At 44.5% G+C, this 57671-nt stretch carries 48 protein-coding genes, 1 tRNA gene and 1 pseudogene (1 of these 50 cut by a window edge); 25 read left to right on the top strand and 25 right to left on the bottom strand.

From position 1 onward, the window contains the following. From A8L45_RS03565 to A8L45_RS03550, 4 genes are all read left to right on the top strand, one after another. Positions 1–946, top strand: the 3' portion of a protein-coding gene (locus tag A8L45_RS03565) for a Y-family DNA polymerase (RefSeq protein WP_068899276.1). 308 nt of this gene lie to the left of the window's left edge; 946 of the gene's 1254 nt are visible here — the last part of the coding sequence; its start codon lies beyond the left edge, outside the window; it ends in the stop codon at positions 944–946. A gap of 197 nt (positions 947–1143) precedes the next feature. After that, complete coding sequence (locus A8L45_RS03560) at positions 1144–2130, top strand: helix-turn-helix transcriptional regulator (protein WP_068899274.1); 987 nt, start codon at positions 1144–1146, stop codon at positions 2128–2130. A gap of 148 nt (positions 2131–2278) precedes the next feature. Continuing rightward, complete coding sequence (locus A8L45_RS03555) at positions 2279–4051, top strand: ABC transporter ATP-binding protein (protein ID WP_068899272.1); 1773 nt, start codon at positions 2279–2281, stop codon at positions 4049–4051. Beyond that, a complete protein-coding gene (locus A8L45_RS03550; protein WP_068899270.1) occupies positions 4044–5786 on the top strand; it encodes an ABC transporter ATP-binding protein in 1743 nt (580 codons plus the stop codon). Before A8L45_RS03555 ends, A8L45_RS03550 begins: the two co-directional genes overlap by 8 nt. 136 nt (positions 5787–5922) lie before the next feature. On the opposite strand, the gene A8L45_RS03545 is transcribed toward A8L45_RS03550, so the two are convergent. After that, a complete protein-coding gene (locus A8L45_RS03545; protein WP_139122294.1) occupies positions 5923–6678 on the bottom strand; it encodes a putative quinol monooxygenase in 756 nt (251 codons plus the stop codon). A 771-nt stretch (positions 6679–7449) separates the two neighbouring features. Between A8L45_RS03545 and A8L45_RS03540 the strand changes: the two genes are divergently transcribed. From A8L45_RS03540 to galK, 11 genes and pseudogenes are all read left to right on the top strand, one after another. Continuing rightward, complete coding sequence (locus tag A8L45_RS03540) at positions 7450–7878, top strand: PAS domain-containing protein (protein ID WP_068899267.1); 429 nt, start codon at positions 7450–7452, stop codon at positions 7876–7878. Positions 7879–7880: 2 nt separating this feature from the next. Then, complete coding sequence (locus A8L45_RS03535) at positions 7881–9440, top strand: flavodoxin domain-containing protein (protein ID WP_068899265.1); 1560 nt, start codon at positions 7881–7883, stop codon at positions 9438–9440. A gap of 614 nt (positions 9441–10054) precedes the next feature. Further along, positions 10055–10999, top strand: a complete 945-nt coding sequence (locus A8L45_RS03525; RefSeq protein WP_068899260.1) for an ABC transporter substrate-binding protein — start codon at positions 10055–10057, stop codon at positions 10997–10999. Positions 11000–11008: 9 nt separating this feature from the next. Next, the gene (locus tag A8L45_RS03520; RefSeq protein WP_217492114.1) at positions 11009–12553 is read left to right on the top strand and encodes a sugar ABC transporter ATP-binding protein; all 1545 of its coding nucleotides are present in this window, start codon (positions 11009–11011) and stop codon (positions 12551–12553) included. Beyond that, positions 12550–13605: an ABC transporter permease gene (locus tag A8L45_RS03515; RefSeq protein WP_083228184.1), complete on the top strand. Its 1056-nt coding sequence runs from the start codon at positions 12550–12552 to the stop codon at positions 13603–13605. The genes A8L45_RS03520 and A8L45_RS03515 overlap by 4 nt, the downstream gene beginning before the upstream one ends. Beyond that, positions 13595–14572 carry a galactofuranose ABC transporter, permease protein YjfF gene (yjfF, locus tag A8L45_RS03510; protein WP_068899253.1) on the top strand — a complete coding sequence of 326 codons (978 nt, stop codon included), beginning with the start codon at positions 13595–13597 and terminating at the stop codon, positions 14570–14572. The genes A8L45_RS03515 and yjfF overlap by 11 nt, the downstream gene beginning before the upstream one ends. Positions 14573–14622: 50 nt before the next feature. Further along, complete coding sequence (locus tag A8L45_RS03505; protein WP_068899251.1) at positions 14623–15834, top strand: AraC family transcriptional regulator; 1212 nt, start codon at positions 14623–14625, stop codon at positions 15832–15834. Positions 15835–15871: 37 nt separating this feature from the next. Further along, positions 15872–18160, top strand: coding sequence for a family 43 glycosylhydrolase (locus A8L45_RS03500; RefSeq protein WP_068899249.1), 2289 nt, complete (start codon positions 15872–15874; stop codon positions 18158–18160). Positions 18161–18335: 175 nt separating this feature from the next. Next, a complete protein-coding gene (gene galE, locus A8L45_RS03495; RefSeq protein ID WP_068899247.1) occupies positions 18336–19373 on the top strand; it encodes a UDP-glucose 4-epimerase GalE in 1038 nt (345 codons plus the stop codon). A gap of 11 nt (positions 19374–19384) precedes the next feature. Continuing rightward, a pseudogene (locus A8L45_RS03490) lies at positions 19385–20429 on the top strand (UDP-glucose--hexose-1-phosphate uridylyltransferase). A gap of 34 nt (positions 20430–20463) precedes the next feature. Beyond that, a complete protein-coding gene (gene galK / locus A8L45_RS03485) occupies positions 20464–21615 on the top strand; it encodes a galactokinase (protein WP_068899358.1) in 1152 nt (383 codons plus the stop codon). A gap of 260 nt (positions 21616–21875) precedes the next feature. Here the strand turns inward: galK and A8L45_RS03480 are convergent, their stop codons facing one another. The 7 genes from A8L45_RS03480 to purU all read right to left on the bottom strand — a co-directional run bounded on the left by A8L45_RS03480 (position 21876) and on the right by purU (position 29838). Beyond that, positions 21876–22868: an Ldh family oxidoreductase gene (locus tag A8L45_RS03480; RefSeq protein WP_068899245.1), complete on the bottom strand. Its 993-nt coding sequence runs from the start codon at positions 22866–22868 to the stop codon at positions 21876–21878. Between the two features lie 99 nt (positions 22869–22967). Beyond that, complete coding sequence (locus tag A8L45_RS03475) at positions 22968–23546, bottom strand: aminomethyltransferase family protein (RefSeq protein ID WP_068899242.1); 579 nt, start codon at positions 23544–23546, stop codon at positions 22968–22970. 1 nt (position 23547) lies between these two features. Next, a complete protein-coding gene (locus tag A8L45_RS03470; RefSeq protein WP_068899240.1) occupies positions 23548–26469 on the bottom strand; it encodes a glycine cleavage T C-terminal barrel domain-containing protein in 2922 nt (973 codons plus the stop codon). Beyond that, entirely contained in the window at positions 26466–26783 is a 318-nt protein-coding gene (locus tag A8L45_RS03465) for a sarcosine oxidase subunit delta (RefSeq protein WP_068899237.1), read from the bottom strand. Before A8L45_RS03465 ends, A8L45_RS03470 begins: the two co-directional genes overlap by 4 nt. 10 nt (positions 26784–26793) lie before the next feature. Next, a complete protein-coding gene (locus A8L45_RS03460) occupies positions 26794–28041 on the bottom strand; it encodes an FAD-dependent oxidoreductase (RefSeq protein WP_068899235.1) in 1248 nt (415 codons plus the stop codon). Positions 28042–28073: 32 nt separating this feature from the next. Then, on the bottom strand, positions 28074–28955 hold the full coding sequence (locus tag A8L45_RS03455) for a bifunctional 5,10-methylenetetrahydrofolate dehydrogenase/5,10-methenyltetrahydrofolate cyclohydrolase (protein WP_068899233.1): 882 nt from the start codon (positions 28953–28955) through the stop codon (positions 28074–28076). Positions 28956–28977: 22 nt separating this feature from the next. Then, complete coding sequence (purU, locus tag A8L45_RS03450) at positions 28978–29838, bottom strand: formyltetrahydrofolate deformylase (protein ID WP_068899232.1); 861 nt, start codon at positions 29836–29838, stop codon at positions 28978–28980. A gap of 139 nt (positions 29839–29977) precedes the next feature. Between purU and A8L45_RS03445 the strand changes: the two genes are divergently transcribed. Further along, positions 29978–30733: an IclR family transcriptional regulator gene (locus A8L45_RS03445; protein ID WP_068899231.1), complete on the top strand. Its 756-nt coding sequence runs from the start codon at positions 29978–29980 to the stop codon at positions 30731–30733. A gap of 348 nt (positions 30734–31081) precedes the next feature. Here A8L45_RS03445 and A8L45_RS03440 read toward each other — a convergent pair. From A8L45_RS03440 to A8L45_RS03365, 16 genes are all read right to left on the bottom strand, one after another. Further along, positions 31082–31156 (bottom strand) — tRNA-Gly (locus A8L45_RS03440). 592 nt (positions 31157–31748) lie between these two features. Beyond that, on the bottom strand, positions 31749–32360 hold the full coding sequence (locus A8L45_RS03435; protein ID WP_068899230.1) for an HrpE/YscL family type III secretion apparatus protein: 612 nt from the start codon (positions 32358–32360) through the stop codon (positions 31749–31751). A 70-nt stretch (positions 32361–32430) separates the two neighbouring features. Next, positions 32431–33174 (bottom strand): hypothetical protein, encoded by a 744-nt coding sequence (locus A8L45_RS03430; RefSeq protein ID WP_068899229.1) that lies wholly within the window; start codon positions 33172–33174, stop codon positions 32431–32433. Between the two features lie 44 nt (positions 33175–33218). Further along, positions 33219–33839 (bottom strand): type III secretion system inner membrane ring lipoprotein SctJ, encoded by a 621-nt coding sequence (gene sctJ, locus A8L45_RS03425; RefSeq protein ID WP_068899228.1) that lies wholly within the window; start codon positions 33837–33839, stop codon positions 33219–33221. Positions 33840–33852: 13 nt separating this feature from the next. After that, positions 33853–34236 (bottom strand): hypothetical protein, encoded by a 384-nt coding sequence (locus A8L45_RS03420; protein ID WP_068899225.1) that lies wholly within the window; start codon positions 34234–34236, stop codon positions 33853–33855. A 114-nt stretch (positions 34237–34350) separates the two neighbouring features. Continuing rightward, positions 34351–34713 carry a hypothetical protein gene (locus tag A8L45_RS03415; protein WP_068899223.1) on the bottom strand — a complete coding sequence of 121 codons (363 nt, stop codon included), beginning with the start codon at positions 34711–34713 and terminating at the stop codon, positions 34351–34353. Between the two features lie 47 nt (positions 34714–34760). Beyond that, positions 34761–35072, bottom strand: a complete 312-nt coding sequence (locus A8L45_RS03410; RefSeq protein WP_068899221.1) for a hypothetical protein — start codon at positions 35070–35072, stop codon at positions 34761–34763. Between the two features lie 643 nt (positions 35073–35715). Further along, the gene (locus tag A8L45_RS03405; protein ID WP_068899219.1) at positions 35716–37050 is read right to left on the bottom strand and encodes an EscU/YscU/HrcU family type III secretion system export apparatus switch protein; all 1335 of its coding nucleotides are present in this window, start codon (positions 37048–37050) and stop codon (positions 35716–35718) included. After that, positions 37047–37853, bottom strand: a complete 807-nt coding sequence (gene sctT / locus A8L45_RS03400; protein WP_068899217.1) for a type III secretion system export apparatus subunit SctT — start codon at positions 37851–37853, stop codon at positions 37047–37049. The genes A8L45_RS03405 and sctT overlap by 4 nt, the downstream gene beginning before the upstream one ends. A gap of 8 nt (positions 37854–37861) precedes the next feature. Further along, the gene (gene sctS, locus A8L45_RS03395) at positions 37862–38119 is read right to left on the bottom strand and encodes a type III secretion system export apparatus subunit SctS (RefSeq protein WP_068899215.1); all 258 of its coding nucleotides are present in this window, start codon (positions 38117–38119) and stop codon (positions 37862–37864) included. 25 nt (positions 38120–38144) lie between these two features. Next, the gene (gene sctR, locus A8L45_RS03390) at positions 38145–38807 is read right to left on the bottom strand and encodes a type III secretion system export apparatus subunit SctR (protein WP_068899214.1); all 663 of its coding nucleotides are present in this window, start codon (positions 38805–38807) and stop codon (positions 38145–38147) included. Further along, positions 38807–40156, bottom strand: a complete 1350-nt coding sequence (locus tag A8L45_RS03385) for a FliM/FliN family flagellar motor switch protein (RefSeq protein WP_068899212.1) — start codon at positions 40154–40156, stop codon at positions 38807–38809. Before A8L45_RS03385 ends, sctR begins: the two co-directional genes overlap by 1 nt. Before the next feature lie 40 nt (positions 40157–40196). Then, on the bottom strand, positions 40197–40973 hold the full coding sequence (locus tag A8L45_RS03380; RefSeq protein ID WP_068899210.1) for a hypothetical protein: 777 nt from the start codon (positions 40971–40973) through the stop codon (positions 40197–40199). Continuing rightward, a complete protein-coding gene (locus A8L45_RS03375; RefSeq protein WP_068899208.1) occupies positions 40966–41469 on the bottom strand; it encodes a hypothetical protein in 504 nt (167 codons plus the stop codon). Before A8L45_RS03375 ends, A8L45_RS03380 begins: the two co-directional genes overlap by 8 nt. Beyond that, positions 41459–42835 (bottom strand): FliI/YscN family ATPase, encoded by a 1377-nt coding sequence (locus tag A8L45_RS03370; RefSeq protein WP_068899207.1) that lies wholly within the window; start codon positions 42833–42835, stop codon positions 41459–41461. Before A8L45_RS03370 ends, A8L45_RS03375 begins: the two co-directional genes overlap by 11 nt. Beyond that, complete coding sequence (locus tag A8L45_RS03365; RefSeq protein WP_068899206.1) at positions 42835–43962, bottom strand: hypothetical protein; 1128 nt, start codon at positions 43960–43962, stop codon at positions 42835–42837. Before A8L45_RS03365 ends, A8L45_RS03370 begins: the two co-directional genes overlap by 1 nt. Positions 43963–44448: 486 nt before the next feature. Here A8L45_RS03365 and A8L45_RS03360 point away from each other — a divergent pair, with 486 nt between their 5' ends. From A8L45_RS03360 to A8L45_RS03315, 9 genes are all read left to right on the top strand, one after another. Next, complete coding sequence (locus A8L45_RS03360) at positions 44449–44994, top strand: RNA polymerase sigma factor (protein ID WP_068899204.1); 546 nt, start codon at positions 44449–44451, stop codon at positions 44992–44994. Positions 44995–45571: 577 nt separating this feature from the next. Then, positions 45572–46756, top strand: a complete 1185-nt coding sequence (locus A8L45_RS03355; RefSeq protein WP_068899203.1) for a DUF1521 domain-containing protein — start codon at positions 45572–45574, stop codon at positions 46754–46756. A 60-nt stretch (positions 46757–46816) separates the two neighbouring features. Next, on the top strand, positions 46817–47041 hold the full coding sequence (locus A8L45_RS03350; protein ID WP_068899202.1) for a hypothetical protein: 225 nt from the start codon (positions 46817–46819) through the stop codon (positions 47039–47041). A 4-nt stretch (positions 47042–47045) separates the two neighbouring features. Continuing rightward, positions 47046–47414: a hypothetical protein gene (locus tag A8L45_RS03345; protein WP_068899201.1), complete on the top strand. Its 369-nt coding sequence runs from the start codon at positions 47046–47048 to the stop codon at positions 47412–47414. A gap of 158 nt (positions 47415–47572) precedes the next feature. Next, the gene (locus A8L45_RS03340; protein ID WP_068899200.1) at positions 47573–47953 is read left to right on the top strand and encodes a hypothetical protein; all 381 of its coding nucleotides are present in this window, start codon (positions 47573–47575) and stop codon (positions 47951–47953) included. A gap of 693 nt (positions 47954–48646) precedes the next feature. Further along, positions 48647–50845, top strand: coding sequence for a secretin N-terminal domain-containing protein (locus A8L45_RS03335; RefSeq protein WP_068899199.1), 2199 nt, complete (start codon positions 48647–48649; stop codon positions 50843–50845). A gap of 386 nt (positions 50846–51231) precedes the next feature. Beyond that, positions 51232–52422 carry an HrpJ domain-containing protein gene (locus tag A8L45_RS03325; RefSeq protein WP_068899197.1) on the top strand — a complete coding sequence of 397 codons (1191 nt, stop codon included), beginning with the start codon at positions 51232–51234 and terminating at the stop codon, positions 52420–52422. Between the two features lies 1 nt (position 52423). Next, entirely contained in the window at positions 52424–54568 is a 2145-nt protein-coding gene (gene sctV, locus A8L45_RS03320; protein ID WP_068899196.1) for a type III secretion system export apparatus subunit SctV, read from the top strand. A gap of 85 nt (positions 54569–54653) precedes the next feature. Further along, on the top strand, positions 54654–55538 hold the full coding sequence (locus tag A8L45_RS03315) for a sigma 54-interacting transcriptional regulator (protein WP_068899194.1): 885 nt from the start codon (positions 54654–54656) through the stop codon (positions 55536–55538). 164 nt (positions 55539–55702) lie between these two features. Here the strand turns inward: A8L45_RS03315 and A8L45_RS03310 are convergent, their stop codons facing one another. Beyond that, positions 55703–56680 (bottom strand): TDT family transporter, encoded by a 978-nt coding sequence (locus A8L45_RS03310; RefSeq protein WP_068899192.1) that lies wholly within the window; start codon positions 56678–56680, stop codon positions 55703–55705. Positions 56681–57671: the final 991 nt, after the last annotated feature.

Raw genomic sequence — 57671 nt, 5'->3', positions numbered from 1 at the left:
GTTTCTTTCTTTTCACCGCTGCAGTGCCATTCCACATTTACAAGAACACGCAAAGGCCCTGCGTCGGGCGGTTTGGAAAGAGTGTCGGCTGGCAGTAGGGGTAGGGATGGGGCCGACTCTGACGCTGGCCAAAGTGGCTAATCATGCGGCAAAAAAAATGGCGGGGTTTGACGGTGTCTGTGTGCTTGATTCGGAGTCACAACGTCTCTCTATCCTGGAGCAGATGGCGGTAGAGGATGTCTGGGGTGTTGGCCGCCGAATCTCTGTGCGGCTCAAGAGGCAAGGTATTGAAACTGCCCTGTCTTTGTCGCGGCAGAAACCCGCGCTGATGCGTCGTGAGTTTAATGTGGAAATGGAGCGCACAGTTCGTGAACTCAACGGTGAGGTCTGCAAAGGTTGGGACGTATCCCGTGCTGATAAACAGCAGATTTTCTCTACTCGCTCAATGGGACAGCGAATCGTAGATGAAGTCTCGTTACATCAGGCTTTGTGTAAGCATGCAGGCATAGCTGCAGCCAAGTTACGGGCACAAAAGTCAGTGTGCTCGGTGTTGATGGTATTCGCGGGTAATTCCCCTTATGACGACAACCCTAAAAGCTTTAAACAGTTGCACCGTTTTGCTTTTGCTGTCGACGATACGGCAGTGATCACCCGCGCTGTGTCTGACCTGATTCCTTTGCTCTTCGAGTCGGGGGTGAAATATTACAAAGTCGGGGTTGGACTCTTAGATTTGGCAAGTGCAGAACATATCCAGCCTGACTTGTTTGATGAACAGCCCGGAAACCCAGCACTAATGAAAGCATTTGATGGGCTGAATCATCGCTATGGCAAAGGTACGGTTTTTTTGGCGGCACAGGGAATTACACCAAAGTGGGGAATGCGAAGAGAGTTTCTATCGCCTCAATACACTACCCGTTGGAAGGATTTGCCATCGGTGAAGTGTTGAGTGAGATCGTATATCTAAAGTAGAAGCCTTTGTGGGGTGTGAAAATGCCAAGTGAAATCGGTATTTGCCTGAAATAAATAATTAAAAACACCCCGTGTTTAATATTCAGTTGAAAAGAGACCAAGATCCACAAGAGGTTTTTAAAGTGGATTTTTATCTTGTTTCTAAAAGACGCGGAGTGATAATCTCAGATTTTAATGATAATCACTCTCAATAACATGGATGATTTCTACCGCTTTCAGTTCGACCACGATGAGATGTTCAATGCCGTCGACGATACGGGCTTCTATGGCTTGGATGCGTCATTTGGTATGTTCAGACTCAACCAGTATGGCCTTGATCATGGCATCAATGCAGTCACAATAGATGGCAATTTTAATCGCCGCGTCGAGATGTACAGCAGTGACGGATTTTCTCCGAGAGAGTTAAAGATCTTTGTGAGTTTGGGCGATTGCTGCGAATGTTACATGCAGTCTATTGGTCAGCGTATTTTGCTCTCGCCTAACAAGGTGATTATCTACTTTGCTGAGGATGTATCTGGCTACACCAGGGCGCAGGCTGCTAGTTTTAAAGGGGTTTCTGTTAATGTGTCTCTGGAGTCTGTTCAATCCCTCATTGAGAACTATCAGTGCAAAGCATTAGAGCGCCTCTTGTCACCTGCCTTTCTCAATATACCCCGGTCTTTTTTTCATGTCGTGGAGAGCACAGAAGAGATGACTGCAATTGCTCACCAAATGATGTTCTGCTCGTCTGAGAGGTTATCAGATACCCTGAAATACCGTGATTTGGGTTGGCAGCTAATATCACTAGCATTGGAAGCACTGATACCTAAACCCCGGTGCTCAGGGAGGATGAGTAGGGCGGACATTAGCAAGATTCACCGTGCCAGGGAGATTTTATTTGACCGAATGGAATCGCCACCGTCGTTGATTGAACTTGCTCGTGAAGTTGGTTTGAACGATTTTAAGCTAAAACAAGGTTTTAAAGAGGTATTTAATCAAACCGCTTTTGGTTGTTTACATCGACAGCGGATGGAGAAAGCCCGCACAATCCTGCTTGAGCAACGAGGTCAGATTATTACTGCTGCCAGTGAAGTGGGCTACCAAAATCATGGTCACTTCTCGGTGGCATTCAGAAAATATTTTGGCATTACACCAAGCGCATATCTGAAATTGACCCAATGACACCTCCTGTAACCTTGCTCATGATGGCAAGTGTAAATAGCTGTGGGGGTGCGCCAATCCGTGCCGCATAAATTTTATCCCTCCTTGAGTAGTTCTTATTTTCCAGTCAGTCAAAATCGAACCAATCTGGAAAATAAGAGGGAACTGAATGAACAAGGAATCAGTGGCAAGCTTGCGATGGCTGTTTGACGTCTCAGCTGAGCATAAAATAAAGCTTGTCTTATCAATCATCATGTCTGCTGCGAGTGCCTTATGTGCGCTTGCACCTTTCTACTTTGCGTATCTTGTTCTCGAGCAACTTTTAAGTCCCCGGTTTGATGCCTCACAAGTGTGGCAGTGGGCGGCGCTGGCACTATGTTTTATGGTAGCCCGATACGCCTTACTGTTTATTGCGATTATGCTGTCTCATAAGTCTGCGTTTGCGATTCAGTATAACATTCGCACTCTGGCACTGGGGCATATGGCTCGGTTACCAATGGGATTTTTCAGCCAGAAAAGTTCTGGTGAGATCAAGAAGATCCTATCTGAAGATATTGATCGCGTTGAGTTGTTTGTTGCGCACCATATTTCTGATTTCGTGACATCGCTGATCACCCCCTTCGCTGTTTTTATATTTCTGCTGTTTATTGATGTGCGAATGGCATTGGCGGCATTAATCCCTATCCCTCTGGCTATTTTCAGTCAAATGTCGATGTACAAAGGATTCGAGGAAAAATCTCGTCACTACCATGATGCACTGGAGAGCCTGAATACCAGTATTACCGAATATGTGCGCGCAATGCCGGTGATCAGGGCATTTAACGCTGGCGGAAGGCCACACAAGTTGTTCACGGCCAGTTTGAGTCACTACCATCATGTGGTGGTGCAGTGGACGAAGGAGGCGGGTTGGCCATTTGCTGCGTTTAAGACGCTATTGGATAGTGGATTAGTGGTGTTGCTTCCCCTTGGGGTTTACTTCTGGTCTCAGGGAACGCTTGATATTGCCAGCTTCACTCTTTGTATTTTGCTTGGTGTCGGTATGATGGAGCCGTTGTATAACCTGACCATGTTTACGGCATACCTCAATCAGATTTTTGAGGGGGTGAACCGGTTACAAGCGTTGATAAGTCGTCCCCCTTTATCCGAGCCTGATAAAAGCGAAACGCTTTCAGAGTTTGGTATCGAGTTCGACAAGGTCAGCTTTCGCTATGATGATACGTCGCGTCTGGCACTTGATAATGTTTCTTTCTCCCTCAAGCAAGGAACATTGAACGCTGTTGTCGGCCCCTCAGGTTCAGGAAAATCAACGCTGGCAATGCTGGTGGCAAGATTCTGGGATATTGAACAGGGTGATATTTTGATTGGCGGAAAACCAATCACCTCATTATCCACGCCTTATCTGATGGAAAATACCGCGTATGTTTTTCAAGAAAGCATCATTCTGAGCCAAACTGTATATGACAATATCGCCATGGGTAGCGATGCATCAGAGGATAGAGTCGTTCATGCCGCCAAAGCCGCTCAGGCACACGAGTTTATTATGGCGTTGCCACATGGCTATCAAACCATACTGGGAGAGGGTGTCTTTCTCAGTGGCGGTGAAAAACAACGTTTAGCGATTGCCCGTGCGATGTTAAAGGATGCACCCATTCTCATTCTGGATGAGGCAACGGCATTTGCGGATGCGAACAACCAAGCCTTAATTCAGTCAGCGTTATCTTCACTCATCAAAGATAAAACCGTGATCGTGATTGCCCACCGACTCTCCACCATTGTGGATGCTGATTCAATCCTTGTGATGGACAAAGGCGCTCTGGTTGGCCATGGCACGCATGAAGCGCTCGTCCAGGCATGCCCGGTTTACCAAAGTATGTGGCAATCGCATCAGGCGTCTCGTGAATGGAATGTGTCAACAAAGGAAAGGGAGCCTGCCGATGCTTAATCAAATGAAAGTTCTCACCGGAAAGCAAAACGAAGGATTGGCCCAAAATATCCTGTTGGGTTTCATCGAAGCACTGTTAGTCGGAATTCCCTTTGTCTTTGTTTATTTGGTGATAAAAGAGATGTTTTCTGCTGTGCCAGACTTCGCGTACATATGGACGTGTTGCGGCATAATGACGTTGCTGTTTGCGGTGCGTGTAGTCGTCGCCCGCCACGTAATGGTCAGTAATCATGGCCTTGGATACGACGCTGGACTCGATATACGACGCAACCTCGCCTCAAAGCTAAAGAAAGTCCCTATGGGCTACTTACTCAAAGTGGACCCCGGCCGCCTGAATGCGACTATGCTGCAAGATGTAACTTTCACTGAGCAAATCTATTCACACTTATTTTCTCAGTTAATCGTGACTACCAGTCTGGTAGCACTGGTAGTGATAGGGCTGACCGTCGAAGACTGGCGGTTAAGTGTGGCGATGTGTATCGGTTTGCCTCTGGCCATTGTGGTGTTCATTGCACTCAAAAAAGCCGGTGCTTTGTTGAGTAGGAAGTTACTGGACAAAGTCGCCGAAATGACTGGCTCATTGATGGAATACATTCTCTCGATCAAATTACTGAAAGCCTACAACCTCGCTGGCAAGCGTTTCTCAAAACTGGATGATCAGTTAAAAGGGATTCAGAGAATGAGCTTGAAGCACGAGTTTTTGGCTGGCGTGGCACCACTCAGTTTTATCACTCTAGTTGAGCTGGGTTTCGCGACCATGCTGCTCACCTTGGTATATCTGTATGTAGGTGGAGAGTTACAGCCCCATGTTGCGGTGTTGTTTTTGATTGTCTCCAGCCGATTTTTCAGGCCCTTGGTTGCGCTGGCAATGTTCCTTGCGGAATACAGTTTTATGCAGCAGGCTGCGAACCGCATTGAAGACGTGCTTTCCGCGCCAGAATTACCAGAGGGTCAACAAGTCTTAGATCTCGAACCCAGCATCGAATTCGACAAGGTCAGTTTCACATATGCAGACAGACCCGTGTTGCGGTCAGTCAGTTTTCGCTGTGAACCGGGTACCCTGACGGCATTAGTCGGTCCGTCTGGTAGCGGAAAGACAACAATAACCAGCTTGATTGCACGTTTTTGGGACGCCACAGAAGGGCAGATATTAATGGGTGATACCCCGATAAAAAATCTGACCGCCGAATGTCTCGCTGACCATATCAGTCTGGTATTTCAGGATGTCTATCTGTTTCAGGACACCATTTTTAATAACCTAACGTTAGGTATATCGGATCCAGATAGAGAGCGCGTAGAGATGGTATGTAAAGCAACCTGTTGCTGGGACTTTATCTGCCAATTGCCAGATGGTCTGGACACTGTGATCGGTGAAGCGGGGGCGTCGCTATCCGGCGGGGAAAAACAACGTTTATCTATTGCCAGAGCGGTACTGAAAGATGCTCCAATTGTCTTGCTGGACGAGGCAACAGCATCACTCGATCCAGAAAACGAGTACGAAATTCAACAGGCACTCAGTACGCTCATCGAAAATAAGACTGTGATCATCATCGCCCATCGTCTCGGTACCATCGTTCATGCTGACCAGATTTTGGTCCTGGAGGATGGTGTGATTGTTGAGCGTGGGAAGCATCAGACACTCTACGATAGCCAAGGCCTTTATCATTCTTTGTGGAACGCTGAACGTCAGGCACATGGTTGGAAGCTGAATTCAGCTGATGTGACAACGCCATGAAGGGCTGCACAAAGAAAGGCTGTACAGGGGAAAGTTCAAAGACGTGTCAGTGAATGATTGAGACTGTATGGACGGGGGCCACCCCTATGTTATGTAAAAGCGCTGACTCCACGAAATTCGTGGAGTCAGTGTCTTACTAACGCTTAATAAACTCAATGACGCTAAAAGCTTGGATTCCAGCGACAACACCGTTTTCCCAACCACCCTCAACGAGGGTTGCAGCGTGTTGTTGCATGGCCTGAGCTACGCCACCTGCAAAATGATGATCAACAGCCGCTTGATTCGGGAAAAAATCGACGATTCCGAATTTGTTCTGACCAAAATGAATAGCAAACCAATGTAGTGTGTCTGGCTCATTATCCTTAACAATCTGAGCACCTTGCTTCAAAAAATTAGCAAGGTTTTCTTCTTGACCAGCCTTAGCAGTAAGAGGAATAAAGGTAGCAATTTTGACATTACTTACAGCGTCGGGCGTGGTTTTAAATGCAATGATATCAGCATTATTTATATTCGGAACAACCCCTTTATTCCATCCACCCTGAACTAAGTCATGTGCTTTGCTACTCAGAGCTTCTGGGATTTTCCCAGAGAAGTGAGCATCTTGAGCAGCCTGAGACCCGAAGGTATCAAAAATAACCAATGTCTTCTTGTCTTGTGATTGAAGAGCTGACCACAATAAAGTCTCAGGTTCTGTGTCACTGACTAACTGAGCACCAACACCAAGGAAATCTGCTAAATCTGTTTCTTTACCAGATTGGGCGGTTAATTGAATGTAACTCGCTCGTACCTGATTATCTGCTGTTGCGTTTGCACTCATATTTACTCCTAACAAAAAAATAAAACCTGACAAATAAAAAAATAATTTTTTTAAAATAAAGCATGTAACTTTCAATTTATTACTCCTTGATTAATATATTCATATTTTGGGTTGAATTAATTATTATATGATTTTTATTTCATAAAATAATTATCCTTATTTGATTCATTGTTAAACATAAATAAAATATGGCAGGTTATTATGAGTAAGTGCTTTATTTATGAGAATAAACTTTATGTTTAAAAAGATTAATGCTATTAGTTTTATAAAAACTAATATATGCCACACTATAAAAGTTATTTGTTTTTTATAATTTATCCGAATTTTCATTAATAGATGTCTAGATATTTAGGAAAGTATTTATCTATATCTTAATATTAACTAATTTTTTATTTGAAAATTGAATAATAACAGTTAATTTACAACCCCTTTTAATTCAAGCTTCTTCTGATTTTTTGGTTTATAGAGATTTAATTCGACACTTTTATAAGCATTTTTTATCACGTCATACTCTTCAATGGAGATAAATAGTTTTGCATCATGTCTCAAGATCCCATCTATCCACCGACAGCGAGTATCGCCTTACATCAGCCGAAGAAAGATGAAGTCCAGAGAGTGATAAAGGTACTTACTTTTGCGAAAAAACTATCGAGAAAAATGTGTGAATTACTCCATTAATACACTCAGCGATCTCAATAAATATATAATTATCAGTAAATAATGTCTAAATGTGAGATGTCATTCCGCGCATCAAGTACATACAGATTTACATCATTTTATAAGTTGCATCTCAAATACATCTTTATTAATCTAAGTGATAACCATTATCAATAAAGGGAATGAGTAATGAGCCAACAAAGCCTCAATGACCAAATTATGACAGCTGTTCAAAATGCGCTGGTAATTTCTAAAACCGATCTGGAAGGTAATATCACCTATGTGAATTCATTATTTTGTCAGCTTACTGGGTATGAGGAAAATGAGTTGATCGGTCAGCCTCACAATCTGGTCCGTGTGGAACAAGTACCAAAAGAAGTATACAAAAACATGTGGGATACCATCAAAGCAGGGAAAATCTGGACTGGCATAATACCCAATAAAGGCAAAAATGGTGAGATTTATGTGGTTGATACCACGGTACACCCCATATTCAATGAAGCAGGGGAGATCACTGAGTACATCAGTGTTAGGCGCGTAATCAATGATTTATTGGCAGATTATGAATCTGTTGAATTCTCGAAAGAAGTCTTCGACGAGTATTATGAGGAAGCGTAAATATGCAACCTGTTATTCGCAACATATACGTTGTATACGGGTCTGTGTCGGGAAATGCAAAAGAGCTGGCGCGCCAGCTCTCTTCTGACAGCGAACTCGCTAATAATTTTACTATTACTCTCAAAGCGTTGGATGAGTTTGACCCAACGGAATTGAAAGATGACACATTTACCGCTTTTATTTCCAGTTCGTTTGGTGACGGAGAACCACCGAGTAACGCAGAATACTTCTGGCAATCGTTTCAGGAAATCTCTCAGCCTCTCTTGTTCCCTTTTGCTGTTTTTGGACTGGGTGATACAGCATATCCTAACTTTTGTGGCTTCAGTAAAAGTCTCGACAGTGCGCTTTCAGCAAACGGTGCCCGACGCCTGATCAATCGTGTGGATGCAGACTTAAGTTACCGTGTGTTATTTGAAGAGTGGAAAACGGTGTTGAAAGCCGTCCTTCTGAAAGGCGATCTGCGTGCAGGGGAAGCGCTGAATATATCCGTGTCTTCCTATGGCGAAAATGCTCTGTTCTCCGCACCTCTACTTTCTGCCACCAAGATATCTGGCACATTTCCGAGCTTATATCGTATCCGGATATGTATCAAAAATAGCGGTATCCGTTATCAACCGGGAGATATCGTTCACCTAAAGCCGTGCAATACCGAGCCATTGCTTACTCCCTTCGCTTACTATTTTGGAGTATCGGTAGCAGAGGCAGAAAGATGGCTAAAAGAGAAAGAAATTGCTCGAATCAGCAAAGCAGTAGTGCGAAAAATAGCGTCAGCTTTCCCTAATAGTGATTTAAAATCCTTACTTAAGTATAAGAATAAAGTGGCATTGAATGACTACATGAAAAGGCATCAGTTCAATGATTTTCTGACGGACTTTTATCCTGAGGGAACCATGACTATCAATGAATTTGCAGATGCTCTGTCCGGTATCGAACCGAGAACGTATTCTATTGCATCAAGCCAGCTTGCAAATGCCGACGTGTTAGAGCTTTGCGTGAGAGAAGTGTGGAGCGATCCAGAAAGTACTTCGCCAAAACCTGGCTGTTCGACAGCATACCTACAATCGCTCAATATTGGTGACACCCTCCCTCTTTTCGTACGTGCAAATCCCGGCTTTCACTATGATGTTAACTCTCCCAGTATCTTAATCGCCACGGGTGCTGGCATCGCGCCTTTCATAGGATATTTGCAATCCAGAGAGAAGCACCAATCGTCTGCACCTTGTATTTTGTTCTTTGGTGAAAAACACCAAAGTGTCGATTATGTTTACCGTGATGAAATTAAGCACTGGCTTGACTCAGGAGTCTTACAAAACTGTTTTGTTGCTTTCTCACGCGACCAAGAAACCAAACATTACGTGCAAGATTCGGTGAGGCAACAACATGCTGCTGTTAGAGAGCTCATAGACATGGGGGCAAAGGTTTATGTGTGCGGAAGGAAGCAAAACCTAGCCAGTCAAATTGAGCCTATGCTGAATGCGTTGTCGATAGACAACAGTGAGGACAATTCAGGTACATACAAGATGTTGGTTGAACAAAACAGGCTGCATCTTGATTTGTTCTAGGTGACGGCATCTGTTCGTGTCGCCATTGGCTCACCAGATAACCAAATAAAGCTGTTCACTGTAAATTTGGAGGCTATAAAACCTAAAACGAGGCCGGATCAGGTTAATCAGGGATTATACACATTGACAGGAATGTCACGGTTTGGAGCCTCTGATCGGGCAAGTGACCATTGCTAAGGATGCCTCGTTTTCCAGTATCCAGAAGTGTTGATAACAGTTTGATCACCCTTACATCTTTGCTCCAGTCACGTTAGCCAGCACCGGATATTCGTTCTCTATCAACAGCTCATTCAATCGATTTTTTGATTAATAACGTTCAGTAGCGGCATGTCTTTTTTCAGTACAGTGTATTCCTTGGTGGCTGCTGATCTGGCGGGTTCAATCAATAAGCGACACTGTATTTTTTCCTCTCTTAGATCTCTGATTTTATTTACTAAATATCCACTCAGATTTTTCGACTGTTGCTGAATCAATCAAAAAGACAGGCGGATGGTTAATTTTCCAGTACGTGAAACATTTTTGGCAGACCTATAGTTGATGCGTTAACGAAACAATCACCAGTTGACGCAGTTTGTTGGCTAATAGAAAGGTTCTCAATTTTCAAGGAGACGAAAATGTCAGGAAAAAAGTCGTACATACGGTTGCTGTTCATAGCGGTCTTCACCCTGTTGTTCTCGTTCAAGGCATTTGCAATCACCGTCGGCTTTGCCCAAATCGGGGCTGAAAGCTCTTGGAGGACGGCGGAAACGCAATCTATCAAAGAAGAGGCTCAGAAACGTGGCTATACGCTCAAATTTTCTGATGCACAGCAAAAACAGGAGAATCAGATTAAAGCGATTCGTTCCTTTATTGCACAGGGTGTGGACGCCATTATTCTCGCCCCTGTCGTAGAGACAGGCTGGGAGCGTGTGTTGCGCGAAGCAAAGAAAGCGAAAATCCCTGTCATCCTTGTTGACCGTGGCATTGCTGTTGATGACGACTCCCTCTATTACACCAAGGTTGCTTCTGATTTCATTTTTGAAGGACGTCTGGCAGGCAGTTGGTTAGCGCAAGCACTTCATGGACAGGGCAAGGTCGTCGAATTGCAGGGAAGTACCGGGGCAAGCGCAGCCATTGACCGTCAGAAAGGATTCAAAGAAGTTGTCGATTTGTTCCCTAAGCTCAACATCATCGCTACCCAAAATGGAGAGTTTACGCGCACCAAAGGTAAAGAAGTCATGGAAGCTTTCCTCAAAGCACATGGCAACAACATTGATGCTGTGTACGCACACAATGACGACATGGCGCTGGGTGCTATTCAGGCGATTAAAGACTTCGGTATGGTGCCCGGTGAAGACATCAAACTGATTTCGGTCGATGCGGTGAAAGGGGCGTTTGAGGCCATGATTGATGGTGACCTCAATGCCACCGTCGAGTGTAACCCTTTGCTTGGACCTTTGGCCTTTGATCAGGTTGAACTCGCGCTGGCGGGCAAAGAAGCACCTAAATGGGTGGTACAAGATGACCTCATCCATCTCAGAGAAAATGCGAAAGAGACTGTCGCTTCTCGCAAATACTAATAAAGCCTGATGCCGGGTTGGCTTTTCAGCCCGGCAAAAAAAGGAAAAGGGATGATGGAAGATCGCATATTGTCAGTCACAGGAATGACCAAGTCATTTCCGGGTGTAAGAGCCCTCTCAGACGTAGACTTCTCATTGCGACGGGGTGAAATTCACGCACTCCTCGGTGGAAACGGTGCTGGCAAGTCAACACTGATCAAATGCATTACCGGGATTTATCGTGCTGAGAAAGGCAAAGTCATTCTCGATGATGTGAATATTACCCGTGCTTCTGCCACCGATATGGCAGAAGTAGGGATAAGCACTGTCTATCAGGAAGTCAATCTCATCCCCACGCAGAGCATTGCAGAGAACATCTTTTTCGGTCGTCAGCCAAAACGATTTGGATTGATTGACAGAAAGCAGATGCATGCTCTGGCGCAGAAGCGAATGGACGAGCTGAATATCAATGTCGATGTCACGCAAAACCTTGATGCGTACTCGGTGGCAGTGCAGCAGATGGTTGCAATTGCCCGCGGTGTAGACATGTCGGCCAAAGTCCTGATTCTTGATGAACCTACGGCATCGCTGGACGGTAAAGAGGTAGAGAATCTATTTGAGATGATGCGAAATCTCGCCAAGAAAGGTATCGGCATTATCTTTGTCACCCATTTCCTCGACCAGGTTTATCAGGTCACGGACCGTATTACCGTGCTCAGAAACGGCACCAAATTGGGGACTTATGACACTGAATCACTGGGTCAGGAAGCGCTGGTTAGGTTGATGCTTAATCAGCCATTAAACAAAAACAGAGAAATATACAAAGACACGTCTGAGGTGAGTAAAGAAGAAATCGCGCTGAACGTAAAAAATATGGGTAAACATCGTTTTCTGGCACCCGTTGATATGATGCTGACCAAAGGCACAGTTTATGGTGTTGCGGGCTTGCTGGGTTCAGGTCGAACGGAACTTGCTCAGCTCCTCTTTGGCCTAGAGCATGCTGACAGCGGCGCGATTGAGATCTTCGGTGAGAGCGAGAAGATTTCATCACCAAGGCAGGCTATCGCGGCTGGTATCGCCTTGTGTCCTGAAGATAGAAAGAGTGAGGGAATCATTCCTGACCTGTCGGTGAAAGACAATATTATCCTCGCACTCCAAGCCAGACGCGGTGTTTTCGATAAAATTCCGGCTGCCGAGCAAGAAGACATCGCCAAACGCTTCATACGTCATCTCAATATTGTTACCTCGCATTGGGACACGCCTGTTAAAAATCTCAGTGGTGGCAACCAGCAAAAGGTCATTCTTGCCCGTTGGTTATGCGTTGAACCAGCCATCTTGATCCTTGACGAGCCAACACGGGGGATTGATGTGGGCGCAAAACAGGAAATCAAACAGATCATCGCCAACCTCTGCAAGCAAGGGGTATCGGTTGTGCTTATTTCTTCTGAGCTAGAAGAGGTCACAGAGTCGAGTGACGAGGTGTTAGTCATGAAGGATAAGCATCCGGTTACGGTTTTGTCAGAGAAACCAGTGACAACTACAGATATCGTCAGGGCTATTGGGAGCGGTGCATGACACTTGCAAATACGAACAAAAACGTACCAGTGAAGCCAAAGAAAACCTGGCCGAGAATCATCAATAATTCGGTTTTCTGGCCAGCGCTTTCCCTCTTTTTATTGATCATCGCGAATGGTGTGTTTGACCCTGGGTTTTTGACGGTCGAAATCAAGAACGGCCACTTATTTGGCAGCTTGATTGATATCGCCAATCGGGCGTCGCCCATCGCTTTACTGGCACTCGGGATGACGTTAGTCATCGCCACGGGAGGGATTGACTTGTCGGTCGGTGCAGTCGTTGCCATTGCAGGCGCAACAAGCGCCTACCTCATATCAATAGTGCAAATAGAGTCCTTGTTGTCCATTGTGGCTATCACTCTCTTAGTGGCTGGTATTGCAGGTGCTTGGAATGGACTTCTCGTGATCTATATCGGTATTCAACCCATCATTGCGACGTTAATGCTGATGGTGGCAGGTCGCGGTGTTGCTCAGCTAATTACCGATGGTCAGGTACTCACCTTTAACTTCCCGGCATTCGAGTTCATCGGCAATGGTTACCTTCTGGGTATTCCCACCCCGGTGATCATCGTCCTCATTATGTATGGACTGACGGCTTGGCTAATGAAGGCAACGTCGCTTGGGCTTTTCATTGCCTCTGTCGGGGGTAATCCAAAAGCAAGCCATTACCTTGGATTGAATGAAAAATTCACCAAGATGTTTGTGTATGCCTTCTGCGGCATTTGCGCCGGGCTGGCAGGGATGATATTGGCCGCTGATATCAAGGGAGCCGATGCCAATAATGCCGGACTATGGTCTGAGCTCGATGCGATTTTGGCAGTAGTCATTGGTGGAACAGCATTAATTGGCGGTAAGTTTTACCTCTGGTCTACGCTGATCGGCGTCCTGCTCCTTCAAACGATCACTACCACGATCCTCACCAATGGTATTCCCGCGCAGTTCACGTTTGTCATCAAATCTGTGGTGGTAGTTCTGGTGATGCTGTTGCTCTCAGCCAAATTCAGGCAGTCAGTCAAAGGACTATTGAAGAAAGGAGCGCAGGATGCAGACTAAATATTTACCTCTTGTCGCGACTGTTGTTGTCTTCTCCGCGCTTTATATTTTCGGCGGATTGATGTTTGAGTCTTTCTTCTCTGTCCGCGTGCTTACTAACCTGTTTAATGATAATGCATTTCTTATTGTCGCGGCAGTAGGGTTAACGCTGGTGATCATCTCAGGCGGTATTGATCTCTCAGTCGGTGCAATGATTGCCTGTGTCGGCGTATCGGTATCCGTCATGATCGAGCACTATCACTTTCATCCGTTGCTCGCGTTTGCTGTCGTTCTCGTTATCGCCACTGCCTTTGGCAGCTTGATGGGGTATCTGATTGATGCTTATGACTTACCACCATTTATCGTGACGCTGGCGGGCATGTTTTTTCTTCGCGGCTTATCTTTGGTGATCAGTCTGGAGTCTGTACCGATCAGCCATAGCTTTTATGATGCGATCAGTGACTTTTCGATCGATTTGCCTGATAACGGCTCAATCACCGTCAGCACACTTATTCTTATCGCTGTGGTTGGCATCTTTACCCTCATTGCTCACTACACGCCGTTTGGCAGGCATATATATGCTATCGGCGGCAGTGAGAGCTCATCGGTATTACTGGGGATACCTGTCAATAAAACAAAAATCATGGTGTACGCCACCAGCAGTTTTCTTGCCGCGTTGGCAGGGATCCTCTTTACGTTTTATACCTTTTCGGGATATGCCCTGTCAGCGATGGGATTGGAGCTTGATGCCATTGCCTCAGCAGTGATCGGTGGAACACTCTTATCGGGTGGTGTCGGCTATGTTATCGGAACACTTTTTGGCGTGCTGATCCAAGGAACGATTCAGACAATTATCACCTTTGACGGAACGTTAAACTCTTGGTGGACAAAAATAATCATTGGTGTTCTTCTATTTTTCTTCATTCTAATACAGAAAATAATTTCATCAGGAGTAATAAATAAAATAGCCAGTAAAGCGAAGGCATAAATTTCTTTTTTTTGTATTAATACACAGTCTATTCGGAATAGGCCTCAAGGATGACAATTACCGCAAGAAGGGTTTCACTTGATACCAGTAAGTTACTGCCTAATCGCTTGAGGCTGGCCGTGCTTTTGAATCCGCTTATTTCTAGACAGGCCAGTATCATTAGAGGAATAAATCAATACCTTTTAAAAGAAAATGTAGATGTTGAAATAATATTCGGAAATGAAATAGTGTCTGAACATCAAGATATTGAAGATATTTGGTTCGATGGCATTATTGCTGATTATTCTGACTCTCTTCAGATAAATACTTTTGAAAGAACAAGCCTACCTATTGTGGGTGTTCTTGAGCAATCTGAAGCAATAGAGAAAAAATTCAGTGTCATGACTGTAGGAATAAATTCGAAGGCGTGTATTGATATGGCAGTCGACTGCTTTGTCTCAGCGGGGATTTATTACATTGGCTGCTATGATGTTTTGGACGATGCCAGTGATCCGCGTTATATCGGTCGAATGCACGCATTTAATTCACTCAGCGAGCGCGAAGATATCCAGACGTCAACGTTTCATGGGATGCTAACTAACTTTCGGTCCTGGAAACAAGAAAATCAGCGACTGATCAACTGGATAAATTCTTTACCTAAGCCTTGCGGCATTGTGGTAATTAATGAAAGTCGTTCGAAAGCACTATTGGATGCCTGTCTGGAGGTTGGCTATCTCGTTCCCGGTGAAGTGTCCATTATCACACTGAAAGAAAATAACATTGACGACTTTATAACCCGACAAAAAATGACCGGAATAAAAATGCCATTAACTGAAGTCGGTGAGTTAGCTTGTGACATGTTAATAAGAAAAATAAGGAAAGAAAGAGTGAAATTTAAGTCTGGCTTAATTTCACCCAGTGATATTGATTTTGGCGAGACTACGCAATCTAATGTCGAACTCGATCCAGTCGTGATTCAGGTGAATACATATATCCGAAATAACTTTAGGCGCGGTATTAAAGTTCAACAAGTGGTCGATAGTATTGGTTTCTCACGAACACTCGTTGAAAAGAAATATAAAGAAAAGATGGGGTATTCCATCCATAAAGCCTTACATGATGCAAAGTTAGATAATGCAAAACACTTACTGATGACAACGGATCTTTCAGTCAGCGACATTGCAAAAATGTCTGGATATTCAGCAGAGGAATACCTTTACCGAGTATTTAAAGCTGAAGTTAATATGACACCTGTAGATTTTAGGGGAAGAAACAAAGCGTAACTACAGTCTTATATATAAATTTCGTGGAGATATGCATATGTTTTCTCATAATAGAAAGCGCGGCTTTTTATTCCCGCTATATTTTATCGTAATTGCGATGCTGTTTGGTTGTGATAAGCCAGCTCCTTTGGGAGTGTTTATTGAGATTAAACGAAATACTCAGAGTATTTACTTTCAGACAGCCAAACCAGCAACAGATATTGAGAAACACGTCGACTTTATAAGTCATGATAATTGCAAGCTGGGCAAGCCATTAGATTTATGGCCGAAAGCAGGAAACAACCAGCGCTGGACAGCTCAACCCGGACCAGAGCCAGATTCTGTGTATCTAAGGGCAGATACAGAGTGCACCGAAGGCCCGAATACTGGCAGTAGGCAACGATGGATGTCTTATATCGATGCTTGTGACTCCCCCCTTGTTGACCTCTGGAGCCAAAGAGGTGCGAACCAGTTATTTAGAATTAAGCCCGCAAACCACATAAGGGACACTGCCAGCGATGGCGAGTTTCGTTATCAGGATGGAAAAATGGTTTGTCTTGAAGCCATATCGCCGGGCAAGTCAAACGCCGCCTGTCATCGTTTTATTGGCTATGACAGTGGACGCGAGACTCAACTTTCACTGAACGATCGCTGCGATGAAAACAGTGCTTTCAGAATGATCGAGGCGTCATCAGCGAAGACCTGCGAATTCAGAGCGTTGAGCTATGACAACAACCTGACTAACTTGGATCTGTGGAGAACGTTTGGCGAAAATCAAACCTTCCAGATGATTGGTCTTAGTAACAATAGATATAAAATAGGTGTAGTGAAGGGGGCAACGAAAAGCGAAATTTTCGCGGTTACCTATTCATCGGATCCCAATGACAATACCTTGAGCCTTGTCAGCTTGGATGAAGCCGATGATCTCACCACGGAATTCGAGTTTATCGTCGAAGAGGGGGAATTGGCACCAGCAAAAATGGCAGGCGGTACATTGATTGCTGTGAATCGTCCTGAGGGAAGCGGGCGATATGTATCGGCAGCGGGAGATTGCGGGGATAATCAGGTAGCACTATCGAAGGACAGTCGACAGAGTTCAGTCAATATCTTTAGCACCAGGTGGGCAGGATATCCAGACTCCATTTCCGTCAAAACTCTCGTTAAACAGAATGGAGAGGGTAACTTTCCTCATTGCCCTGATCCCTTTATCGTTGATTCCGGTGACGCCTATTACCTTACTTGCGCCAGTTTTGATGGCATTAAACTGTATCGAAGCGAGAAATTAGCAAACCCGACAGGCTATGAGCCAGTAGGGTGGATGACACCTGAAAAGTTTGCCGGAAAGGACTTTGGCAGAGCGCCTGAGCATACTTATCCCTACAACGACTCTGTAGATGATACCAACCGACACTGGGCCAACTGTCAGCAGCGCTGGGCGAGTGAAACCTTTAAATTAACAGATCAAGAATACATGTTGATGTTCTCTTCACCTGAGGGAGGACGGTGTCCACCAAAAGAAGCCGAGTCTGATTCGAGATATACCTACATTGGCCGTCACCGAATAGGTGTTGTATTTTCCCATGATGGCCTTGGCGACAGCGCATTTAAGCATGTATCAGATGTTGTGCTCGACTTGGGTAATTTCCATGCGGGTGAGATTGACCCGAATATTTTTAAAGATAATGGGAAATACTATTTCCTATGGAAGCAGGAAAATAACCACTGCTTTTACCCTATATCCCTTAATTATCAATTCGGAGATGAAAAAGACTGTGGTGGGAGTGCGGGTTTTACTGCCAGTCCTGAAACTGTCCTTTTTATTCAGCAAATTGATATTGATCCATACACCGAGTCGATTCAATTGGTAGAGGGTACCAGAAAAGCCCTTTTACGATCAGGTCATGGTTTGTGGGAAGACTCGTGGGTTCCGGGAGGCTCATTAATTGAAGGGCCAGAGCTTATCAAACATGAAGACTACTACTATCTGTTCTACGCATCAGGACGATTCTGCACCGAATCCTATGCCGAAAGTGTTGCCCGGTCACGCTCATTGTATGGTCCTTATGAACCGAGTCCTCACCCATTTTTGCACACAGCGATGTTACCTGAAGATTCGAGCAAAGACCGCACAAGGCTCAAAGGTCCGGGACATGCAGGCTTTATTCAAGAGAGGGAAACAAAAGATTGGTATGCGGTGTTTCATGCCTCTGAGGCCGCTCTTGAATGTTCGAGCATTCATCCCGATTCGCGTTTACCGGCACACGTAGAAAGACGCAGAGCATACATGGGCAAGATTGAATGGCAGGACGGATGGCCAGTGATAAGACCTAATAACTTTATTCACTGAAAGGCTGGGCCGCGATCTTGTCATTCGGGTCGTGGCCCTCGAATATGAATATCAATTAGGAATAGTTAATATTATTTATTAAGTTGTCACAGAGAGAATTTAAATTTGACTGCCACACTTATGACACTCCAGCGATAACAGCGCAGGCAGTGAACAATAGCAAAGGATATTGTGTATGAATGTTTTGGTCACTGGCGGGCTAGGCTATATCGGCAGCCATACTGTCGTTCAACTGATTGAAAATGGCTTTACCCCTGTCATTGTCGATAACCTGGCAAATTCAAGTATTGAAGTATTAGATAGAATCAAGGCGTTAACTGACCATCAAGCATGTTTTTACGAAGCCGATGTTCGTGACGAAAAGTGCCTCGAAGACATCTTTAGCAAGCATAATATTGATGGCGTGATGCATTTTGCAGGTTTGAAGTCTGTTGCTGAATCCGTTGCGGATCCGCTGACTTACTTCGACAACAACGTGAGCGGATCTTTGTCTTTGGTGAGGGCAATGACCCGCGCCAATGTGAAGTGCCTGATATTCAGCTCATCAGCCACCGTTTATGGCGAACCCGAGCGAGTGCCTATTACAGAGGAAGCATCGACGGGAAATATAGCCAGCCCCTATGGTCGGAGTAAACATATGGTTGAACAATGTTTGACCGACCTCCAGTCTGCAACACCTGATTCGAGTATTTGCCTGCTTCGCTACTTTAATCCGGTTGGCGCACATCCTTCAGGTGTGATTGGTGAGGATCCGAAAGGCACTCCAAATAACCTGATGCCATTTATTGCCCAAGTCGCGGTGGGTAAAAGAGAAAAACTTAGTGTATTTGGTAACGATTACCCAACACCAGATGGCACAGGCATACGTGACTATATCCATGTGATGGATCTGGCCGCCGGGCATGTGGCCGCTTTCCAGAAATTGGCTGATAAATCTGGGCTTCATGTGTTTAACCTAGGCACTGGCAAGGGGACCAGTGTCATGCAAATGATTTACACCTTCTCGGTGGCATGTGACGCAAACATTCCCTTCGAAATTTGTCCACGCAGGGCGGGTGATATTGCGGAGTACTGGGCTGATCCGTCCAAAGCGTCGCGTGAGTTGGATTGGCATGCCCGCTATTCATTGATGGAGATGGCGGAGGACACATGGCGCTGGCAGGTCAATAACCCGAATGGTTACACCTCGCCGCGAACTTTTAGTGAGGAGTAAAAGTGAGCAAAATGGTTTTTGATGCTGCTGAACATCCACATCGACGATTTAATCCGATGACCGGACAATGGGTACTGGTTTCACCGCACCGTGCGAAAAGGCCGTGGAGTGGACAAGATGAAAGCCCATCAAAGACAGCTTTACCGCAGTATGACGAGACATGTTTTTTATGCCCTGGCAACACTCGAGTGTCTGGAGAAAATAATCCTGACTTTTGTTCAACGTACGTGTTCGAGAATGACTTTGCGGCACTGACAAAAGAATGCCCCGCATCACCGAAATCTGAAAGTCCTTTGTTCAGAGCAGAGAGCGTTACTGGCCTTAGCCGGGTACTCTGCTTTTCACCCGACCACAGTAAAACCCTGCCTGAGCTTTCTTTACCGCAAATTGGTGCAGTCATAGAGACATGGGACCAACAGCTTCGCGAACTGGGTGAAAAGTATATCTGGGTACAGGTTTCGAAACAAAGGGGAAGCGATGGGGTGTTCGCAGCCTCATCCGCATGGTCAGATCTGGGCGAATAGCTTTGTACCGAATGAAATAGCCAATAAAAATAACCACCTGAAAAGCTACTATCAGGAGCATGGCACTAATTTGCTGGTGGACTATGTCGAACGTGAGGTCGAAGCGGATGCCCGTGTTGTTGTGGAAACAGAGCACTGGGTAGCTGTAGTGCCTTACTGGGCTGCATGGCCTTTTGAAACCATGCTGTTACCTAAAAGCCATGTCCGGAGAATGAACGAGCTTTCTCAACAACAACGCTATGATTTGGCGCATGCGTTGAAATCTTTGACTTGCCGCTATGACAATCTGTTCCGGACGTCTTTTCCTTATTCGATGGGGTGGCACTTTGCGCCATTTTTCGATCCATCAACTGACATCGAGCATTGGCAACTTCATGCGTTGTTTTATCCACCCTTGCTGCGCAGTGCGACAGTAAGAAAGTTCATGGTTGGATATGAAATGCTCGCAGAGAGTCAGCGTGATTTAACACCGGAACAGGCAGCAGAGAGACTGCGTGCTGTCAGCGATATTCACTACAAAGAGCAGGTCTGATATGGAAGACAGAAACGCGGTTGTCACGGGTGATTTGACTGAATTGTGCGAGCGCGCTGGCTCAGTATTTGAAGACGTCTTTGGCTATACCCATCAATATCTTTTTCAGGCACCCGGGCGGGTAAACCTGATTGGTGAGCATACGGATTACAATGGTGGTTACGTTCTGCCTTGCGCGATCAATTTCGCCACTGTTGTGGCTGTTGCAAAGCGCAATGACGATGTAGTGCGTGTTGTCGCGGCGGACTACGATAACGACAGTGATCAGTTCAGCCTCAAGGAAGAAATTGCCGTCCATAAAGAGAAAATGTGGGCGAATTACATACGCGGTGTGGTTGTCGCATTAAATGAGGGCTCGCATGCACTGGGCGGTGTTGATTTGGTGGTCAGTGGTAACATTCCTCAGGGTGCAGGCCTGAGCTCCTCTGCTTCTCTGGAGGTTGCGATCACACAAATGTTTAGCGAACTCTATGATCTTTCACTGAGCCAAAAACAAATCGCATTAATATCCCAAAAAGCCGAGAACGAATTCGTGGGCTGTAAGTGTGGAATTATGGATCAAATGGTATCAGCGACTGCACATGATCGTCACGGCCTACTTATCGACTGCCTGACTCTGGACATTCAACCTGTCGCCTTGCCGGATAACATAAGTGTGTTGATTATCAATTCGAACAAACGGCGTGGGCTTGTTGACAGCGAATATAATTTACGCCGCCAACAGTGTGAAAGCGCTGCTCGCCATTATGGTGTCAATACACTCCGTGAACTGTCATCTGAAGACCTTATGCGCGATCAGTGTGGTTTGGACCCATTGATCTTTAAGCGAGCTAAACATGTTGTCACAGAGAATGAGCGAACGTTGGCAGCCATTGAGGCCCTGTCACAGGAAGCTATGAGTAAATTATCGGAGTTGATGGAAGCGTCTCACATATCCATGCGTAATGACTTTGAAATAACTGTGAGTGAAATCGATTTATTGGTCGCGCTGATAAAAGGAGTCATCGGCACGAGAGGCGGAGTTCGAATGACGGGCGGAGGATTTGGTGGCTGCGTGGTTGCGTTGCTACCCCATGACCTCATCGATAACGTAGTAAACGCCGTTCAAAAGCAGTATGAAGAAATTACTCGACTGAATCCCGAATTCTACATTTGCGTTGCATCAAGAGGGGCAAGCAGAATCTAAATATTTGGGATAAGGCATGCTAGATGGGTTTCAACCTAAGCTAAGCCTCATAGGCATTCTCTTGAATAACTGTCTTTCGCACTTCTGGAAGCGACACTCAGGGCAATTGTCGTATAGCTTAGTGACCAGTTCCGTTAGCATAAATAGGTAACGAATGAGCTTACAATTTTGGATGATAAACGCCACGAGATAGTTTCTTAGCTCGTCGAGAGTAGAGCAAACGGCCCAAGATGCGGGCCGTTTTGTATTGAAACGTAAAATCAGTCTTTTGAGGGCCCCGTCGACAGTTCCAGCGCCAGATGCCACAGGCTATCAGGTACATCGACTTCTGAGAGATCTTTCAGTGATTGGCCGGGCAAGCGAGTGCCTTCATCTTGTGCGACAAGATCGGCGACCTGACCGAAACGTTCAAAAAACACATCAGAATTTTCAGGATCAATCGCCAGAAAGAACTGCCCCAAATCGTGCGGTTCGCCTTGCGTCGCTTTCAGTGGTTTTACGAATTGTGATGCGATGCTGCCGGTAAGACCTGCAGTGAGTAGTTCTGCCATCAGACCAAACCCCCAACCCTTGTAGCCTCCAGCTGAAACCAATGAACCTGCTAATGCTTTTTCTGGCTCTGTGGTGGGGTTGCCATGCTCGTCGAGCGCCCAACCCTCTGGGATTTTCTCTCCGGCTTCTTTTGCCATGGTAATTTTTCCGAGCGCAACAACAGTGGTTGATTGGTCAAACTGCATGGCAATGTTTCCATCACCGTCAGGAACAGAAAAGGCGACCGGGTTTGTGCCAATGGTGCGTATTTTTCCTCCGGGAGGTGCAACAATTGGTGAAGAATTGGTAAAACCAATTGCAATAAACCCCTTACGTGCCAGTTGTTCTGTGAAATAACCCAAGGATGTGCAGGTGTGGCTGTGGCCTATGGCTAACGCGGCGATACCGTTATCTTGCACGGCATCGATGAAGCTGGGAAGTGCCCGTGAGAAAGCCGGTTGCGCAAAGCCATATTTCGCATCAACTTTTACAAAGCCCGGCTTGGGGAGCGTAATGACAGGTTCAGCATCTTTCGATACCCGCCCCGAGACGAGTTGCTGACAGTAACTTTGCAAATAATACAGCCCACAAATCCTATTGCGACGCGATTCGTTCTTCGCAACAGCATGCGCAACAGATTCTGCAATCCAAGGTGTTGCTCCATGTTTTTCTAACGCTGTTTTACAAACCTGATGGATTTCAGGAATCGTAATAACTGGCATACATACTCCTTTGTCATTCTGCATGATGGTCATGCTTACGGATTGGGTGCTTTATTCCCCTCCTTACACGGCGTTGATAATGTTCTTTTACGAGTTTGATTAAAATTCAGCGGCGGCATCATCTAGCGCATGCCATAAATAGCTGGCGCTTGAAATATCACTGAAAATATAAAAACAGGTTTCCTGTTCTTTAGTGGTTGGTGCTCTCACCACAATTGATGACACCCGTGCTACCGATGTTTGGGCAATCGATCCGAGGTCAAAAGCATCGAGTTGAAGATCCACTGCACAAACCTTAGCAAACATTTGCGGGCATGCTGGTCCAGATAGCACGAACATCGCCACGCTATGTTGGCAATAGAGCCGTATAACGTCAGAGGTATCCTCAGATGCTTTTTCAAGATTAGAAAGCGTCGTTGTGTTGAGGTTATCTGCGTCTACCAGCCAATACTCAGTGTGGCTGAGCCTCAACACCAATAAACCATCACTCATTTGTACTGCACGATTTGGCTTGTCAGGAAGCGAGACATTGTGTTGCTCCAGAAAAGCAGCCGCCTTCGTGCCTCTGAAGCCGATGCGATTAGAGGTTGTTGCATCAGAAAATACCAGCGAGGATAGCCCGCGCTTGGTCTCAATTCCGCTGTGTCTGTCATTTGGCTGCGTGCATACCGAAAACATCTTAAACCACCTCCTGTCTTTCGCCATTTGGGTCATAAAAAGGCAGTGCTACAACCTCTGGCCATACTTCCTGACCATCAACTCTTATTGGAAAGCGCGTACCTGTTTTGTGCTGTTCGATACTGACAAATGCGAGACCGATATAGGCATTGAGTGTTGACGAATACTCACAGGAGGTCACGTTACCCGTGATATTTGCATCACCACCTGCTTTATCCAGCACAATATGACCTTCTTCTGGCTTGGCGGAAGACGCATCAAGCCTGAAGCCGACCAGTTTTCGGGTTTGTTCCCGTTGCATCACGATACTCACTGAGCGTGAGCCGACATAAAACGGCTTAGCTTTCGCGATGGCCCAGTCGAGGGACAACTCCCCGGGATGGGACATGCCATCGGTATCCTGCCCTATGATGATATGGCCTTTCTCAAGCCTCAGCAGACGCTGTGCTTCGACGCCAAAAGGACGCATAGAAAATTCGTCACCCGCTGCAATCAGCATGTCCCAAATTTTCAGGGCGAAGAGGGTAGGCATGTGGATCTCATAACCAAGTTCGCCGACAAACCCGACGCGAAGCAGTCTTACAGGCATGCCATTAATATGGCCTTCGCGATAGGCGAGGTAGGGGAAGCCTTCCGGCGATAAATCAACATCGTCGCAGACTTTCTCTAAGACTTTTCGTGACTGCGGACCCGCCACATTCACGGCGGAAAAGGCGGTGGTGACATTAGCGATATCAAGGTTCATCCGCCACTGCGCATTCCATTTGGTCATTTCTCGGTAAACCGCATCTGCACCGCTGGTGGTTGCGGTCACGTAGTAGTGATCATCGGCAATACGGCAGGCAACTCCATCATCAATGACTACGCCCTGCTCGTTAGTCAAAATGGCATAACGGGTTTTTCCGACCGGCTGTTTAACGAACGCAAAAGTATACATGCGGTTCATAAACTCAGCGGCGTCCGGCCCCTGTATCTCAATGCCACCCAGTGTACTGACATCAATGATGCCGACGTTGGTGCGCACGGCTGAAGCTTCTTCCTGAATTAAGGTGTTGCGGTTTTCTGGTTTGCCGTAAAACGCAGGGCGACGCCAAGCGCCTGCGGACATAAAGTGTGCGCCGAGACTTTCATGTCGCGGGTGTATTTGCGTCAGGCGAACCGGATTAAAAATGCGGCCTGCTAGCAGCGAAAGTTTTTCGGGTACAAAAGGGGGGCGAGCCGTGGTTACGCCTGTTTCACTGACTGTTCTATCAGTCGCCTTTGCTACCAGACGGGCCGTAGCCAGCGCAGAGTGACGCCCCTGAGAGGGCCCCATCCCCACGGTTGAAAATCGCTTTACCAATTGAATGTCACGGTAGCCAAGACGTGTGGCGTTAACAATGTCTTTTGTTTGCAGGTCTTCATCAAAATCGACAAAGTCACGGCCTTTCGGGTGCGGGAAAATAGGCCAAGGAAAATTGGTCGCTTCATCGCACGTAATCTCTGTGGTTTCGCTATCAGAGAGAGCATCAGACATACCCAGTAAATATAAACAGGCCTCTGCGGCTCTTTTACCATCAGCGATGACTTTTTCAAGATCATGAATACCATTGACAGAGCCAGCAATGTGGAGGTTTTCTGGTAGGTTTCTAAGGGTGAACCTCGCACTGCCATCGTCATAACTGAGTTGTGCACCGGCCTGACAAAGTAATTGATAGGCAGGCATATACCCCGATGAGACACACAGAAGATCACAGGCAAGGGTGGATAGCTTTTCTCCCACCTTGTACTCATCATCAATCGCATGAATCTCCAGTGAGGAAAGGCGATTGTTTGTTGCTGTGGCTTCATACACGGTCGCGCCCATGATCACAGGCATACTCAGTGTTTCGGCAGCCTTAAGCAGTGCCGAATCTGGGTTGTTCTTACGCATATCAACGATAGCTGCAATGTTCACACCTTGCTGAGCAAGCTCGATAGCCGTCATGTAGCCATCGTCATTACCTGTCAGTACTACGGCGTTTTCACCAGGGGCGACTGCATAATGCTTCATCAAACGCATCGCTGCGCTACACAACATAACGCCGGGCAGGTCGTTGTTTCGAAACACCACGTGCTGCTCGAATTCACCTGAAGCGACGATACATTGCTTGGCTCTGACTTTGTACATACGGTTACCCGTCAGAACGGGCAGGTAATTATCGGTAAACCACGCATTGCAGACGGCATCTGTCAGTATGCGAATATTGGGGTGATCCGATGCCAGAGATAGCAATTTTTCCAGTGTCGTGTCAGCCACTTCGCCATCGATATCGAAGCGATGATACGTCAGTGCTCCACCAAGTTGCTTGTTTTCATCCACCAGAATGACGTTTGCACCTTGCTGCGCGGCGGTAATGGCCGCACTCAGGCCTGCCGGGCCAGCACCGACAACAATGACATCACAGAACAGATAGGCTTTATCGTGGTAGGTCGGTTCGAATGCTAGATTAGCCTTGCCGAGACCGGCCTTTTTGCGAATGACAGGCTCCCACTTATCCCAAACGCCGAGAGGTTTATAAAAGGCACGGTAATAAAAGCCGACAGGCAAGAAACGGCTGAGTTTATCCAGCAGCTCATCTTTGTCTTTTTCCAGTGTGCCGTTGTAATTCTGCCCCATGCTTACAGGCGCATCGGAGATCGCAACTTTGTCCGCTAATACATTCGGTTCGTCGGGCAACTGAATCAGGGTGTTGGCATCTTGTCCTGCCATGGTGAGCGGGCCTCGGGGACGATGGTATTTAAACGAGCGCGACATCAGCCACTGTTTATTGGCGATCAGTGCGCTGGCGATAGTGTCTCCCTCAACACCGACATATTGTTTGCCTTCAAACTCAAATTGGACCTTCTTGTCCCGCGAGATGAGCGAGCCCATTGGATGGGGTAAGCGATTGGCGCCACTCATTGTTTGCCTCCTTGTTGTTTGTCGGCAGGCGCATCAGCGGTAAAGCTGATCTTATCTTTGAATAACTCACTCGGGTCGTAGGTTTTGATAATGTCGTCGCTTGCGGTATGCCGCTCAGCAATAAACCAATATCCTGAGGCTGTGTGGCACCACCATTCCTGCACGACCTTGATGGTGTTGTCTGAGTAAAAGACGTATTCAGCCCACTCTTTATCGGAACAATTGCGGTGATCAGGCATCGCTTTGACTTCACCGCCATAGACAAATTCATTGATGTTTCTCGGACCATTTAAGGGGCATGGCATAACTTTCATGACAGTTCTCCTAGTGACTTGCGGCCGTAGCCCCCATTTCGTTTACCTGACGGAAAGCATCAAACCTGTCCATTGAGAAGGGCGCGATTAACTCCGGCACTTTCCCACCAGATGCCACAAGTTCTGCCATGGTCTTTCCACATATTGGGGTAGCTTTGAAGCCCCATGTTCCCCAGCCCGCATCGAGGTAATAGTTATCTACCGGGCTCAGCCCCATGACTGGGCTGTAGTCGGTTGTCATGTCCGTCGTTCCAGCCCATTGGCGCAGCAGTTTGAAGTTAGCCATGAACGGGAACATCTCTATCGCACTGGCAATCAGGCTTTCTTTCAGTTCAAGCGTCGAACGGGTGTTATACAGCGGGTAGGGGTCGGATCCGCCACCAAACACAATTTCTCCCCGTCCTGTTTGCTGCACATAACAGTGCAATGCAGAGGAGCTGACCAAGGGATCGAGGAACGGCTTAACCGGCGTGGTCACCATGGCTTGCAGCGGATAACTTGTCAGCGGCATTCTGAACCCTGCCATCGCGGCGACAACAGAGCTGTGCCCTGCGACTGCCTGAACCACGCAACCACACCCAACGGAGCCGCGATTAGTATCAACCGAGACCACCTTCCCGTTTTCGGTATTTATCCCTGTCACTTCGGTGAGCTGATGAAGCTCCACGCCACGTTTTGTCGCGCCTTTGGCGTAGCCCCAGGCTACCGCATCGTGCCTGGCTGTTGCCCCGTCGATATGCCATAGGCCAGCAAGAACGGGAAGGTCAGCAGGGTTCATGTTAAGAGTGGGGACTAACTCCCGGATTTGTTGTGGGTCGATGAGTTCTGTGCGACCGCCGAAATGTTTGTTCACCTCGGCGCGTTGACGGAAGGAGCGAATGGTGGCGTCTGTGTGGGCTAGCGTTAACTGCCCGCGTGACGAATACATGATGTTGAAGTCGAATTCGTTCGACAGCTCCCTGAACAGTTTGACTGACTCGCTATAGAACCTAACGCCCTCCGGGGTCAGGTAATTTGAGCGAATGACGGCGGTGTTTCTTGCGGTATTCCCTCCGCCCAAGTACCCCTTTTCAAGCACTGCAATATTGGTGACCCCATGATATTTAGCGAGATAATATGCCGTTGCAACGCCATGGCCGCCGCCGCCGATAATCACGACATCGTAATGGCGTTTCAGGTCACTGGGCACGGGCAAATCCCAGTCTTTCTCAAAGGGGTAGTCGTTAGTCAGACCATATTTTAAAAGTGAAAAAGGCACGTGACTTCCTCTTGTTAACGTATTCCGCCTTGCTAGCGCAATCCCATAGCTTGCTGCTCTGAGTCCAGTTGCTTTGCTGCGACCAGCGTATTTTTGATCAGACTGGCGATCGTCATTGGCCCCACGCCACCGGGTACGGGTGTGATTGCCCGGCATTTTTCCGCGACATCATAAAAATTTACGTCACCGACTAATTTGCGTTTGCCGCCCTTTTCGGTGGCATTGATTCCTACATCAATAACCACTGCACCGGGTTTTACCCACTCATCGGTAACCAGCTCGGGAACCCCAGCAGCGACCACTAAAATATCGGCCTGCTGACACAACCTATCTGCAGCGACAGACTTTGAATGGACAATGCTTACTGTGCAGTCTGCCTGAAGCAGCAGACTCGCCATCGGCTTTCCGACAATGTTTGAGCGGCCTATGACCACGGCATGTTTACCCGCTAGGTCGCCAAATTCTCTCTGGAGAATTTCAAGACAGCCCAATGGTGTGCATGGAATAAGCTTAGCTTGTCCCGAGGCCAATAAGCCTGCGTTGATAGGGTGGAAACCATCGACATCTTTGTCTGGAGCGATCAGGTTGAGAATGCGACCCTCAGAAAGGTGACGCGGTAACGGTAGCTGAACCAGTATGCCATGAACGTCTTCACGTGCGTTGAGCTCAGTCACCACATCATCCAATTCCTGTTGCGTGCAGTCTTGTTCCAGCCGCTTCACAACCGATGAGACGCCCGCTTTCTCTGCGCTGCGGATTTTGTTGCGAACATAAATGGCACTGGCAGGATCGTCGCCCACCAAGACGACAGCGAGGCTGGGACGTTGATAGCCTTGCTCCATTCTTGTCGCGATTTCCTGACCGATTTCTTCAATCAAAGTGTCAGAGATTTCCCGACCATTGATAACCTTCACTGATACACTTCCCTGTCTTGAGTTATTGGAAAACCACGGTTTTGTTGCCGTACATAAACACCCTATGTTCCAGGTGCAGCCTCACTGCTGATGCCAATGCAATGGTCTCGGTATCTCGGCCGACAGCAACCAATCTTTCTGGTGAATAGGTGTGACCAACAGGCTGAACACTTTGCTCAATGATCGGCCCTTCATCGAGATCAGAGGTGACGTAGTGGGCCGTCGCACCAATGAGTTTCACCCCTCTTGCATGCGCCTGATGGTAGGGCTTGGCACCTTTAAAGCTCGGCAGGAATGAGTGGTGAATATTGATGGCTTTGCCGTGCAATTTTTTACACATATCATCAGAGAGGATCTGCATATAGCGGGCAAGCACCACGAGTTCAGTCTGGGTTTCGGTGATCACATCCTGTAACGCGGCTTCCTGGCGGGACTTATTTTCCGAGTTGATCGGTAACCAGATAAAACGTATGCCTGCGCGTTCAACGATAGGGCGAAGGTCTTTGTGGTTTGAGACCACTGCGGTGATCTCCATGGGTAACTCGCCTGTTTCGTGACGGTAAAGTAAGTCTTTCAAGCAATGGTCGAATCTACTCACCATCAGTAAAACTCGCATGGGTGTATCCGCATCAAAGAACTGCCAGTCCATATTAAAGTGACTTACCTGTGCCTCAAATCCGGCCTTTATCATGTCTAAATCCACTTCTGTGGATTCAATACGGCAAACCGCGCGCATAAAGAAATTGCCGTTTTCCTCATCATCAAATTGATGAAGCTCCGAGATGTAGCAGCTGAGTTCTGCCAGATAAGAGGTGACGGCAGCAAGTATCCCGCTTGATGCGTCACAGGTGGCTTTGAGAATAAATTCCTTTGAATCTGGCATAAGTGGTCCCGTTAGTTACGCTATCGACTTTTCAGATTTATATGTAAACTGACAAAAAATTGACACGAATATTGAAGAAAAATGTCAAATCACTACATAGTTTATTTACATGTGAAATTTCTATTTACTGGTGAGAAAAATGAGTAAGGCAGACTATCAGGTTCAGTCTTTGGCAAGAGGGTTGGAAATTATCGAGCTGTTTGATGCAGAGCATCGGATTCTCAGCACTCACGACTTTGCTGATCGGCTTGGTGTCAGCCAGTCATCGGTCTATCGGATTATTCAAACCTTGCTGGATAAAAACTACCTGAGAAAGGTTGCCAGAAATGCCTATACACTTGGGCCGCAGGTGGTGTCGCGTGGTTTCGCATTTCTTGCTGGTCAGAGTCTGGTCGATGTGGCTGCGCCGCACCTTAAAAGGTTAAGAGACGAGACCAGTATTTCGTGTCATTTAGCGGTTCGAGATGGGTTAGAAACACTTTATATTTACCGGGCTCAGGCATCACAAAGGCTATCGGTTAACATACCTCTTGGGACTAGGTTGCCCTGCCACACTAACGCAATGGGGCGTATTTTGCTGCAACAACTCAGCGACGTGGAGCTCAGCGCGGTCTACAACTCAATACAGCTGGATATGTACCCCAATCCCCATCCTCAGACGCTTCCTGAACTTAGACATCTTATCGCTGTGGAGAAGAAACAAGGTTTTTCGCATAGCCGTTCTGACAACGCCAGTGCTATTGCAGTGCCGATTACTGATTATCTTGGCAACATCATTGCCGCTATAAATATCTCTGGTGCCGAGCAGGTGATGGATAAACAGCATAAGTTTGAGGCGGCAAAGACAAGCTTGATGAATACCGCTAAAGCGATATCGAGTGAAGTGCCCGTCTAGCTTTTCCGATGAGGAGGAAGTGTTGTCTATTACAGTTCACCTCGGAAAAAACATCCAATAAACAAGGTTCATTTTTCAAGTGATCTTCTAGAGAGTGTTTGTTCCAGGCGAATGGGTTTACTGGCCCTTTTATGTCTGCCTCGCTTTTAATCGAAAGCAGCGAGCTGGCTATCGCGCTTTAGATGATGGCTTGAACCATCCACTGTGCTGAGATGCGCAAAATTTTGGATATACATGTTAAGCGTGTTTTCATCTCTTCTTAGCAGATAAAACCTGGTTGAAGCAAGGGGCCACTATTTGCTTGGGCAATGTTTTATCGTGCATTGAATCAGTGGAAAGGTAAGTCATTGGAGCGGGCAGCGGGAATCGAACCCGCATCATCAGCTTGGAAGGCTGAGGTAATAGCCATTATACGATGCCCGCTTCGAGATGTGCATCTTGGCTTGCTATGAATTCATCATAGTGTTTCTTGCCACTAACTCAATGCTTACTTGGTTCATTTGCTTACAAGATAACCATTCACAGCATGGTAATGTGATCTTTGTTGTGTTTGCTGCTAGTTTGAGCGGCTAACTCTCTATTATGAAACACTTTTTTTACTGTCATTATTCACTCTTGGTCACTGTGATTCTCTAAAAATCGCGTCAACGAAAAATTCTGTCGCAAATACGTCGGCTATAAAAATTTACATCAGTGATCCGTGCATTAGATTGACCCTGCCAAAGCGCTCAACCAGAGTCATGAAACTATATATGAATATGGTTTAGTATCAGCAAATACACTTAAGACAAAAGAGGAAGAAGGAAGAGGTTGCTGTTCAAGAACCATTTATGACAAGGGGTATTCGAGGGGAATCGGTACCTATAAGTAGGGTGTGATGGTTGATAAGAAAAGACCGGAATTCTGGCGCTTGCACTGAATATGTTGGGATGTAGAAAGCAACATATTACAAGAACATTAAAAATGGGCGGCTCTCTGTTTTCAGTAACAGAGCCTGTGAGAGAATCAGAAAATTTTATAAGCCCATTTTTCCCTTATCAATAAACAGAAGGTTTACAGCTTGCTCCCAGTCAATAGAGAACTCTCCATTTGCGGATTCAAGTCTTAGGCTGTCAAACTGGAGGGTCGGGTCGCTGTTAATATCCCAAAATAAACGTTGTGAAGACAGCGCGGTTCTTACTGCTGTAGCCCTTGATGGGTTGCAGTATAGTTTCCCTTGAGCTGGCGCGGTTTTACACTCTGCCAATTGCTTAACTAACGCCGAAATTTTCTGTTCTTCTGTCGTTTCATTCAACAACTGACCAACAACTGAGTTTACGATATCAACTACCGCTGATTCTATTCCATTGATATAATTTTCGCGTAATTCAGCCGTCTCTTGCTGCCAACGATTAATGCTCTCCCAGCCCTGTTGAATTTGCTTTTCTATCTCAACTTCAGCGGTTCTCATTCTCTCATCGACAAGTCGTGCAGCATAAGATTTCACTTTCTTAACAGCTTTTGCCTCGACACTTCCCAGCTCGTCGAGCTTTTCTAGCTCATCAGCTTTGATGAGATTAATAGAAGGTGTTATTGGATAAATACTTTCGTCAAGATTGATGCTGGAGCTGACAAACGATGAGCTCATTGGAGTCCTCGCAAAAAAATTTTGCCACCACATTGGGCGGCAAGTTTTGTTGAATCTAGGCTAGTAGTTGCTAGCTTACGAGTGCCGCTTGCGCCTTCTCAGTATCCTGCTTCATCTGCAGTTTTTGTTCATCCGTCAATTCCGGAATCTGCTTCGCGACAGGTTGATTTTGCTCTGCCATGAACAAGGCTGTTTTCATAACATAGTTAAGCTTAGCAGGTGAAATCAGTAAGTTACTCTCGGGTAGACGAATATCTTTATCAAATCGGACACGGTATCTCGTCCAAAATGCTGGGTCATTTACCGCCCAACTGCGGATAAGGAGTGCTGAAAGCACTGCTACTGGATGCTGAGTTTCGTCTTGTAGAATCGAAATCACAGTATCCCTATGTGTATCGCCGTATTGGTGAAGATTTAAACCAGCGGCGAACCTAAAGCACCAGATTCTTTCATCTTCATTCAAATCGCCAGCAACATGACCGTCAGTTAAAATCGCAGAAACAAAAGAAAATACCCGAGATTCAATATCCGGAGCAATCGTCGCAAGAGAAAGGGAAAGTGGGTTGACTATCTCTGGCTCTGGTGCAAAATCAATTTTCAATGTCTCAAGGATCTCATCATAGTGCATTGCTTCTGCAATTGAGTCCTCGATTAACGATGTATCAAGAACACTTGCCCATGAGCCGTGAAGGCGAATCCACGGGCGACACCAAAACATTGACCACTCAAACTGGCCCGGTGAACTCTTTAATTCTTGTTGTTGTTCCGGGTTCAAGGCGGTGCTGTCTTCCGTGGTGATGTGGTCAATAGTCATTTCTTACTCCCTCAATACATTCCGTTTGTCAATTCAGGTAGAGATTAAAACGATGCTGATGCATAGCCTGGAGCAAGACGCTCACTGGCAAAGAACTCAAGTGCTATTGCGTTTGGCTCAGACTTAAGACCCGGGACGCTCGCTGAGATAATGCGTAAGATCTTTGGAGCCAAGATGTCTGGGTCTAAGTTGTATTGGTGTTTGATAAATACAGCAGCAGAAGACGGCTGCAAAGGCTGACCGGGAGACACTTTTTGTGGGAGAACAACGTGAACTCTAGCAAGCACTACACCATCAATTTGCGAAAGAGTATGTTCAATCTCTTGTGATATTGCGTGTATGTAGCGAGCACGTTCCTCGATTGGTGTCGATATAATGCCTTCTTTCTTAAACACTTCACCCATGCTCACCTTGTCACGACGTGGGAGGCCAACAGCACGGAGAATTCTTACCGCTCGTGCAATATCCTGTTTAGCGACGAGAATATTGACACCGTTTTTGCTCATTTGTTTTGATGTATCTATACCTGACGCCATCAGTTCGGCGAGGACTTCGTTAGCCTCACGTTCGCTTAAACCGGTATGCAGCTGAGTCGATTCATCACACCCGGTAAGAGCAAAAAGTGCTAAAAAAGTAATGAGTAATTTTTTTATTGGAGCATTCATCACAACCTCCCAGTTAATTCGTACTGGTGATTTTGTTAATGGCTTGAGCTCCAGATTGCGCTAACTTAGCGATGATAAGAGCTTGGGTAGCCTTTTCATCTGCAGCAAGCTTCGCTTTAGCCAATTCAATATGATTTTCAGCCTGTTCAACATTTTTCGTCAATTTGTCCTGGTCGAAAGAAGCGCTTTTAAGTTGGTTTAAAAGGTTCTTAAACGTGTCGGAGGGACTTACACCTTGAACTTGCTCAGAGACTTCGCTTTGTACATATTTAAAGAAATTTACGTCTACCGAATTTGTGCTGATATCAGGTCTTGTCACAACATCGTTGATCTTCAACTTATCGAGTGAGTTGTTATCAACAAGTCTGTTTAAGGCGCTGTTGCTTGAAATAGACATAGGGGAACTTCCTTTTAAACATCCTTTTAACAGAAGGGTTATAAAAAGATATAACCCTCTGTGTTGCTACATGATTCGAATGATGTTTTTCATACAAACCGCGAGTAACATCTCCTACATGTGCTGACCGATAGAACGCGTTACGTTACCTGCATTTTTGAGTTGGTTAGTCATTGAGTCGTTGAGCATTCTGTTTTGACTATCATTCATTGCGAGGTAGAGGTTTTGTCTTTGTTGCTGCTGGTTAATGATTTCGTTGTTCATTAATTGGCGAGTTTGTTGTCTAAAGTTTTGTTGCTGGGTCATGTTGTGAATTTGGTTTTGTAAACCGAATCCAGCCTGATCCAATACATTGTTTATACCAGCACCGCCATAAGCGTTTGGCAAATTAAAAGGTGTAGGCGCACCTGCTCCAAAGCCATATTGACCTGGGAATCCGCCATAACCACCGAAACCGCCTCCGAGTTGACCAAACATAATATCTCTCCTTTTTCTGTTTGAAATTTCGTATAAGAATGTACGCCCTACGAGTCTGAAACCAATCTGCCGATTTTCTGTGCAAGCTTCATATCAAGAGATAGACGAGTTGAAAGTTGACTGTTGCCGATTGCATGTTCAGCAAGAAAACTATTCTGGGCATCTTTCATTCTCATTATTTTCATGAGGTTGGCAGATGCTTCTTGGCGCTGTTGGTCAAATGTCGACAAATCAATACGGTTAGCGCTCTGATACTGGTTACCAGATGCTCCGTAAATTTTTGACAACATGTTTCCCATATCAGTAGAAAACATGCTGTTAGCAGTTACGCCATTGTTGCTATTTCCATTGCCGTACATAACAACTCCTTGTGCACTCAAAATTACTGTTAGCATTGGTTTTAGAGTTAGCGATGACAAGTCGTTTTGTTGTCGCTGCTCTTAGAACTATTAGTGTGTGCTTTTGAACCATATCTGGTTCCAAAATATTTGCAGTTAGGTAACAAGTTTTTTTCGTTCACTTGTGGATACACCTAAAAGATACAGATATGCACTCAGTTCCTAAGAGTGAGTGCTACTCAAAACAATGTAGTTCCATATATTTTGATTTTTTTTGCACAGAGGAGTGCTATCGATATATCCAATTAAATCAGAGAGATATTCAATTTTGGTGAAGAGGTTCAATGTTTACATAGTTAAAAAAAGTATTTTTTTAAACGGAAGCGTCATATTTTCTGTGAAGATGACTTCTATTCTTATGCTGGTGATTTAGTCTAAATCCGAGATATTTTATTGCGCATGTAGTCTAATAGATGCTATGTATTTCTATTTAAATCATTAGGTTAATGAGAGGCATTGTACTTAATGTGTCATAAATCGGATTGATATGTTTTCGTGTACACAAGCGTTGGGCTTATATCTCAATAGATAGCGATTAAACATTCGGACGTGCTGATATTAAACCAGTAGGCTGACAGTGTATCTTTATCGTCTTGTCAGAATATTATTGTTTTGGGTGAACTTCTTCGGGGTCGTCATCATTATCAGGCCCCTTATTAAGTCCGCTGAAAGGGCTATTATCGAGAAATTGATTGAGACTTTCACCGAGTCTTTCATTAAGTTCGTCATTCGAGCTTTCGTCGAGTTTATCATCAAGCTCCACATCCAATTCGTTGCTCAACAGCTCATCTTGAACTTCATCAGTCTCAGCCTTGTTTCCATCATCATAAAGTTCATCTGGGAACTCAATAATACCCTCAGAGTTGTACCACTCTGAAACTTCATCAGGCGGTAATTCGTTATTGATGAGTTCGACAAGTTTATAGACGATGACCACCGCTTTCATGGTTTCTCTCGGGATATTATCGCCTTCCTCAGTCATTCTTGCCAAAGTCCGTGCCAGCCACACAAAGCGAACAACAGGAAGCTTCTCTTCCCTTGCTTCTTTGATCACGTCTCTCGCTTCGTTGTCTGCTCGGTTATATATGATCACTGGCAATGGATGTTCGTCAGGTTTGTAACTGAGAGCGATAGCAAAGTGCGTCGGGTTAACGACGACCATATCAGCATCTTTGATTTTGGGTTGCGGCGGTGGGCTATTCATCAACTCCATAAAGAAGTTTTTTCGTTCAGATTTCATCTCTGGCGAACCGAACATCTCCTTGTACTCTCGTATTACCTCGTCCTTGGACATCTTTATTTTCTTCTCACTGAAGTATTTTTTCAGCAGCACATCAGCGACCGCCAGTGCCAACAACAGTGCGGCGCATAGACGAACAATAAATATGAATATGTCGGAGAAGGTCCTCCACATTTCAGCCAATGTGACTCTCGGTAAATAGAGCATATCCTGAAAATAAAACAGGGTAACGTAGGTAAAAATGATCCCGATAAGAATTGCCTTAATGATATTCATCACAAGCTCTAGCAACTTTTCCATTGAGAACATATTTTTGAAGTTTGAAATTGGATTTATTTTACCCAGTGCATTGTCTGTCAACGCTTTCGGCGCGAACAGAAAGCCAATTTGCAACCATGTTCCTACCAGTCTGGCAGCGATGGCAGTGACCAGAATGATTCCGGTGAGTACAGCAAAGAATACGAGAGTATTTTTCGCCACCATTTCAATAGCCTTGTCGAAAGGCACGTTCATTACGTTAATGGCGAATAAAATACCCGCAGAGAGTTTTTCCATGCCCATTTCGACCAGCGCAATGAACACTTCAAGAACAGCTATCAGGATGAAGAATTTGGGTAACTCCTGACTCTGGCCAACCTGCCCTTTTTCTCTGGAGTCTTTCTTTTTCTTCTCCGTGGGTTTTTCCGTTTTTTCACTCATTCTGCCTCCAATAAAACAGAGCCAATGATCGCCTTTATATCCCTAAGAACGTCGAATTCATCCACGAAAAAGTACCAAAGGATTGGCAGGTAAAAGATCAAAATGCCATATCCGACAAGGCATTTTAACGGCATAGCCAAAATAAATGCTTGTAACTGGGGCGCATAAAGGCTGATGAGAGAGATGCCAAAATCAACCAGGAGTAATACCACCATCACTGGGAATGCATACACCACCATTTGAATAAAAATCGACCCCATGAGCTTGTGCCAAACTTCAGTGCCTTCAGTGGTGATGGTAGGAAACATATCGAAAACTGGCCATATTCCGTAACTGTCGTAGATCACTGAGAGCAAAATGGTGAAGCCTCCCATTGAGATCAGCAGCATGATAATTGTTTGCTGGAAGAAGTGCCCTGACGGGGAGGCCGCTGAGGTGATCGCCGGGTTAAACTGACCACCAATCAGTGCGCCGCGTTGGTTATCAAAGATCGTACCCACACCGTCTATGATCCAAAAGGGGATACATAACACCACAGCAATAACGAGTCCGATAAAAAGCTCTTTAGCCGTAAACATTATAATGGCGAATAAACCAAGATCCTGCTCATTGAGAGGGTCGATCAGAGAGTAGGCGACCATGAGAGAGAGTGAAAGTACAATACCATTATTGAGCAGTTGATTTTTCGCAGAAAGATTCAATGCCGGTACCAATATAAAACTCGGTAAAATTCTGGCCATTGCTAATGGTAATGCGATGATCCAGCTGCCAAGTGTGTCGATAACGGATGCGTTGAATTCCATGGTAATAACTAATAGTTAATGATTGCGCCAAAGGCATATTGGGCGAACTGCATTAGTTCAGATCCTACCCACTGGCCAGTGGCAATAATGCATACAACAACACCGATCAACTTAAGAGAAAATGGAAGGGTTTGATCCTGTATTTGCATTACGGCTTGTATTAGAGAGATAAGTACCCCGATCACGATCGCAGTGATCAGTGCGGGTGCTGATAACATAACGACCAGTAAAATGCCTTGCTCGGATATCGTAAATATGTCTTGCATGTTTTTCTCTGCTGTCCATTACGCGCTACAAATAACTCAGCATCAAGCCGTCCAAGACTTTGGTCCAGCCATCAATGAGGACAAAAAGCAGTATTTTCACTGGTGTTGCAATCATTATCGGTGCGACCATCTGCATACCGAGCGCAAGAAGGATATTTGAGATCAGTAAATCGATAACAACGAAGGGAACATAGATCAGAAACCCAATCTTAAATGCTTTCTCCAGTTCTGAAATAGTAAAAGTTGGCAGTATGATAAGCAGATGGTTTTTACTTTCTTCTACTGTCACTTCTCGCTTCCATAGCTGGGAAGCGATGTCGCGAAAATGTTCTCGAATTTCAGGAGATGAGTTATCGTCGATGAATTCTTTCAGCGGTTGCAAAACAATGGTGGCCTTGTTCGATAACTCTTCCTTTGAATCCATTGAGTTAATCGGTGTCTCTAACTCCGTGAACTTCTTATCCATTTTTTCTATCACGGGCGTCATAACGAACAAGGTAGAAATTAAAGCAATGGAGTAGACGGCAATGTTGGGTGGCATCTGCTGAATACCGAGGGCATTACGCAGTATCATCAGTACCATAGAGATTTTGAGAAAAGCTGTGGATACCACAAATATCAATGGCAGAACAGACAGTCCCGCCAATACAAAGATTAGGGTAAAGGGTTGAATGCTTTGCTCAAACATCAGTCAAAGTCCACATGTGTTATTTTCAGCCCCAATCGGTTATTGATCTCTACCAACTCCCCTTGTGCTATCTGCCTTTCCTTGTAGAACAACTGAGCCAAGCCTGGGTTGGCATCGTCCGAGACTAAAATATCCCCCGGAACCATCTGAGATAGGTTATCGATTGGCACATTAATATGGCCATGACGTATCGTCAGTTCCAGCATGATACTACCAAGGCCAGATTCCTCTAAGTTTGGCGAAGGTGGAATATTATCCGCATAGTTATTAAGAGGCGGCGGTTCAGCAACTTGGTTTTCTTGTTGCAATTCCTCTGGCATTTCACCGTACGCTGGCTGGCCATCATCCATCAGAGGGCTGTCCATTATGTGCTCATCCGCCATGGATTCGTCCGCCATCATTGGACTGTCCATTGAAAAGGTGTCTGTTGGGGGGGCCGCTACCATTTCATCATCTTCAGTTTGGCCTGCTTGCGGTCCATATAAATCCGCGTAATCTTCGTCTGACATCTCGGGTTGTTCAGACGGAAGATTCTGGTCTTCAGGCATACCCGGTAAACTGTTGTCGTTTTCATCGATATCAGACATAACGTTTCCTTCTGTAACATTCTGATAGTGTAGTAATTGATACTGAACCGTGTGACTTTGTTGACGGCATGCAAGCGACCATTGACGTTTTCCTATGGTGAGCAGGCCGTTCCCCTCGGTATCGAACATGGGCATGTCAGGGATCAACACATCACCTGAGGACAGATTTCTCATCGTGGTATAAGGTAGAGAGACAGTTCCCAGCACCATAGGCACGGAAAGCACTAATGAGCCTCTGTAAGGGCGGGGTAGTGGCGTAAATATTTCCAGCCAGCGGTGTAGTGTTTCAAACGGCAACTTGAGGTTAAATGTTGCGTCTTTATCTCCGCGGATCACATTAAGTTGGAGCAACTGGCACTGTGTGTCAAAAGGTCTGATTGGACACAAATGCTCAAAAAAATGACCACAACCTTGAACCAGATATTTCAGAGCATTTTTTAACTCGAATTGAGCATTGAGAATGGCATTTGAGTCAGACTCGGATGTAACTTCATCTCTAATGAACAATGATTTTGGCAATGCCACTGGCAAGAGTGACAAAACGCGAAACAAAAGCTCAGGCTGGTCAACTGCAAATTTGCCCAGTTTGGAATTGAACCAAATCCAGTTGCAATCGTCTTGGTTATTGTCATCGAGTGCTGATAGGACTAGTGCTCCTTGTTGATCACCAAATTCTAAAGGAACCATTGCTGCATTTGCCAGCCGACCAAGGCAGTCGTATTCGACCGCCGATATCTTTTTTATTGTTAGAGATTTTGGCACCGTGTGTTTCCCACTTTAACAGTCTTGACGACATGATGGCTCAGGCAGTGGTTCCAACCAGTGATATGTTAACACCGCTGTTTGTCTCATCGCTCAAGCCTTCTTCAAGTTTTTTCTTCATGCTTGCGAGCCGCAGCAGCGACTCGTCGGATTCAGCTTGTATTTCCAGTTCCCACGCATCACCGCTGGGATTATCGACTTTAACTTTTATCTCCCCGAGTTTAGGGTGTCGTATCACCGCATTCATCGGATACAACTGTTTAATGTCGTTGATTAAATTCGACATACTGTGAATAAGTTGATTCGTGGCAACAATATCCGCCTTTGATTGAGTAGCTTGTGTCGAGTTCATCATTTGAGCCGCATCTGCTTTTTGCTGAGCGGTGAAAAATGATGACTCAACTTTCGACATGATGTCTTTGATAGACTCATTCTTTTTTGGGGCATTATCGGCTCTTGCCGCCGACAACTGTGTGAGAAATTGGCTGATGGCAATGTTGCTTGAGCCTGCCAGCTGCAATTCCTTATCAAGTAGCTGTGATTTGCGCTGATTTTTTCTTGCCTGCTTTGCCCGTGACTTTTTTTCTGTTGCTCTGGTTTGCTCATTGTTGCTATTTTCAGATTGTTTAATGGCTCTCTGCTGGCTATCTGTTGTTTCGCCTTGCTGAGATACCGAAGCATTCCCTCTTGAATTCATCGGTATGTTTTCAAGCACCTCGTCTGATTTTTTTTGCTCAACATGCTTGTCGTTATGATTTGTATGACTCGCATCTGCCGTTGAGGATGGGGGACTACCAATACTCTTGTTATCAGCCATTCTCTGAATCTCCTGTAACCAGATGCTCCTGTAATAAGCTTAGTCGCTCAATATTTTTTGTGAGGTTTTTCACTGTGTTATTAGCAACTTCAAGTTCTTGTGTTGATTCTTCTACTTTACTCTCTGCTGCGTAAATAGCAGATTGGGAACCTCTGATCCTATCCTTTAAGATCTCAAAGGCTTTTCTGTCTTGTTCGAACACGGCGATACTGGAGACATGCTTTCTTGGGTTCTTCATTGCTGATTTCAACATCTTCTTGTTTTCTTTTTTGACCAGTTCCAGCACTGACTCTGCGTGTTTTAACTGGATTTCATCACGCTTTTTTTGCGCCATGGCTTGTGCACGGTTAAGTTCAGCTTTAATCCGTCGTTGTTCCCTGATAAATTTTATTTGGCCCAACACATCAGATACACGTTGAAGTTCATCGTTAGTATCATCATCTTCCTCAGGTTCAAAAAAAGCTGGTTTTTTTCGCCGAAACTTATCATCCTGCACCTCCAGCACCCGCTCTGGCAATTTCACCTACGGCATTGACGGTATCATTGAAATCCGTCAGGTCCTCACGGGATTGACGGGTGAATTGCATAATGTGTGGATTCAATGAAACCGCGATATCAACGTTCGGATCACTACCCTGTTGATACTCTCCAAGACGAATCAACAACTCGTTCTCTTTATAGGTGCTAAGAAGCTTCCTTACTGTCGTCGATGCAAATTCATGTTCTGGTGAAACAACATTTGTCATTGTCCTACTCAAACTCTGCAGTACATCAAGAGCTGGGAAGTGGCCTTTTTCCGCCATTTCACGGCTTAGCACTAAATGTCCGTCAAGTAAGGATCTTGCCTCGTCTGAGATTGGGTCAGCAGTAATATTTTTTTCCACCAGAACGGTATAAAAGGCTGTAATTGAGCCTATTTTTGCTGGGCCTGCTCGCTCAAGCATTCTTGGCATTAAGCTGAACACAGAAGGTGGAAATCCTGCACGACCGGGTGGTTCACCCGCTGCAAGTCCGATTTCACGTTGTGCCCGAGCGAAACGTGTTAGAGAGTCAATTAACAAAAGAACATTCTTTCCCTGATCTCGCAGTGCTTCGGCAACTGCAGTCGCTGTGAATGCGGCTCGCGCCCTTTCCATGGACGTTTTATCCGAGGTAGCACATACGAAAATAGATTTCGCTCTCAAGTCCGCATCCAGCTCATGTTCAATAAATTCATTCAATTCACGGCCACGCTCACCAACCAGACCGAAAACGATGGCATCGCTTGAACAGCCCCGCGCTATTTGCGCCATCAGTGTTGATTTACCACAGCCCGGACCTGCGAAAATTCCGAGTCTCTGGCCCTTACCAATTGTATTGAAGGCGTCTATTGTCCTTATCCCGGTAGGGAAGGCCTGATCAATTCTTGGTTTTTCCAATGGATTGAGTGCTTCCGACATAACAGGAGATGAGACAGATACTTTCTGTTCGCAGAAAATAGTGCGGTTACTTTCGCCAAGAGGACGGCCAAAGCCATCAAACATCTGGCCAAAGACGGGAATAGTGAGATCCAATGAATGGGGCACGAAAAATGGACGAATTAAGTCTCCGCTTGCGATACCATCAACGGCGCTGAGTGCGCTCAATAGTACAGTGTCGTCATCAAAGGACACCACTTCAGAGAGAATCGGTGGATAGTCGCCTGGCAGGATCTCGCACAAGTCGCCTATTCTTGCTTGTGGAATTTTGCATCGAATCAAAGTGCCAACAACACCGATTACTTTGCCTCGTACTTGAACGGCAGAATAGGCATGCTTGTTCTCAGACAACAAAGACGTAATCGCGTTTAACTTCTCGTCTATTACCGCGGCTGATGCTGTCATTACCACGACACCTCAATATTTTCCTGTCCTTCAAAAACGACCTTGTCGTTACTGATTGAGACAAGACGCATATTTTCCAGCTCATCACCAACAAAAAGGCGTTTACCATCTTTAGTAATAATATGTGCCATTGGCCCAGATACAATTTGTACAATCTCAAATGGCAAGCCTTTTGCCCCAACATTCCAGTTGGCGACAACAGATACTGCTCCTTTGTATCGTCCCTCAAATCTATCTATGGTGCGCATTAAAATGGGTTCTTCCGTCTCGCTAAGTCGACCGGACACTTCAATACGCTCACTCCCAACGACCTTAATCACCAAGCCTGAACCAATCTCACGCTTATCCATCATTTCGCGGAATAACGTTTTCGCATGTTTAGCTGTTAATTCGGGCTTTGGATTGGCAATCGGTTGTACAAATTGCGTTGTGACCTGAGATATGCTCGCATTTGTCGGCGTCTGGGACGGGTTTGCTTGATCGATAGTTTCTATTCGATTTCTGGTTGGCTGCGCAATCGTGGTGTTTTGTTGCTGTATCGCCGCCTCTTTCTGCAAAGTTGCAAAGTCAGTTGAGTGTGTTTTCTGGCTGGTGAAATTGAAATAGTTATTTGACACGGCGTGATAAACCCCGGCAGATAACGCTAAAAAAGCAACACAGAATGTAGCCAGTCTGAGCGGTCGACGGCGACCAGTTTTCTTTTGACCCAATGCTTTTATATTGTTTTCTTTTTCGGCATTCTTACCGAATTGGTGGCTTATCGATAGCTCTTCAAGTGTCCATGGTGTGTCGTGAGTGCTCACGACAAAACTGAGCCCACTGATACTGAACATTTCATCAAGTCTTACGCAAATTGAATCATCCATTATCTTTTCAGGAGATTTTGGCTGCGTATTCTCTTCCGTTGCTGCAGGCACTCTGGTGAGTCGCCACAGCATGACGTTTTCTGGGCTTCTGCCAGCCGTCAAGTCGCCAGAAACCAGTTCAAGCACAAAGCTTTGGTCCCCACAGACTTCATTTGGCAGGTTCAAATCAGCCAGCTCTGTTGACCCGATTAGCCATCGAGTCCCTACCAGTGGTAGGAGAGCGACATCATTTGAGCCTCGATAATACCTAAGTTCAAACATACCTACGACGCCATTGAGTAAAACTTGCTATTCACAAATTATGTACCGTGTAGAGCGAGAATATTCGCCTCACTCCTTTATATTTATAAGTTTGAAAAATTTTTCCATATAAACAGATGAGTATTGTAACTATTTTCTGTTTATTTATTCCTTCACACTGCAAATATAACAACGTGTGAATTGTTTTGTCACTGTAATATGTTTCAAATAACATACTTTTTTTATGAAACTTTTTTCAAGTTGTTGCTTTTATATATAAATAACTAAATAAAAAGTATTTTGAAAAAAAATTCACAATAAAAAAATTAATTTTTGAAATAAATTACAAATGCTGGTTTTTAAAGAAGAATAAGCGTGTAAATTTACTGTTATTATCTTTTTCTCATTAGTGAAACACATAATTACTGGTATTGCCTGCTGCTTTAAATCATATTTCGAATATCCGGAATAACTATTTAAATGATGGGAGCGGGGAGGGAATATATCATGAAATCTGAAATTGATACGCCAGAAAGAGTAGAAACTATTTTCAATAATAGTGATATTGAGTGGGAAAATATTTTCCTTAAAGAGCGTGAGAAGTTATTTGCTTTTGTTTTTAAGAAACTAAAAAGAACAAGTGAAAGCGAAGATGTTGTGCAACAGGTTTATACGTTAGTAATGAAGAATAGCCATAATTTCTGTGGAAATTCAAAACCTGAAACATGGATGTTTGGCATTGCAAATAACCTCACCAAGAAGTTCTATCGCGATGATAGGCGCATGGAGACCAACTGCGATGATTCATACATTACTGACCTTTGTGACAGTACTAATGATTGCTCGCGCAAAGTGGAGGCAGAGTTAATGTTAAAGAGAACTAAAGAAGCAATTGATAAGTTACCTGAGAAGATGCGATACGTGCTGAGTAAGTTCGCATATGATGGTTACAGCTATGACGAAATTGCAGAGGATCTCGGTGTTCCTGTTGGCACTGTGCGCTCAAGACTGAGTCGCGCTAGAGCCATGCTTCAAGACCACTTGGACCGTTGATTTTTTTTTGGAACTGTATGACTGTTCCGAGCACTAAGTATTGTAAGCATACATTGAGAGGTACATTATCGGCATAGTCTTATTCAAACTAACCCCCCACTAACTGTTATAAATACCAATATAAAAATTGGAATATTTAATCGATTTTTAGATATGGGTTGGAACATGGAATAGGGTGAGTAACGATATTCCCTCTAAACAATTTAGATTGGGCACTTTAATTTTTTTGTTTTTTAATATTTTGTTGTAATACTGTTTTTTAAATTTTTTAGATACAGTTCAGAAAAAAAATTTGATGAATATGTGGAACTAAAAAGTGTATTAAAGAACACAGATGCTACAACAGGCAACTACTAACAGCGATGTAAAGAATATTTTAAGAACGTATATTCATTATACAGATATGTTGCAGGTATGAGAACTGAGAAACCTTTAGAGCGCAATTTATTTTAGGCAGACGAATTGTTTACCAGATTTCGGAGAAGTAATCTTGGCAAAAGTTCGTGAAAGGTTATTAAAAAGGTTATATGTATTTTCACAAATACGATCAAAAAGGATAATTAATTAGGAGGAATCTATGAATTACCTTGGTCAGAACCAACAGTATCACTGCTACCCTCGTCCGGGATGCCATAACCCTTATGTTCCAGGGCAGAACCTGTTTGCTGCATATTACGGAAGTACCAGTACCATTGAGACCGATGGTAAAAATGGTGAATCTAAAACCGCAGCATGGGAAAACGACAACTACACCATTACTTTTGACGACAGCAGCTCGAAAATGAAGATATGCAATAAGCATACTGGTGAAACATACACAGTAAGCGGCGACCCACACCTTTACATTGGTGATAAAGATGAGCCGGGCTCGAATAAGCATGTCAGTGATTTCTACAACGACGGAGTAATCACGCTTGATGACGGCACCCAGATTCATATGGATACCATCAAAAGCAAAACGGGTAACTGGCAAAACATGACGGTCTTGGACAAGGTGACAATCATCGAACCTAATGCCAACAAAGCAACACAAATCTCTAACCTCGACTTGGATGACAAGTGTAACCTTGAAGTCAAATGTGGCTCTATCCACGAGATTTGTGGGTGGAACGGCGGTGGTACAGGTGTCGATTACAGTACAGCACTGAAATTCAAGGAAGCTTTTGGCGAAAAACCGGGTCTATATGTGTTGGGCGCCGATGGTAAACCAAACTTGATCACCTCAGAGACCGATCTTGCTGATGGTAAAGAACTGATTAAGCACATCGAGGAAGAGCTGAATAAAAACGGCTACGGCGACGCTGGCAGTATTATCGGAGGTTGCAAACCTGGCTATATGCATAAGCTTGTACAGTATATCCTGCAACAGTATCTCCAGCAGATCTGTCACATGTTTGGTAACAACGCAGGCGTATCACCTTTTGGTGGCAGCGGTAATTTTGGCCAACAGTATGCACACCTTGGTGCGACGCAGAGCTTCGGACAAGGCATTCAAAACTTTATGAAGCCGCAATTTACGGTACCTGGTTTCATTAATGCCAACAATGTGTACGGTCTCATGCAGGCTTCAACGATATGGGATAAGACCAATACCGCAATGGCGCAATACATGAACTCCATTGGCACAAACATCAACTACATGCCACCAAACATCCTCAACATGGGCTTCCATGGTGGTGGCGGCTTGAACATGATTTGTGGCTTCGGTGGATATGGCGGCATGATGGGTCAAGGTCACATACCGCATTCTTGGTTGCGATAGTAAACGAAAAAGCAGTCCCGGCTTATATAGCCGGGACTATCTTTCGAAGGGAGTTTGATTATGCAGACTACTGAACGTGTGAACAGCATTTATCAGCGGTTAATGGAGAGAACTGAAGGTCTGCACAATATGACCAAATCCATTAACGAAGCTAGAAACAGTATTAGTTCAGGCGATATGGTCGCTTTATATAACGCCAAAATGGAAGCTAACCTTGCTTTTGACAGACTTCGCGCTGCCAAAAAGATTAGAGATGTAAAAAAACAAATATTAAGGTCTATGTAACCATATGGATCAGATTAATCATCAGTTTGACGCATTATATTCAGAATGGAAGGGAAGACCCGAGCGGGAGCTGTCTTTTCATTGTGATGATGTGAAAGTGAATCTTAAAAAGCTGGAGAGAAGTATCTTAATAGAAAGCACCCTACCAGATAGATGGATAAAAGGTAGGTATGATTTAGATAAGGTACTCTATTATACGCTTATTAGTGCTGAACATTATCCAGCAGCACCTGCTATTAAAGAGGAAGACAGCTCACTTTGGTTAACGCTTCTTGTTGATGAATTTGCTGAACCGAAAGACGTGGTTTCATTGATTGAGAAGGTGGTCAATCAGGTTGACACTTGGAATTACCTGATTAGCTATGACGAGTAGTTTTTTAGCAGTGTCATGCATGTAACCGATGACATCTATCTAATTTTATAAGGTATTTGATAGGTAATGTGACGGAAGTGAACGGTGTCAAGTCAGCTTAATACTAAAAAAGTATTCACACTAAGGGCCTACTGCGTATCTGCAATAGAGGCAATTCAATGATTACACAACGTAATGATAATGTTGAAGATCTAAGGGAAAGAGAGTTTATACGGTCTCTTGTCGAAGCGGCACAAATGAGCGGTCATCACAACCGTGTGAGCTTTGATATGATACGACTGGGTGAGAACGTCGTTATCACCGCGCAAGATCATTACCCCATTGTCGAGATCTTTGCCATTTATGAAAACCCACCTGAGGGAATGGTTGAAAAGAAACTTGTTCAACGTTTTGAAGACCCTACACGATTTGGAAGATACTTTATTGGTAAAGACAAAAACAAAAATGTTCTTGTTTTTGAACGTGTTTCTGTGGAAAACATGGATGAGTTTTCAGTCTTCAAGTCTATCAGAAACCTTCGCTCGTTCATCTCAGATTGAAAATAGATGTTTATTGACATACACGCCTAAACATATTTATGTGAGGGCGTGCTTATCATTTTGGAGTACGGGTGTAAAAACGATCACATCTATAAACCTTTCGCGTTTCTTCTGTTAGCAAATCACAAATATTGATGGAAAGTTGGATTTGACTCTTTTCTTGTTCTTGTTTGATATCACCCGCTGCCCTGTTAATAAAGTGCTTAATTAGAATGGTTTATGCATCATATTGATTAGTATTTATGTATACATTTTTGCGATGCTCCCATTGTGATACGCAGAGAAACAAAAAAAAAAAATGTGAAACTTAAACACAGATAAAAGTACCCAAGAAGAAGATGAAACCAACTATTAAGCAGATAGTGGGGTGACTTTCTGCTTGGAATGTTACAAAGCGTTAAATGCGGTATAACTACTTAATAAACTCGTAACTGCATGAAACAAAATGCTCATTTATGTGACCTTGTCTAAACTGAATGGAAGCGGGTAGATGCTGACGACCTCTAAACCCAAAGCATTAGGTGAGCCAAATATGCAGTTGGTCGATAGGCATTTTTTGGGCAGGGCGCTTTTTCCCTGATGTAGGGCGTTTTGTGCTGCCTCTGTATGTTACCGGACGGACATCGTCTGCAAATTTGCAACTTGCTGACGGTTAGGAATATTTGATTTTAGAGGTTGTTGATTAGGTATATCATGGACTTGACAAATAAACGAAACAAACCTAAGCGTAACTCCCGCGGCACAATGCCAGCATCCCTTTTTTTTTCTCAATGGGTAAAAGCGACCTTAATTGGCATTGCGACTCTGCTGGTGTGTCAAACATCTACCGCATATACGCCGCCGGAGTGGAAAAAGAGCGGTTATGCGTTAGAAGTAACAAATCGTTCGGTGAGGGATGTACTGGAAGAATTTGCCAACACTTTTGCAGTCACTTTAGTCATCGAGCGTGGGCTCAACTTAAATAAAATTATCAATACTAAGGTGCGATCGAAAGATGCAGCAGCCTTTCTGGATCGATTGGGTATCCAATATAGATTTGACTGGTTTGTTTACGGTAATGCTCTCTATATTAGCGATTCAACACAACGTGTCACAGAGCGAATCAAGGTAGGCAAACAGAACATTGATGACTTGCGTGAGGCCTTGGTATCGATTCGGTTGTTTGAAGAAAAGTTTGGTTGGGGTGTCCTTGAGCAAGAGGGAGCCGTCATTGTGAATGCACCTGAGCGTTATATTTCGCTTATTGAAGGTGTGACTGAGGGATTAAACAAAGAAGAAGAGCGCAAAACCGAAAAAGAAAAAAACAAGTACGAACTCATGGTATTTGAGCTTAATTACGCAGACGTGGGTGACCGAAATATCGCCTACAGGGGCAAGAGTAAAGTCATACCGGGTGTTGCGACAATCTTTAACAATCTTATCGGTGAAGGTGGCAATATTTCGGTTAACTCCCAGCCTAAACCGACTAAAAATAGTGATGAAAATTCACCGCTTAGGTCGAGTCGCAGTGCTTCTTCGTCGGTCACTTCTATCTTAGAAGAAGAAGGGCAGGAGAAATTACTTCCCAAAAACAACAGCGATAAGGATGAGGAGAAAGAAGTCCCTCTAGATCTTTCACGTATGAGAGTTCAAGCTGATATACGCAATAACTCTTTGCTTGTTTTTGCGCCGAAAAGTAAGAGAACAGAATTTGAAAACATTATTAAAGCCCTCGACGTACCAACAGACCTTATCGAGATCAATGCGATAATTATTGATGTCACCCGCGGCAGTTTACTTGAGGCTGGACTGGACTGGGGCGTCACAACAGATGACTTTGAGGTGGGCAGTGGTGGAACGAGGGGACGTCAACAAATAAACCCGTTTTTCCCTGAAAATGCAGCGGCATCTTTCTTTATTGAGTTCCCCCAGAAATTTTTTGCAAATCTCCGATTGTTGGAATCAGAGGATAATGCCTCGATCGTTGCTACTCCCTCGGTATTGACCCAAAACAACCTGCCCGCTGTGATTGATATAAACAATACAGAATTTTTGACTGCGTCGGCTGAGAGAGCTGTCGAGGTCTTACCCGTGACAGCAGGAACAAGCCTTCAAGTGACCCCTCATCTTATTAAGACAAAAACAGGTGAGCTGGTTGAGTTGGACGTTGTCATTGAAGATGGGAAAGTGAATCGTTCCGGTGATCAGGCGCAGTCCGTTTCTTCGGCTAAAAACTCTCTCAGCACTCAGGCAATTGTGAGAGACAAAAACACTATGATGTTTGGTGGATTTAACCTCAAACGTGTCGAGAATACCGAGAAAAAAGTCCCTTTACTGGGCGATATACCTATTATCGGCAGTCTTTTCTCGTTCAATAGTTCAAGTGGCTCACGCCGTGAGAGATTATTTTTGATCACTCCCAGAAAGATATCGATCGATAAAAACCCGCTAGATTACGGTAGCGAGCTTACTAACAGACCCATTGTCGATGCATTAGATAATGTGGCTAGGAAACACCCTACATCAAACCTCGAACCCAAAAAAGATGAGCTCATTGAGGATGTACAGAGGGCAGTAAGAAGCTTGGTGCTTGAAACAGTGCCAGTAGGCTTCACTGAGACAACCTTGGCTTCGTTTAGCAAAACTGACTCCACATACAGGAACAAAAAATGGTGCAGCGGTATGGGGAGTTATATCGACTACGATTCTGCAATACTTTACCGCGGTCAAGAATTCAACATTATCGTTGCGCACACCGTTAACTTTAAAACGACTGAGGTTGTTTACGATCGGTCTTTCTGTCGTAAAAAATCGGTGATTGGTTCAGGGCTTTGGCCCAGAAATCGTTTGGAGCCGGGTGAGTCAGGTGAGATTTTTATTATAGTGAAAAATAACACAAGGAAGAAAAAATGAGGATAGCTAAATATCTGTTGCTGTTGATTTTATTTCCAATATCAGGGTGTGAGCTTATCTCGTTTAACAATTATGCGACAGATATGTTTGACCGTATATATGGCATAAGTGATCGACCTCCGGTGTATCTCGATGAAAAAACGCAAAATTTAATAAATGATAAATTTATTATTTGGCTCAACGACGACTTGGTCGATCAGGCACTGATAATTAATGACAGGGATTAAGTGGTGTATCGAGAAAATTAAACCACTGACTCTGATCATATCCCTCTTTATATTAATGAGTTGAGTCGACATATTGCTGTCGTAAAAATTGTTTGGTAACTAATCACGTCTTAAAAGCACTAAGATCTAATTGATACTTATGTAAGGGAAGGATCAGTCATGCTAAGCGGAATGAACGGGCTAGCCAGCGCAAAGGCCCACGACCTGCTTTACTCTCAACAAAACAAGCCTAATGCGGGTACTCAGCAATCTAGCAATCTCATGCAAAACACCTTTTTTTCATTTGATTCATTAGAAGAAGTTTCAATGAAATTCAATGAGATAAGATTGAGTCGTGAGAAAAAAATTGACGGTAAAGAGCTTGATATCAGGGAATTCTTCAAAGGCGAAGGTTTCAAGAAAGACAAGCAGAAAATGTCGCCTCAGGACATTGAATTCATTAAAAAAGGTATATCTCTTAAAGCGAAAGAGCTGGGTAACGATGTCTGTGAAAGTATCTTCAAGTTATCCAAACTGATGGAAAATAAAATCGTGAAAGGCGGTGATCTTGAATCGTTACTCAAGATTGCCAAACACGACCCAGCGCTTTGCTTTCTCGCATTGAAATGTGGCTATCTCGACGCACTTGAAAATAACAACTCGCGACTGGCAGATAAATTTCAACATTTGGCTAACGAGTTACAGGGCCGCTTCGGTAAAGAGGTGCAGGTCTCGCTGTCGGTTTCATCATTCTATGCTGTTTTGGCAAAAGATCCCGTCAAACGCAGGCAAGCACGAAAAATGTACTATGATAAGGTGCTTGGGAAAGGTTCTCTTCAATCTATAATGGAATTTATTATTTCAGAGTTTGGTGAAGAAGGTTTTGTCTTGGGTTGTACCACAACCGCGGCGGCATTAATTAAAAATATTGATGAACATTCTCACTTTCGTTCTCGCGCCGAATTGAGAACCTTGTACAGTGACCTATCCCGCACCAATACATTGACTGACATGCTTAAAAGTGGGAATAAAATTTTGAGCGAGGTGAAGATCAGGGTAGGAAACGTTGAATACAACGTTGTTGATTTGGTCAAATTCCATATTCAAGCGACTAAAAATAACGTCTTTCTGAATGATGTTAACCAAATTGTCTTCCGGCTTTCTAACGGACAAGAAAAATATATGTCGTGGGTGGCGTGCTTACTGCAGAAAGCCATCTACTCAATGGATGAGTGTCAATGGGAATCACCCCAGGAGTGCTTTGGTACTCGACAAAGTATAGCGAATATCGTTACGCGAATAACCGCAGCGATTGATAAGGACAACCTGGGACAGCCAAGGAGAACAACCCAAATGCTTCGCGTGAGGTAGAATGATAAAACAATTCCTCAACAGGATGTCCATCCAAGGAGGGTTCGGTGCAGAATTAGCACTGATCCTCTTTGTTGTTTTTATAGTGTTCATGTTCATTGTTCCCTTACCGACAATGGCGTTGGATTTTCTTATTGGATTGAACATAAGCTTTGCGGTATTTCTAATCATCCTCGCGATGTATATCCCGAAGCCCACTGAGTTTTCTTCCTTCCCTGCTATCTTGTTGATCACAACCCTGTTCAGGCTCGCCATCACCATTTCCACCACAAGACAGATCCTTTTACAGGCTGATGCCGGCGACATTGTTGAAACCTTCGGTAATTTCGTGGCTGGTGGTAACCTCGCTGTTGGCTTAGTGATCTTTTTAATCATCACCATTGCGCAGTTCATCGTTATTGCAAAAGGCTCTGAGCGTATTGCAGAGGTTGCAGCCAGATTCAACCTTGACGCACTGCCCGGTAAACAAATGTCAATTGATGGTGACCTTAGGGCTGGCGTTATCACTGGTGAACAAGCACAGGAAAAACGGACCAAACTTCAAGAGGAGAGTGGTCTCTATGGTGCACTTGACGGTGCAATGAAATTCGTAAAAGGGGATGCGATTGCAGGCCTGATTGTCGTTTTTGTTAACCTGATTGGCGGCCTGAGCGTTGGTATGCTGCAGTTTGACCTCGACTTTGGCGAAGCAATACAGATATATTCCATTCTGACTATCGGCGATGGTCTTGTCGGCCAAATACCTGCACTGCTGATTTCACTCACTGCTGGCCTCATTGTTTCTCGCGTGACGTCTTCACAGAGCGATAAAGAATCAGAGAGCGTTGGTCTCCAAATTGGTAAAGAGTTTCTCGCTCAACCGAATGCATGGTTGATAACAACGGTCGTGCTGATTGCTTTTTCTCTTGTGCCAGGCATGCCTACCGCTGTATTTATTGCTTTGTCTGCAGCCTCCGGGATTGTATGGATAACCATTATTGCAAAACGCCGTGCCATGCAAAAAGCAATGATGGAACATCAACAGCAGGCTGTTGATTTACGTACGGTTGGTGATAGAGACATTATGGACGTATCGGTTACCAGCCCATACATTCTTTGTTTTCATACTAACCGACAAAATGATCCACGAGCCCACAATCTGGTAGCGGATATACGACGTTGTCGTAACACTTTGGTTATTGATTATGGGATATTCCTACCTGAGTTACTGGTTGTGTTCCGCGAGCGTGTTTCCGAGGATGAGTTTGCTTTTTTCGTTAACGAGATTGTTGAAATGAAGGCAACTTTCCCTGTTGAAGAAGACAAATTTGCGGTTAAAAAGGCATTGGTCGATTCGAAGAGTAGCGATAGTGTCGATGTTTATGCATCGTCAATTAAAGAAAAAACGCGAAAAGAAACGGATTATTATTGGCTGAGTAAAGAAGATTGCGACACGTTAGATATTGAAAAAGACCATAGATTTACACCTTACGATATTATAGTACCTCGGTTCAGAGACACTATATTTAGAACGAGCGCTAGTTTCTTGGGCTTACAAGAAACTAAAACATACCTAACTTTTTTAGCAGAAACCAAGCCTGACCTTATTGAGGAATTAACACGGGTTATTCCCGTACCAACAATATCTGCGGTGTTGAGGTTTCTTGCAGAGGAACAAGTTTCTATTCGTACATTTGCAACTATTGTCGAAGTACTTGTTGAATTCGGTAATTCAGAGAAAAATCCATCAGTATTAACTAATTATGTTCGTTATAGTCTGGGTAAACAAATAACTCAGACATTCCTTTACAATGATATTCTACATGTCGTTCTTTTATCTCCAGAGCTTGAGGAATTATGTAGAACCTTCTTAAGGCTTAATTCAGGCGAGGCATTTCTTGCACTTCAAAATGAACATATGGAAATGATGCATAGGCAAATAAAAGAAATTACTGATTATGTTGAGCACTCTAAAATTCCCATTGTTTTGTTGGCTGCCACCGATTTGAGACGACCACTCTGGGACATGCAAGAAGTATATGATAAACGAATCCCAGTGGTTGCTTTTAACGAAGTTCCTACTACAATTGAGCTGACAGTATATAACTACATAGACGTAGACCAAGGAACCGGAGCAGATAACGTCCATCAAATAGACTCCGCCTGACTTACTGTAATGACTCACGGACAGATTAATTCAATAACGTATTTTTAAGTTATTGGCGAATGGCAGATCAATAGGGAGATTTTTCATGGAACAATTAAGGGAATCTCAATTTGTCGAAGAAAAAAGAATAGCGTCAAATTTGAGGCAAGAAATCGATATATTGAGTCGTTCCTACACAGTCTTTATTGCAGGTGAATACGGTACAGGGAAAGTAAATGTCGCAAGCATTGTGCACAGGGTATCCAAAACAAAGGGCGATTTAGTTGTTGTCGACAGTTCGGCATATAGCGACCTATCTTATGAGTCCTTTACACTTCCTGAACCTTCCTCTGATTCAAATAAAGAATACACGCTTCTTATTACTGAGATAGAAAGAGTACCGTTATTTATTCAGGCAAGAATCGTCGAGAAGTTATTTCCTCGTGCACGAGTAAATAACACAGATACAAGTTCTACTGGTCGCTCCAGACTATATTGCACTTCTCAGTATTCACTTGAGGAACTCTACGAAAATAAGAAAATTCATGATTGTTTGTATTTTTTAATGAGAACAAACCAGCTTGAACTCCCTTCTCTTAGGGAGTGTTCTGTAGATTGCATTTTTAAGTTGTTTTATGAATACGCAGAGAAGTTCTCAAACAGCCAGGATATAGTACTTCCTCAGTTACCTCCAACGATCAGAGAGCAGCTTGCTGCGTATCACTGGCCTGGGAATCTGTGGGAACTACGACAAGTTGCAGAGCAGTTCGTCCTGTATGGCGAAGTGTCTTTGACCCGTGATCTCAAGGCGGTAGAAAACGAGGACGTTGCACCTGGCTCGTTGAAAACGAAGCTCCACCGTGTAGAGAAAGCGATTATTCTGGATTCGATTAATAAGAACCAAGGCAAGCTGAATTTAGTCATGGAAGATTTAGGACTGACACAGCGAACGCTTTACAACCGGTTAAAGGCTCTCAATATTCGCGACTGAAATTGATGAGACTATTTACTTGAAAGCCACTATTTTAGTGGCTTTTTTAATGGACAGGTAAGAGAAGTGGTGTTGCTGATACACAAAATAATAGGTTTATATTCCTCAATGCGTCAGTCGCTAGGTCAAAAGCAGAGTAAAAACATCACTATTTATTTTGGCCGTTAGCTATTCCCTAATCGAAGTCTTTGTCTGATGTTTCTGCCGAACAAGTTTGGTCCAAAGTGCGTGACGTATTTGAAACACACCCAGCAGACAATAGATGTCGCAATCATCAATTCAATTACTCCAAACGCTGATAACCAGAACCATTCATTTGAGGTAGTAGATAGCCATTGTGATAGCTTCTCGACTGCCACGGCGCTTATCACTGAGGGAAATGTGAGTGCCGCGAGACCAGGGTGAAATGTCTGTCTAAGCAAGTTTATGCAACAGAGATAAACGAATATTGTCATCACAATTCCAACAGCACCCAGAGCACCAACAATGACGGGATCTGGTGTATTGAAATTTGTTAGGTACGCTGAGAGAGACAAATTCACAGGAGCAGCCATAATTGCTAACACTGGACGGCAGTGCCTCTGGAGTCGGCCCATAAATGTGAGTCTATATAGTATGACGGGTAACATAATGAAATACGCGCCGATGCAGAAATGCATGAGCTGTAAAGATTCACTCGAGAAACCCAGCTTCGTGCCTGCGAGTGTACTGCTAATCATACCGACAGGGTAAAGGAACCAACTCGGATAAAGTTGCCTCATATCAAAATGTATCAGTTGCCAAGAAAAGAAAAACAACATCATAAAGACATGAAGAACAAATGCACCGTATAGCAGGAAGGTAGCAGAGGTAACATGGATTTGAGCAAGATAGTCGGCAATCAACATCAGGGCCATGGACATTGGTGCCATCAGGCTGCCATAGAAAGGGTGTTTGAGATCGGAGATGAACCTATTCGGGTCAAAAATATACTTTAGACATACAGGCAGCACCAACACAAAACCACACAGCGTGGTGACGAGACGAAGCCCGCTACTGTGATCTGGAACATGGAGAGACCATGCGATACCGAGTCCAACAACAGCCATAGCCAGAGACGCTTGAGCTGTCGGAATGGCATGAAACGGTGAACGAAATTTCATCTGATTCTTTATTTAGTGAGTTGTGGTTTTGTATACCGTTGTAATTTGAATTTCATATCTTTAGTGATTAGATATAAAGGTTAACGAGATTAATTAACTCGACAATCAATATGGATGCTAAGAAATATGTGATGTGCGGAGAGTCCGTGTTTATGCAGTCGTGTACTCAACACTAAATCTACTCTGATTTCTTATTTATCTTATAAAAATGTAACAATGCATATAACTTGCCTTTATTTCATGTTTATGTGATCGATATCTCTTTGTGTGATCGAGCTCACAGGTTGCGTGAGGACTATTGGCAATAGTAGTAACTGAGTGCTTTTATTAAACCGTAACCTGTACTGTTTTTATCGACGCGATAGCGTTTGTCATCATTTGGAGGACTCTTTCTCATCAGAGAAAAGTATACAGGTTACATGACAATTTGGAATGTTTAACAGCGTAATTAGTACGCAAAAATGATTTTGCCTTGCACTATTTACAATGGTCCATATCCTATCTCCTAGTGTGATGGTACGAGGCCTGGAAGCTCTACATAGTGAGCAATGTTGCAAGGTGTAAAAGGTTTCGTTTTTATCGGAACCGACACATCAAAGCCGCCGGCGACTCTGGCGGCTTTTCTCTTTTAGACATGTGTCAATATCTTGAGTGCCTTCCAACTTTTCAGCTCGTGGTAGGGTTGCACATGAAGTCGAACGGTAACCTGAAATATACTCGCCGCTCTGCCTTCAAACGACCTGTTTTTGTTTGTTTGGGTGAATCTATCCAGCCAGTTTGATCCCGCCACTGCCTCACAGACATATACATTGATGTGATCCAGTTATATTAATAGACATTCTGGTATTGAAAAATAAGCCTTCCTAAATAAAAATGATAATCATTATCATCTATTGGCGAGGTGATATAAGAATTGCATCAAAGAACTTACGATTTTTTTGCTGCTGAACAGCGACATTTATTGACGTTATTTGGCAAGCTTAATTGGGTT

Origin of the sequence: Veronia pacifica (assembly GCF_001707825.1) — a bacterium.
Lineage (GTDB): Bacteria > Pseudomonadota > Gammaproteobacteria > Enterobacterales > Vibrionaceae > Veronia > Veronia pacifica.
Note: the sequence above shows the minus strand (reverse complement) of the source record. Positions and strands in the feature narration are given on the sequence as shown.

Excerpts from the sequence above, each read along its gene's own strand:
- A8L45_RS03560 (WP_068899274.1), top strand. The coding sequence starts at position 1,144 with ATGATAATCACTCTCAATAACATGGATGATTTCTACCGCTTTCAGTTC.
- A8L45_RS03555 (WP_068899272.1), top strand. The coding sequence starts at position 2,279 with ATGAACAAGGAATCAGTGGCAAGCTTGCGATGGCTGTTTGACGTCTCA.
- A8L45_RS03550 (WP_068899270.1), top strand. The coding sequence starts at position 4,044 with ATGCTTAATCAAATGAAAGTTCTCACCGGAAAGCAAAACGAAGGATTG.
- A8L45_RS03540 (WP_068899267.1), top strand. The coding sequence starts at position 7,450 with ATGAGCCAACAAAGCCTCAATGACCAAATTATGACAGCTGTTCAAAAT.
- A8L45_RS03535 (WP_068899265.1), top strand. The coding sequence starts at position 7,881 with ATGCAACCTGTTATTCGCAACATATACGTTGTATACGGGTCTGTGTCG.
- A8L45_RS03525 (WP_068899260.1), top strand. The coding sequence starts at position 10,055 with ATGTCAGGAAAAAAGTCGTACATACGGTTGCTGTTCATAGCGGTCTTC.
- A8L45_RS03520 (WP_217492114.1), top strand. The coding sequence starts at position 11,009 with ATGCCGGGTTGGCTTTTCAGCCCGGCAAAAAAAGGAAAAGGGATGATG.
- A8L45_RS03515 (WP_083228184.1), top strand. The coding sequence starts at position 12,550 with ATGACACTTGCAAATACGAACAAAAACGTACCAGTGAAGCCAAAGAAA.
- yjfF (WP_068899253.1), top strand. The coding sequence starts at position 13,595 with ATGCAGACTAAATATTTACCTCTTGTCGCGACTGTTGTTGTCTTCTCC.
- A8L45_RS03505 (WP_068899251.1), top strand. The coding sequence starts at position 14,623 with ATGACAATTACCGCAAGAAGGGTTTCACTTGATACCAGTAAGTTACTG.
- A8L45_RS03500 (WP_068899249.1), top strand. The coding sequence starts at position 15,872 with ATGTTTTCTCATAATAGAAAGCGCGGCTTTTTATTCCCGCTATATTTT.
- galE (WP_068899247.1), top strand. The coding sequence starts at position 18,336 with ATGAATGTTTTGGTCACTGGCGGGCTAGGCTATATCGGCAGCCATACT.
- A8L45_RS03480 (WP_068899245.1), bottom strand. The coding sequence starts at position 22,868 with ATGCCAGTTATTACGATTCCTGAAATCCATCAGGTTTGTAAAACAGCG.
- A8L45_RS03475 (WP_068899242.1), bottom strand. The coding sequence starts at position 23,546 with ATGTTTTCGGTATGCACGCAGCCAAATGACAGACACAGCGGAATTGAG.
- A8L45_RS03470 (WP_068899240.1), bottom strand. The coding sequence starts at position 26,469 with ATGAGTGGCGCCAATCGCTTACCCCATCCAATGGGCTCGCTCATCTCG.
- A8L45_RS03465 (WP_068899237.1), bottom strand. The coding sequence starts at position 26,783 with ATGAAAGTTATGCCATGCCCCTTAAATGGTCCGAGAAACATCAATGAA.
- purU (WP_068899232.1), bottom strand. The coding sequence starts at position 29,838 with ATGCCAGATTCAAAGGAATTTATTCTCAAAGCCACCTGTGACGCATCA.
- A8L45_RS03445 (WP_068899231.1), top strand. The coding sequence starts at position 29,978 with ATGAGTAAGGCAGACTATCAGGTTCAGTCTTTGGCAAGAGGGTTGGAA.
- A8L45_RS03435 (WP_068899230.1), bottom strand. The coding sequence starts at position 32,360 with ATGAGCTCATCGTTTGTCAGCTCCAGCATCAATCTTGACGAAAGTATT.
- A8L45_RS03430 (WP_068899229.1), bottom strand. The coding sequence starts at position 33,174 with ATGACTATTGACCACATCACCACGGAAGACAGCACCGCCTTGAACCCG.
- sctJ (WP_068899228.1), bottom strand. The coding sequence starts at position 33,839 with ATGAATGCTCCAATAAAAAAATTACTCATTACTTTTTTAGCACTTTTT.
- A8L45_RS03420 (WP_068899225.1), bottom strand. The coding sequence starts at position 34,236 with ATGTCTATTTCAAGCAACAGCGCCTTAAACAGACTTGTTGATAACAAC.
- A8L45_RS03415 (WP_068899223.1), bottom strand. The coding sequence starts at position 34,713 with ATGTTTGGTCAACTCGGAGGCGGTTTCGGTGGTTATGGCGGATTCCCA.
- A8L45_RS03410 (WP_068899221.1), bottom strand. The coding sequence starts at position 35,072 with ATGTACGGCAATGGAAATAGCAACAATGGCGTAACTGCTAACAGCATG.
- A8L45_RS03405 (WP_068899219.1), bottom strand. The coding sequence starts at position 37,050 with ATGAGTGAAAAAACGGAAAAACCCACGGAGAAGAAAAAGAAAGACTCC.
- sctT (WP_068899217.1), bottom strand. The coding sequence starts at position 37,853 with ATGGAATTCAACGCATCCGTTATCGACACACTTGGCAGCTGGATCATC.
- sctS (WP_068899215.1), bottom strand. The coding sequence starts at position 38,119 with ATGCAAGACATATTTACGATATCCGAGCAAGGCATTTTACTGGTCGTT.
- sctR (WP_068899214.1), bottom strand. The coding sequence starts at position 38,807 with ATGTTTGAGCAAAGCATTCAACCCTTTACCCTAATCTTTGTATTGGCG.
- A8L45_RS03380 (WP_068899210.1), bottom strand. The coding sequence starts at position 40,973 with ATGGCTGATAACAAGAGTATTGGTAGTCCCCCATCCTCAACGGCAGAT.
- A8L45_RS03370 (WP_068899207.1), bottom strand. The coding sequence starts at position 42,835 with ATGACAGCATCAGCCGCGGTAATAGACGAGAAGTTAAACGCGATTACG.
- A8L45_RS03365 (WP_068899206.1), bottom strand. The coding sequence starts at position 43,962 with ATGTTTGAACTTAGGTATTATCGAGGCTCAAATGATGTCGCTCTCCTA.
- A8L45_RS03360 (WP_068899204.1), top strand. The coding sequence starts at position 44,449 with ATGAAATCTGAAATTGATACGCCAGAAAGAGTAGAAACTATTTTCAAT.
- A8L45_RS03355 (WP_068899203.1), top strand. The coding sequence starts at position 45,572 with ATGAATTACCTTGGTCAGAACCAACAGTATCACTGCTACCCTCGTCCG.
- A8L45_RS03350 (WP_068899202.1), top strand. The coding sequence starts at position 46,817 with ATGCAGACTACTGAACGTGTGAACAGCATTTATCAGCGGTTAATGGAG.
- A8L45_RS03345 (WP_068899201.1), top strand. The coding sequence starts at position 47,046 with ATGGATCAGATTAATCATCAGTTTGACGCATTATATTCAGAATGGAAG.
- A8L45_RS03340 (WP_068899200.1), top strand. The coding sequence starts at position 47,573 with ATGATTACACAACGTAATGATAATGTTGAAGATCTAAGGGAAAGAGAG.
- A8L45_RS03335 (WP_068899199.1), top strand. The coding sequence starts at position 48,647 with ATGGACTTGACAAATAAACGAAACAAACCTAAGCGTAACTCCCGCGGC.
- A8L45_RS03325 (WP_068899197.1), top strand. The coding sequence starts at position 51,232 with ATGCTAAGCGGAATGAACGGGCTAGCCAGCGCAAAGGCCCACGACCTG.
- sctV (WP_068899196.1), top strand. The coding sequence starts at position 52,424 with ATGATAAAACAATTCCTCAACAGGATGTCCATCCAAGGAGGGTTCGGT.
- A8L45_RS03315 (WP_068899194.1), top strand. The coding sequence starts at position 54,654 with ATGGAACAATTAAGGGAATCTCAATTTGTCGAAGAAAAAAGAATAGCG.
- A8L45_RS03310 (WP_068899192.1), bottom strand. The coding sequence starts at position 56,680 with ATGAAATTTCGTTCACCGTTTCATGCCATTCCGACAGCTCAAGCGTCT.